This window comes from Enterobacter cloacae complex sp. P12RS (assembly GCF_014895875.1).
GTDB lineage: Bacteria > Pseudomonadota > Gammaproteobacteria > Enterobacterales > Enterobacteriaceae > Enterobacter > Enterobacter bugandensis.
Genome location: NZ_JADBQO010000005.1, coordinates 57,046 through 113,231, shown reverse-complemented (window position 1 = coordinate 113,231; position 56,186 = coordinate 57,046). Strand labels below are relative to the sequence as shown.

54 protein-coding genes and 1 pseudogene (2 of these 55 only partly in view) are annotated in these 56,186 nt (G+C 57.0%); 30 read left to right on the top strand and 25 right to left on the bottom strand.

Annotated elements, in window-relative coordinates; translation table 11 throughout:
- From IM284_RS02465 to IM284_RS02455, 3 genes are all read right to left on the bottom strand, one after another.
- Positions 1 to 232 carry the 5' portion of a cytochrome ubiquinol oxidase subunit I gene (locus IM284_RS02465; RefSeq protein ID WP_047368656.1) on the bottom strand. It extends 1,169 nt beyond the left edge of the window, so 232 of the gene's 1,401 nt are visible here — the first part of the coding sequence; its start codon is at positions 230 to 232; its stop codon lies off the left edge, out of view.
- 381 nt (positions 233 to 613) lie between these two features.
- The gene (locus IM284_RS02460; protein ID WP_072058755.1) at positions 614 to 1,093 is read right to left on the bottom strand and encodes a DUF2778 domain-containing protein; all 480 of its coding nucleotides are present in this window, start codon (positions 1,091 to 1,093) and stop codon (positions 614 to 616) included.
- Positions 1,090 to 1,572 carry an Hcp family type VI secretion system effector gene (locus IM284_RS02455; protein WP_047368655.1) on the bottom strand — a complete coding sequence of 161 codons (483 nt, stop codon included), beginning with the start codon at positions 1,570 to 1,572 and terminating at the stop codon, positions 1,090 to 1,092. Before IM284_RS02455 ends, IM284_RS02460 begins: the two co-directional genes overlap by 4 nt.
- A gap of 426 nt (positions 1,573 to 1,998) precedes the next feature.
- Between IM284_RS02455 and IM284_RS02450 the strand changes: the two genes are divergently transcribed.
- The 7 genes from IM284_RS02450 to patD all read left to right on the top strand — a co-directional run bounded on the left by IM284_RS02450 (position 1,999) and on the right by patD (position 9,316).
- Positions 1,999 to 2,187, top strand: a complete 189-nt coding sequence (locus IM284_RS02450; protein WP_028013309.1) for a hypothetical protein — start codon at positions 1,999 to 2,001, stop codon at positions 2,185 to 2,187.
- 81 nt (positions 2,188 to 2,268) lie between these two features.
- Positions 2,269 to 3,678, top strand: a complete 1,410-nt coding sequence (locus IM284_RS02445) for a PLP-dependent aminotransferase family protein (RefSeq protein WP_047368654.1) — start codon at positions 2,269 to 2,271, stop codon at positions 3,676 to 3,678.
- A 270-nt stretch (positions 3,679 to 3,948) separates the two neighbouring features.
- The gene (ydcS, locus tag IM284_RS02440) at positions 3,949 to 5,094 is read left to right on the top strand and encodes a putative ABC transporter substrate-binding protein YdcS (RefSeq protein WP_047368653.1); all 1,146 of its coding nucleotides are present in this window, start codon (positions 3,949 to 3,951) and stop codon (positions 5,092 to 5,094) included.
- A 17-nt stretch (positions 5,095 to 5,111) separates the two neighbouring features.
- Positions 5,112 to 6,125 (top strand): ABC transporter ATP-binding protein, encoded by a 1,014-nt coding sequence (locus IM284_RS02435; protein WP_047368652.1) that lies wholly within the window; start codon positions 5,112 to 5,114, stop codon positions 6,123 to 6,125.
- A 1-nt stretch (position 6,126) separates the two neighbouring features.
- Positions 6,127 to 7,071: an ABC transporter permease gene (locus IM284_RS02430; RefSeq protein ID WP_047368651.1), complete on the top strand. Its 945-nt coding sequence runs from the start codon at positions 6,127 to 6,129 to the stop codon at positions 7,069 to 7,071.
- Positions 7,061 to 7,867, top strand: a complete 807-nt coding sequence (locus tag IM284_RS02425; RefSeq protein WP_028013304.1) for an ABC transporter permease — start codon at positions 7,061 to 7,063, stop codon at positions 7,865 to 7,867. The genes IM284_RS02430 and IM284_RS02425 overlap by 11 nt, the downstream gene beginning before the upstream one ends.
- 24 nt (positions 7,868 to 7,891) lie before the next feature.
- The gene (gene patD / locus IM284_RS02420) at positions 7,892 to 9,316 is read left to right on the top strand and encodes an aminobutyraldehyde dehydrogenase (RefSeq protein WP_047368650.1); all 1,425 of its coding nucleotides are present in this window, start codon (positions 7,892 to 7,894) and stop codon (positions 9,314 to 9,316) included.
- 39 nt (positions 9,317 to 9,355) lie between these two features.
- On the opposite strand, the gene IM284_RS02415 is transcribed toward patD, so the two are convergent.
- Genes IM284_RS02415 through IM284_RS02405 form a run of 3 tightly spaced genes read right to left on the bottom strand, consistent with a single transcriptional unit; the run spans position 9,356 to position 10,250 of the window.
- Entirely contained in the window at positions 9,356 to 9,538 is a 183-nt protein-coding gene (locus IM284_RS02415; protein WP_003856955.1) for a DUF1869 domain-containing protein, read from the bottom strand.
- Between the two features lie 4 nt (positions 9,539 to 9,542).
- The gene (locus IM284_RS02410) at positions 9,543 to 9,896 is read right to left on the bottom strand and encodes a DUF1971 domain-containing protein (RefSeq protein WP_047368649.1); all 354 of its coding nucleotides are present in this window, start codon (positions 9,894 to 9,896) and stop codon (positions 9,543 to 9,545) included.
- A gap of 27 nt (positions 9,897 to 9,923) precedes the next feature.
- Positions 9,924 to 10,250 carry a DUF1971 domain-containing protein gene (locus tag IM284_RS02405; RefSeq protein ID WP_041912006.1) on the bottom strand — a complete coding sequence of 109 codons (327 nt, stop codon included), beginning with the start codon at positions 10,248 to 10,250 and terminating at the stop codon, positions 9,924 to 9,926.
- Between the two features lie 244 nt (positions 10,251 to 10,494).
- Between IM284_RS02405 and IM284_RS02400 the strand changes: the two genes are divergently transcribed.
- Both IM284_RS02400 and IM284_RS02395 read left to right on the top strand, forming a co-directional pair.
- On the top strand, positions 10,495 to 10,668 hold the full coding sequence (locus IM284_RS02400) for a GhoT/OrtT family toxin (RefSeq protein ID WP_014883956.1): 174 nt from the start codon (positions 10,495 to 10,497) through the stop codon (positions 10,666 to 10,668).
- An 86-nt stretch (positions 10,669 to 10,754) separates the two neighbouring features.
- Positions 10,755 to 11,510, top strand: coding sequence for an alpha/beta fold hydrolase (locus IM284_RS02395; RefSeq protein WP_047368648.1), 756 nt, complete (start codon positions 10,755 to 10,757; stop codon positions 11,508 to 11,510).
- Positions 11,511 to 11,566: 56 nt separating this feature from the next.
- On the opposite strand, the gene IM284_RS02390 is transcribed toward IM284_RS02395, so the two are convergent.
- From IM284_RS02390 to IM284_RS02380, 3 genes are read right to left on the bottom strand one after another with little or no spacing between them, the layout of a single operon-like run.
- Entirely contained in the window at positions 11,567 to 13,741 is a 2,175-nt protein-coding gene (locus IM284_RS02390; protein WP_047368647.1) for a virulence factor SrfC family protein, read from the bottom strand.
- On the bottom strand, positions 13,738 to 16,719 hold the full coding sequence (locus IM284_RS02385) for a virulence factor SrfB (RefSeq protein WP_047368646.1): 2,982 nt from the start codon (positions 16,717 to 16,719) through the stop codon (positions 13,738 to 13,740). Before IM284_RS02385 ends, IM284_RS02390 begins: the two co-directional genes overlap by 4 nt.
- Before the next feature lie 4 nt (positions 16,720 to 16,723).
- Entirely contained in the window at positions 16,724 to 18,064 is a 1,341-nt protein-coding gene (locus tag IM284_RS02380) for an SrfA family protein (RefSeq protein ID WP_047368645.1), read from the bottom strand.
- Between the two features lie 283 nt (positions 18,065 to 18,347).
- Between IM284_RS02380 and IM284_RS02375 the strand changes: the two genes are divergently transcribed.
- On the top strand, positions 18,348 to 19,946 hold the full coding sequence (locus tag IM284_RS02375) for an ABC transporter substrate-binding protein (RefSeq protein ID WP_047368644.1): 1,599 nt from the start codon (positions 18,348 to 18,350) through the stop codon (positions 19,944 to 19,946).
- A 55-nt stretch (positions 19,947 to 20,001) separates the two neighbouring features.
- Complete coding sequence (locus IM284_RS02370) at positions 20,002 to 20,235, top strand: YdcY family protein (RefSeq protein WP_041909781.1); 234 nt, start codon at positions 20,002 to 20,004, stop codon at positions 20,233 to 20,235.
- On the opposite strand, the gene IM284_RS02365 is transcribed toward IM284_RS02370, so the two are convergent.
- Together IM284_RS02365 and IM284_RS02360 are read right to left on the bottom strand one after the other, a co-directional pair.
- Positions 20,236 to 20,685: a DMT family transporter gene (locus tag IM284_RS02365; protein WP_028013294.1), complete on the bottom strand. Its 450-nt coding sequence runs from the start codon at positions 20,683 to 20,685 to the stop codon at positions 20,236 to 20,238.
- On the bottom strand, positions 20,682 to 21,200 hold the full coding sequence (locus tag IM284_RS02360; RefSeq protein ID WP_045260624.1) for a GNAT family N-acetyltransferase: 519 nt from the start codon (positions 21,198 to 21,200) through the stop codon (positions 20,682 to 20,684). The genes IM284_RS02365 and IM284_RS02360 overlap by 4 nt, the downstream gene beginning before the upstream one ends.
- 135 nt (positions 21,201 to 21,335) lie before the next feature.
- Here IM284_RS02360 and IM284_RS02355 point away from each other — a divergent pair, with 135 nt between their 5' ends.
- The 3 genes from IM284_RS02355 (at position 21,336) to IM284_RS02345 (ending at position 23,941) form a co-directional block, all read left to right on the top strand.
- Positions 21,336 to 21,911 (top strand): XRE family transcriptional regulator, encoded by a 576-nt coding sequence (locus IM284_RS02355; protein ID WP_028013292.1) that lies wholly within the window; start codon positions 21,336 to 21,338, stop codon positions 21,909 to 21,911.
- A 65-nt stretch (positions 21,912 to 21,976) separates the two neighbouring features.
- Positions 21,977 to 23,017 (top strand): NADP-dependent oxidoreductase, encoded by a 1,041-nt coding sequence (locus tag IM284_RS02350; RefSeq protein WP_047368643.1) that lies wholly within the window; start codon positions 21,977 to 21,979, stop codon positions 23,015 to 23,017.
- A 255-nt stretch (positions 23,018 to 23,272) separates the two neighbouring features.
- Positions 23,273 to 23,941, top strand: a complete 669-nt coding sequence (locus IM284_RS02345; protein WP_028013290.1) for a GntR family transcriptional regulator — start codon at positions 23,273 to 23,275, stop codon at positions 23,939 to 23,941.
- 119 nt (positions 23,942 to 24,060) lie between these two features.
- Here the strand turns inward: IM284_RS02345 and pqqU are convergent, their stop codons facing one another.
- Complete coding sequence (gene pqqU / locus IM284_RS02340; protein ID WP_047368642.1) at positions 24,061 to 26,175, bottom strand: TonB-dependent receptor PqqU; 2,115 nt, start codon at positions 26,173 to 26,175, stop codon at positions 24,061 to 24,063.
- A gap of 243 nt (positions 26,176 to 26,418) precedes the next feature.
- On the opposite strand from pqqU, the gene IM284_RS02335 reads away from it, so the two are divergent.
- Positions 26,419 to 27,480 carry a YncE family protein gene (locus tag IM284_RS02335; protein WP_047368641.1) on the top strand — a complete coding sequence of 354 codons (1,062 nt, stop codon included), beginning with the start codon at positions 26,419 to 26,421 and terminating at the stop codon, positions 27,478 to 27,480.
- A gap of 51 nt (positions 27,481 to 27,531) precedes the next feature.
- On the opposite strand, the gene ansP is transcribed toward IM284_RS02335, so the two are convergent.
- Both ansP and IM284_RS02325 read right to left on the bottom strand, forming a co-directional pair.
- A complete protein-coding gene (gene ansP / locus IM284_RS02330) occupies positions 27,532 to 29,028 on the bottom strand; it encodes an L-asparagine permease (RefSeq protein WP_028013287.1) in 1,497 nt (498 codons plus the stop codon).
- Positions 29,029 to 29,359: 331 nt separating this feature from the next.
- Positions 29,360 to 30,247 carry a LysR family transcriptional regulator gene (locus IM284_RS02325; protein ID WP_045260620.1) on the bottom strand — a complete coding sequence of 296 codons (888 nt, stop codon included), beginning with the start codon at positions 30,245 to 30,247 and terminating at the stop codon, positions 29,360 to 29,362.
- A gap of 108 nt (positions 30,248 to 30,355) precedes the next feature.
- On the opposite strand from IM284_RS02325, the gene IM284_RS02320 reads away from it, so the two are divergent.
- On the top strand, positions 30,356 to 30,754 hold the full coding sequence (locus tag IM284_RS02320) for a cupin domain-containing protein (RefSeq protein ID WP_047368640.1): 399 nt from the start codon (positions 30,356 to 30,358) through the stop codon (positions 30,752 to 30,754).
- On the opposite strand, the gene IM284_RS02315 is transcribed toward IM284_RS02320, so the two are convergent.
- Entirely contained in the window at positions 30,751 to 30,894 is a 144-nt protein-coding gene (locus tag IM284_RS02315) for a hypothetical protein (RefSeq protein ID WP_154818592.1), read from the bottom strand. The two genes, IM284_RS02320 and IM284_RS02315, sit on opposite strands and share 4 nt — an antisense overlap.
- A 62-nt stretch (positions 30,895 to 30,956) precedes the next feature.
- Here IM284_RS02315 and IM284_RS02310 point away from each other — a divergent pair, with 62 nt between their 5' ends.
- The 11 genes and pseudogenes from IM284_RS02310 (at position 30,957) to IM284_RS02255 (ending at position 41,236) form a co-directional block, all read left to right on the top strand.
- Positions 30,957 to 31,496 (top strand): AAA family ATPase, encoded by a 540-nt coding sequence (locus IM284_RS02310; protein ID WP_193055710.1) that lies wholly within the window; start codon positions 30,957 to 30,959, stop codon positions 31,494 to 31,496.
- Between the two features lie 110 nt (positions 31,497 to 31,606).
- A complete protein-coding gene (locus tag IM284_RS02305; RefSeq protein WP_047368639.1) occupies positions 31,607 to 32,608 on the top strand; it encodes an LLM class flavin-dependent oxidoreductase in 1,002 nt (333 codons plus the stop codon).
- On the top strand, positions 32,605 to 33,726 hold the full coding sequence (locus IM284_RS02300) for an amidohydrolase (RefSeq protein ID WP_047368638.1): 1,122 nt from the start codon (positions 32,605 to 32,607) through the stop codon (positions 33,724 to 33,726). Before IM284_RS02305 ends, IM284_RS02300 begins: the two co-directional genes overlap by 4 nt.
- Before the next feature lie 16 nt (positions 33,727 to 33,742).
- A pseudogene (locus IM284_RS23300) lies at positions 33,743 to 36,006 on the top strand (NtaA/DmoA family FMN-dependent monooxygenase).
- 9 nt (positions 36,007 to 36,015) lie between these two features.
- Positions 36,016 to 36,525: a GNAT family N-acetyltransferase gene (locus IM284_RS02285; RefSeq protein WP_047368636.1), complete on the top strand. Its 510-nt coding sequence runs from the start codon at positions 36,016 to 36,018 to the stop codon at positions 36,523 to 36,525.
- A gap of 9 nt (positions 36,526 to 36,534) precedes the next feature.
- Positions 36,535 to 37,461 (top strand): amino acid ABC transporter permease, encoded by a 927-nt coding sequence (locus tag IM284_RS02280; RefSeq protein WP_047368635.1) that lies wholly within the window; start codon positions 36,535 to 36,537, stop codon positions 37,459 to 37,461.
- Complete coding sequence (locus IM284_RS02275) at positions 37,445 to 38,218, top strand: amino acid ABC transporter ATP-binding protein (RefSeq protein WP_045260613.1); 774 nt, start codon at positions 37,445 to 37,447, stop codon at positions 38,216 to 38,218. Before IM284_RS02280 ends, IM284_RS02275 begins: the two co-directional genes overlap by 17 nt.
- Before the next feature lie 9 nt (positions 38,219 to 38,227).
- Positions 38,228 to 39,115 carry a transporter substrate-binding domain-containing protein gene (locus IM284_RS02270; protein ID WP_047368634.1) on the top strand — a complete coding sequence of 296 codons (888 nt, stop codon included), beginning with the start codon at positions 38,228 to 38,230 and terminating at the stop codon, positions 39,113 to 39,115.
- A gap of 41 nt (positions 39,116 to 39,156) precedes the next feature.
- Entirely contained in the window at positions 39,157 to 39,774 is a 618-nt protein-coding gene (locus tag IM284_RS02265; protein WP_041909801.1) for a glutathione S-transferase family protein, read from the top strand.
- Positions 39,775 to 39,811: 37 nt separating this feature from the next.
- The gene (gene pptA / locus IM284_RS02260; protein WP_028013275.1) at positions 39,812 to 40,042 is read left to right on the top strand and encodes a tautomerase PptA; all 231 of its coding nucleotides are present in this window, start codon (positions 39,812 to 39,814) and stop codon (positions 40,040 to 40,042) included.
- A 192-nt stretch (positions 40,043 to 40,234) separates the two neighbouring features.
- Complete coding sequence (locus tag IM284_RS02255; RefSeq protein ID WP_045260610.1) at positions 40,235 to 41,236, top strand: Kdo(2)-lipid IV(A) acyltransferase; 1,002 nt, start codon at positions 40,235 to 40,237, stop codon at positions 41,234 to 41,236.
- Between the two features lie 25 nt (positions 41,237 to 41,261).
- On the opposite strand, the gene IM284_RS02250 is transcribed toward IM284_RS02255, so the two are convergent.
- Complete coding sequence (locus IM284_RS02250) at positions 41,262 to 41,576, bottom strand: helix-turn-helix transcriptional regulator (RefSeq protein ID WP_047368632.1); 315 nt, start codon at positions 41,574 to 41,576, stop codon at positions 41,262 to 41,264.
- A gap of 160 nt (positions 41,577 to 41,736) precedes the next feature.
- On the opposite strand from IM284_RS02250, the gene fusA reads away from it, so the two are divergent.
- On the top strand, positions 41,737 to 43,836 hold the full coding sequence (gene fusA / locus IM284_RS02245) for an elongation factor G (protein WP_047368631.1): 2,100 nt from the start codon (positions 41,737 to 41,739) through the stop codon (positions 43,834 to 43,836).
- A gap of 68 nt (positions 43,837 to 43,904) precedes the next feature.
- On the opposite strand, the gene IM284_RS02240 is transcribed toward fusA, so the two are convergent.
- From IM284_RS02240 to IM284_RS02230, 3 genes are all read right to left on the bottom strand, one after another.
- Positions 43,905 to 44,330, bottom strand: a complete 426-nt coding sequence (locus tag IM284_RS02240; RefSeq protein ID WP_047368630.1) for a DUF3828 domain-containing protein — start codon at positions 44,328 to 44,330, stop codon at positions 43,905 to 43,907.
- Complete coding sequence (locus IM284_RS02235) at positions 44,330 to 44,692, bottom strand: hypothetical protein (protein ID WP_047368629.1); 363 nt, start codon at positions 44,690 to 44,692, stop codon at positions 44,330 to 44,332. The genes IM284_RS02240 and IM284_RS02235 overlap by 1 nt, the downstream gene beginning before the upstream one ends.
- A gap of 126 nt (positions 44,693 to 44,818) precedes the next feature.
- On the bottom strand, positions 44,819 to 45,391 hold the full coding sequence (locus IM284_RS02230) for a flavin reductase family protein (protein WP_047368628.1): 573 nt from the start codon (positions 45,389 to 45,391) through the stop codon (positions 44,819 to 44,821).
- Positions 45,392 to 45,499: 108 nt separating this feature from the next.
- On the opposite strand from IM284_RS02230, the gene nhoA reads away from it, so the two are divergent.
- Entirely contained in the window at positions 45,500 to 46,345 is an 846-nt protein-coding gene (gene nhoA / locus IM284_RS02225; protein WP_047368627.1) for an N-hydroxyarylamine O-acetyltransferase, read from the top strand.
- A gap of 79 nt (positions 46,346 to 46,424) precedes the next feature.
- Here nhoA and narI read toward each other — a convergent pair whose 3' ends face one another.
- From narI to IM284_RS02195, 6 genes are all read right to left on the bottom strand, one after another.
- Positions 46,425 to 47,105 (bottom strand): respiratory nitrate reductase subunit gamma, encoded by a 681-nt coding sequence (gene narI / locus IM284_RS02220; RefSeq protein WP_022648214.1) that lies wholly within the window; start codon positions 47,103 to 47,105, stop codon positions 46,425 to 46,427.
- Positions 47,102 to 47,797, bottom strand: coding sequence for a nitrate reductase molybdenum cofactor assembly chaperone (gene narW, locus IM284_RS02215; protein ID WP_047368626.1), 696 nt, complete (start codon positions 47,795 to 47,797; stop codon positions 47,102 to 47,104). The genes narI and narW overlap by 4 nt, the downstream gene beginning before the upstream one ends.
- Entirely contained in the window at positions 47,797 to 49,341 is a 1,545-nt protein-coding gene (gene narH / locus IM284_RS02210) for a nitrate reductase subunit beta (protein WP_008501747.1), read from the bottom strand. The genes narW and narH overlap by 1 nt, the downstream gene beginning before the upstream one ends.
- On the bottom strand, positions 49,338 to 53,078 hold the full coding sequence (locus IM284_RS02205) for a nitrate reductase subunit alpha (RefSeq protein ID WP_047368625.1): 3,741 nt from the start codon (positions 53,076 to 53,078) through the stop codon (positions 49,338 to 49,340). Before IM284_RS02205 ends, narH begins: the two co-directional genes overlap by 4 nt.
- A 67-nt stretch (positions 53,079 to 53,145) precedes the next feature.
- Positions 53,146 to 54,531: a NarK family nitrate/nitrite MFS transporter gene (locus IM284_RS02200; RefSeq protein WP_047368624.1), complete on the bottom strand. Its 1,386-nt coding sequence runs from the start codon at positions 54,529 to 54,531 to the stop codon at positions 53,146 to 53,148.
- Between the two features lie 210 nt (positions 54,532 to 54,741).
- Entirely contained in the window at positions 54,742 to 55,317 is a 576-nt protein-coding gene (locus IM284_RS02195; RefSeq protein WP_047368623.1) for a TetR family transcriptional regulator, read from the bottom strand.
- A 118-nt stretch (positions 55,318 to 55,435) separates the two neighbouring features.
- On the opposite strand from IM284_RS02195, the gene IM284_RS02190 reads away from it, so the two are divergent.
- A protein-coding gene (locus IM284_RS02190; protein ID WP_047368622.1) for an MFS transporter crosses the window boundary here: on the top strand, positions 55,436 to 56,186 show its 5' portion. Its footprint extends 737 nt past the window's final position; only the first 751 of its 1,488 coding nucleotides appear in the window; it begins with the start codon at positions 55,436 to 55,438; its stop codon lies off the right edge, out of view.

The window sequence follows — 56,186 nt, the reverse complement described above, 5'->3', positions numbered from 1 at the left end:
GGTAGGCCATCACCAGCCCGGAGACCACGCCCATGCCAAAGTTGACGGCGAAAATCTTCGACCAGAAATGGTACAGCGAGCGCCAGACCGGATTTTTTGTTTTCAGCCACAGCCCTTCGAGCACGGCAAGATAGCTGGCCAGGCCGATGGTGATGGCCGGGAAAATAATGTGAAAGGATACGGTAAAGGCAAACTGTATCCGCGCAAGGTGAAAAGCATCTAAACCAAACATGCAAAACTCCGCGATGTAATTATGTCGATGCCATTCTAAGCCGCGCCAGCGCTGGGTTGCAGAGACAGACCTGGGTTATTTATCTATAACAGTTTTCTTGCCTGCCTTTGCTTTATATTGCTGGGCGGCAATATTTCTGCCCAAGGGAGGTTCATTTTCGTAATGCCCAGAGGTAAATCAACATGGCATTGAGCAAAAATGAGAATATGAAAAGCAACAGTGTATAGCTTTCACTCCATTCAAGTTCAGTCATAAAACCAAAATGTCTGGTGAAGAGATGATAAAGTAATACATCAGGCATGAAGTAACATACAAGTGAGTAAATAACAAACAGCATCAATGTTTCAACAACCCAGGTCAGGGTATGCTTTTTTGCATTCATCAATATACCTGTATTGTTCCAAGTGCATCTAACCCAGCAGTAACTTTAAACGTGCCGGATGCCAGTAGACCATGCATCAGAATTCTGTAATGGGAGTGATTTGGCAACGTAATACATCCATTGCTAATCCCAGACTGTCCCGCCGGGTGTAACCGGAAAGAACCACGCTCAACGTTATTGATAAAAGTTCTGTCGTCAATGTGAGTATCGTGGCGGTAAAGAGCAAACCAAAAGTCACGGTTTGATCCGCTTTCTAACCCTTTAATTGCGTCATGCCAGTGAGTACCAAAACCGCCTCGTGGACGTGTCACGATATAATAGAGTCCTGGGGGTAAGGGGCCCACCTCAGGAGTCGCAACGGCATTAGGATTATTTCTGTTATGCCCGGAATTTCCAGAATATGCGGGGAAAAAGCCTAAGCCGGGGCAACTCAAAGTGGAAAGCTGATAGCCATTCAAATGAAAAGTGCACCGAATCATCTGTCTTTCCACTCGTCAGAAAAAATAATATTACCGTCACAGTGTTTCCAGGTTATTTTTTCGTAACGCAGGGAGATACTTTCCAGATGGTTATGCTTCTCCGTTGCCGGGTTTTTAATGTCATGCATGAGTGGACATATAGAGACGACTTTGACATTTTCTAGCTGCATATTGAAGTATTCAACTTCCTGCCCGGAATCGTTGATCTTATACCATTTAAATTCAGCCCCTTTCAGCGTCTGACCATTTGCAACGGCTTTGTAGAGATAGGGACTTGATCTGTCGAATTCCTTCTCAAAAACGAGAGCTGAATGAATACGAGTACCAGTAATTTTCCCCGTCATGTTATCTGTTGGTAGATGCAGACCATGACTAAATCCCAACACCTCGATACTGCCCTCACGATCTTGTACATCGACATCGCCTTTGATATCTGCTCCACCGTCGTCTTTTAGCCACAGGTATGCTGGAATGGCCATCTTAAACTCCTTTTTTCTTTCACAGTTCGTACATCGAATGAATGTTAATACTCCCAATGTGTTATGGTGATTAGACAAAAAATGCCATGCAAAATATTTATATTTATTTGATTTATAAATGTTTTTATCGAGATTGGTCCCTCTAATATTTTGTGCCGTATTAAGCGTTTCTGAATAAAAACATTCTTTTTATGAATTTTCCGCATTAAACCGCTTGCTTTGTCGTCAACGCCGTGCGTTAATGGTCTTCTGGTTTTGAGTCCAAAAAAATATCTGACGTAGTTTCATAAAGCAGTTCTCATCACGTTGTGCCTCTCCGCAGCCTCTCTTGGGTCTTTATCTACATTCCGATTAGTTTTGTTTAAAACCATTATTGCCTGATCGGCTCATGAGTAATTTACGTTTTTACGTTCACAGGAGAATCCTATGACTTCTTATATCCATTTCCGCTGCCCATGCTGTCATGGCTCGCAGTACCGCACCTCAGTCTTTGATGTATCTGAGAAAAACCCGCTCGGTGCGAAATGCATCTTTTGCAAATCGTCAATGATCACGCTCGATCACCTGGCCGCTGCGCGTCAGGCGCAAAGCCACGTTACCGAGTACCGTAAGTAATTTTTACTTAAACTATAACAGTTAGCAAAATCTTCTCTTTTTCTCCTGCTGATATACACTGTCGGCAATAAGGAGAATCTGATGAAAAAATACCAGCGTCTGGCGCAACAAATTATCTCGCAGATTGAGCTTGGCGTTTGGCTGCCGGGCGATAAGCTGCCTTCCCTGCGAGAGCAGGTGGCAAGCAGCGGCATGAGCTTTATGACCGTTGGCCACGCGTATCAGATGCTGGAAAGTCAGGGGCGCATTGTCGCCAGGCCGCAGTCGGGCTATTACGTTGCCTCGCGCCCGACCGCACTACAGCCTGCGCCGCCTGCCCAGGTAATGCGTGATGAAGCGGTAGATATCAACACCTATATCTTCGAGGTCTTACAGGCCAGCCGCGATCCGTCCGTTGTTCCTTTCGCCTCCGCGTTTCCCGACCCCCGGCTTTTCCCGCTTCAGCAGCTCAACCGCTCGCTGGCAAACGTCAGTAAAACCGCTACCGCAATGAGCGTGATTGAGAACCTGCCGCCCGGTAACGCTGAACTCCGTCACGCCATTGCGCGCCGTTATGCGCAGCAGGGGATGAACATCTCGCCGGACGAGATCGTCATTACCGCAGGCGCCCTTGAGGCCCTCAACCTGAGTTTGCAGGCGGTGACGGAGCCAGGAGACTGGGTGATTGTTGAAAACCCGTGTTTTTACGGCGCGCTGCAGGCGCTGGAGCGTCTGAAGCTAAAAGCGCTGTCGGTCGCCACAGACGTCCGGGAGGGTATCGATCTGAATGCGCTGGAGCAGGCGCTGAACGACTACCCCGTAAAAGCCTGCTGGCTCATGACCAACGGCCAAAACCCGCTTGGCTTCACGCTGAGTGCGGAAAAAAAAGCGCGTCTGGTCGCGCTCCTGACGGAGCACAACGTCACTTTGATCGAGGACGATGTCTACAGCGAGCTCTATTTTGGTCGCGAAAAACCGCTTCCGGCCAAAGCCTGGGACCGGGTAGATATGACGCTTCACTGCTCCTCCTTTTCAAAATGCCTGGTGGCGGGGTTTCGCATCGGCTGGGTGGCGGCAGGAAAACACGCGCGCCGCATTCAGCAGCTGCAGCTGATGAGCACGCTTTCAACCAGTTCCCCCATGCAGCTGGCGTTGGTGGACTACCTGGCGACAAAACGCTACGACGCCCATCTGCGTCGCCTGCGACGAACCCTCGCCGAGCGAAAACAACAGGCGTGGCAGTCGCTTCTGCGCCATATGCCCGCCGGTGTCAAAATCCACCACAACGACAGCGGCTATTTTTTATGGCTGGAGCTACCTGCGCAGCTGGACGCGGGGCTGCTGAGCGAAAAGGCCTTAACGCACCATATCAGCATTGCGCCCGGAAAGATGTTTTCCACCTCTGACGCGTGGACGCCGTTCTTCCGGTTTAATACGTCCTGGGCGTGGGGCGAGCGGGAAGAGCAGGCGGTCATTCAGTTAGGTAAATTAATTAGCACAATGATGGAATAACTTTTCCCCTTTATTTAAATAATCATTTCTTATCCTGACGACGGCACGGCAAATATTTTGCGGTGCCGTATCATATGAAATCTGCATACCGGCTTTCGCGGCTAACTCCTTGTCTATAATCCAGTTAACGGGGAATGCGTCCTCGGTCACACCTTGATGAAAATTCCTTAAGCCGAACTGTGCGGCGCATTTGCGCGGTCTACGTTTAATAAGGGAGATATTTTTACGGCACGGCTGCCGCTAAATTTCATTGCGACAGGAGTAACTCTTATGAGCAAAAAATTTGCCCGCAGCAGCCTGTGCGCGCTCGGCATGACTATCATGACCGCGCAAGCCGCAGAACCACCAAAGGCCATTGGCGACGGGGAAGGCCGACTGGATATTATCGCCTGGCCGGGGTACATCGAACGCGGACAGACGGATAAAAATTATGACTGGGTTACCCAGTTTGAAAAAGAGACCGGCTGCGCGGTCAACGTTAAAACGGCGGCCACGTCCGATGAAATGGTCAGCCTGATGGCGAAGGGAGGTTACGACCTTGTCACCGCGTCAGGTGATGCCTCGCTCCGCCTGATTATGGGAAAACGCGTTCAGCCGATTAACCCGGAACTGATCCCCAACTGGAAAACCCTTGACCCGCGCATCGTGAAGGGCGAGTGGTTTAACGTGGGCGGCAAGGTCTACGGCACGCCGTATCAGTGGGGGCCCAATCTGTTGATGTACAACACCAAAACCTTCCCGACGCCGCCGGACAGCTGGAGCGTGGTCTTTACGAAGCAGGATCTGCCGGACGGCAAAACCAATCAGGGACGCGTGCAGGCATACGACGGCCCGATTTATATCGCCGATGCGGCGTTGTTCGTCAAAGCCACTCAGCCGCAGCTGGGTATTAGCGACCCGTATCAGCTCACTGAAGAACAGTATGCCGCCGTGCTCAAAGTACTTCGCGACCAGCATGCCCTGATCCACCGCTACTGGCATGACACCACCGTCCAGATGAGCGACTTCAAAAATGAAGGCGTCGTGGCCTCCAGCGCCTGGCCGTATCAGGCGAATGCCCTGAAGGGCGAGAACCAGCCCGTTGCCACCGTCTTCCCGAAAGAGGGGGTGACCGGCTGGGCGGATACCACCATGCTGCATGCGCAGGCAAAACACCCGATGTGCGCCTACAAGTGGATGAACTGGTCGCTCACGCCGAAAGTGCAGGGCGATCTGGCGGCATGGTTTGGCTCGCTGCCCGTCGTGCCTGAAGGGTGTAAGGCCAGCACGCTGCTGGGTGACAAGGGCTGTGAAACCAACGGCTATAACTATTTTGTCAAAATCATGTTCTGGAAAACCCCCATCGCAGAAGGCGGAAAATATGTGCCTTACAGCCGCTGGACGCAGGATTACATCGCCATCATGGGTGGCCGTTAATCATCCGGGAGCAGAACATGACGTACGCGGTAGAATTTAATGACGTTTCCCGTCTGTACGGCGACGTGCGGGCGGTGGATGGGGTCACCATTGCCGTTCGTGACGGAGAATTCTTCTCCATGCTGGGGCCTTCGGGCTCCGGCAAAACCACCTGCCTGCGTCTGATTGCCGGCTTTGAGCAGCTGTCTGGTGGCACGATATCTATCTTTGGCAAAGAGGCGAGCGCGCTGCCGCCGTGGGAGCGGGACGTGAACACCGTATTCCAGGATTACGCGCTGTTCCCGCATATGTCGATCCTCGATAACGTCGCCTACGGGCTGATGGTGAAAGGCGTCGACAAGAAAAAACGCCACGCGCAGGCTCGCGACGCGCTGGAAAAAGTGGGCTTAAGCTTTGCCGTCGCCCGCAAGCCTTCGCAGCTTTCCGGAGGCCAGCGCCAGCGTGTGGCCATCGCGCGGGCGCTGGTGAATGAACCGCGCGTCCTGCTGCTCGACGAGCCGTTAGGCGCGCTCGATCTCAAGCTGCGGGAGCAGATGCAGTTCGAGCTGAAGAAACTTCAGCAGGAACTCGGCATCACCTTTATTTTCGTCACCCACGATCAGGGTGAAGCCCTCTCCATGTCGGACCGGGTGGCGGTGTTCAATAATGGGCGCATCGAGCAGGTCGATACCCCGCGCGATCTCTACATGCGCCCGCGCACGCCGTTTGTCGCCGGTTTTGTCGGCACCTCGAACGTCTTCGATGCAGGCCTTGCGCATAAAATCTGCGGCATGGAGGGCAGCTATTCCCTGCGTCCGGAACATATCCGCCTGAATGAGGGGGGTGAGGTTCAGGTGCAGGGCATCGTCCAGGCCGTTCAGTATCAGGGGGCTGCCACGCGTCTTGAGCTCAGGCTCGCCGACGGTGCAAAACTGCTGGTGAGCCAGGCCAATCTCAGCGATTTCTCGCCGCTAAGCGGCATTGCGTCGGGGCAGGCCGTCACGGCGTCGTGGTCGCGCGAGGCGATGATTCGCCTGCAGGAGGAGAGGTGAAATGGCTATGAGTGTCGCGCACCCTCCCGCCCCGCGCGGCCGCATAAGCCACATTACGTCACTGTTCTGGCGTAAACCGTCGCTCGGACTGTTCCTGCTTCTGCTTGCACCGCTGATGTGGTTTGGCATTGTCTATTTAGGATCGCTGCTGACCCTTTTGTGGCAGGGTTTTTACACCTTTGACGATTTCACCATGGCGGTCACGCCGGATCTGACCCTGGCGAACATTCTGGCGCTCTTCAATCCGGCAAACTACGACATCATCCTGCGCACGTTAATGATGGCGATTGCGGTGACGATTGCCAGCGCAATTCTGGCGTTCCCGATGGCCTGGTACATGGCGCGATACACCCGCGGCAAGTGGAAAGCGTTTTTCTATATCGCCGTGATGCTGCCAATGTGGGCGAGCTACATCGTCAAAGCCTACGCCTGGACGCTGCTGCTGGCGAAGGACGGCGTGGCACAATGGTTCCTCAACCACCTGGGGCTGGAGCCGCTCCTGACCTCGATCCTTACGCTCCCCGCGGTAGGTGGCAACACCTTATCCACCTCCGGGCTGGGACGGTTTCTGGTCTTCGTCTATATCTGGCTGCCGTTTATGATCCTGCCCGTTCAGGCGGCGCTGGAACGTCTGCCGGCTTCGCTGCTGCAGGCCTCAGCCGATCTCGGCGCGCGCCCGCGCCAGACCTTCCGCTATGTCGTTCTGCCGCTGGCTATCCCGGGCATTGCCGCGGGCTCAATCTTCACCTTTTCCCTGACGCTGGGGGATTTCATCGTACCGCAGCTGGTTGGGCCGCCGGGGTTTTTCATCGGTAACATGGTCTACTCCCAGCAGGGGGCGATCGGCAATATGCCCATGGCCGCCGCGTTCACGCTGGTTCCCATCGTGCTGATTTCACTTTATCTGGCGTTCGTGAAGCGTCTGGGAGCATTCGATGCACTCTGAACGCGCACCGCTGTTCCTGAAAGTGGCAGCGTGGGGAGGTGTCATCTTCCTGCACTTCCCGCTGCTGATTATCGCAGTCTATGCCTTTAATACCGAAGATGCTGCCTACAGCTTTCCGCCTCAGGGGCTGACGCTGAAGTGGTTTACGGCGGCGGCGGGGCGCGGCGATATCATCGAATCGGTGACGTTGTCACTTCAGATTGCCGCGCTATCCACCGCGATAGCCCTGGTGCTTGGCACGCTTGCTGCAGCGGCGCTCTGGCGAAGCGAGTTTTTTGGCAAGAACGCGATCTCGCTATTGCTGCTGCTGCCGATTGCGTTGCCGGGGATCATCACCGGCCTGGCGCTGCTGACAGCGTTCAAAACAATCAACCTTGAGCCGGGGTTTTTCACCATTGTGGTTGGGCACGCCACGTTTTGCGTGGTGGTGGTCTTCAATAACGTGATTGCCCGGTTCAGACGCACCTCCTGGAGTCTGGTGGAAGCGTCGATGGATCTCGGGGCCGACGGATGGCAAACCTTCCGCTATGTGGTGCTGCCCAACCTGGGCTCCGCGCTGCTGGCCGGGGGAATGCTGGCGTTTGCCCTGTCGTTTGACGAAATTATCGTCACAACCTTTACGGCGGGACACGAACGCACGTTACCGCTGTGGTTGCTCAATCAGCTAGGCCGTCCGCGCGACGTGCCGGTCACCAACGTCGTTGCACTGCTGGTGATGCTGGTAACAACCATCCCCATTCTGGGAGCCTGGTGGCTAACCCGCGACGGCGAGAACATCGCCGGCGGCGGGAAATAACATTGATTTGAACAGGACAATGCTATGCAAACACATCTGCTGATAAAGGGTGAATTGGTTGCCGGAGAGGGAGAGAAACAGCCGGTCTATAACCCGGCCACCGGGGAGGTGCTGCTGGAGATTGCTGAAGCGTCAGCGGCACAGGTCGACGCAGCGGTTCAGGCCGCCGAGCGGGCTTTTGCTGAGTGGGGACAAACGACACCGAAAACGCGCGCCGAGTGCCTGCTGAAGCTCGCGGATGCGATTGAAGCGCATGGCGAAGAGTTTGCCCGGCTCGAATCCCTCAACTGCGGCAAGCCGCTGCACTGTGCGCTGGGCGATGAAATTCCCGCAGTGGTCGACGTTTTCCGTTTCTTCGCCGGGGCGGCCCGCTGCCTGAACGGGCTGGCCGCGGGTGAGTACCTTGACGGCCACACGTCGATGATCCGCCGCGACCCGGTGGGCGTGGTTGCCTCTATCGCGCCGTGGAACTACCCGCTGATGATGGCGGCATGGAAGCTGGCGCCTGCGCTGGCGGCCGGTAACTGTGTGGTCATCAAGCCGTCTGAAATCACGCCGCTAACAGCGTTAAAGCTGGCGGAGCTGGCGAAAGATATCTTCCCGGCTGGCGTTCTCAACGTGCTGTTTGGCCGTGGAAAAACGGTGGGCGACCCGCTCACCGGACATGAAAAAGTGCGCATGGTGTCGCTGACCGGTTCGATTGCTACCGGGGAGCATATCATCGGCCACACGGCATCCTCCATTAAGCGCACCCACATGGAGCTGGGCGGTAAAGCGCCGGTTATCGTGTTCGATGACGCCGACCTGGATGCGGTTGTAGAAGGCGTGCGGACGTTTGGTTTCTACAATGCCGGGCAGGACTGTACGGCGGCCTGCCGTATCTATGCCCAGAAGGGGATCTATGCCCAGCTGGTGGAAAAGCTCGGTGCCGCGGTCGCCAGCCTCAAAATAGGTGCCCCGGAGGATGAATCTACTGAACTCGGTCCGCTCAGCTCGGCTGCCCATCTTTCACGCGTCTGTCAGGCGGTTGACGAGGCGAAAGCCCTTGGCCATATCCGCGTGGTGACGGGCGGGAGCAAAAAAGAGGGGGCGGGCTACTACTTCCAGCCAACGTTGCTGGCCGGGGCGAAACAGGAGGATGCCATCGTTCAGCGAGAAGTGTTTGGACCGGTGGTGAGCGTCACCGAATTCGACGATGAAGCGCAGGTCCTGGCCTGGGCGAATGATTCGCAGTACGGCCTGGCGTCGTCGGTCTGGACGAAAGACGTGGGACGCGCCCATCGCCTGAGCGCGCGCCTGCAGTACGGCTGCACCTGGGTCAATACCCACTTTATGCTGGTGAGCGAAATGCCGCACGGCGGCATGAAATTGTCTGGCTATGGAAAGGATATGTCGGTGTACGGGCTTGAGGATTATACGGTTGTCCGGCATGTGATGATTAAACACTAGAAAATCATGCCCGGCGGTCTGCATCGCCGGGCGTTTGCTTTACCATCCACACACCTCGTGCTCATTTTCCGTGTCGTAAGCGCGGACGGTATTCACCAGATCTTTTACCACGTCTGCGGCGACGTCGGGGATGAGCAACTCCATGGGGGCCTCTGTTTCATAATCCACCGAGACGCCGTTGCTGTTGTTGGTCACGGTCACTGTGTACGTTGCTTTACCCACGCGGTTACTCCTTATGTGTATTGACCACTTTGCCGATGCCCGCGCCCTGAAGCGTAACGTCAGGATTGGCAAAAAAGTCGATATTGAAATAGGTATCGTCGGTCAATAGCTCGATGCGGTGCCATTTCTCCGGCGGCGAGATGCCAAACGATCCGGCTTCAATCACCAGCTCCAGATCCGGTTTGATCGCGTCAGCGTTCGGGAAACCAAAATAGCGCACCGCACCCTGCATCACCGACAAACGGCCATATACGCTGGCTTTCGTATTATGGTGGGTGAAAAGGGCTTTTGGCGCGGTGTCTTTGTTCCAGAATGGCGTGGAGCGGGTATGAACAAAATTCTCAGGGATACGTAGCATAAATGTTACCTCGTAAATAAAAGCCGCTTAAAGCGACTTCAGCACCTCTGGTTCGACGAAAAATTCAATATTGAACAGCGTGTCGTCGCTCATCACCTCTATGTGATGCCATTTCTCAGGGGGAAAAACACCGAAGTGGCCGGCCCTGATAATCAGTGTGCTGTCAGGCTCAGGGGCATGTTCATCAGCATAACCCAGGTAGCGGACGGCACCCTGCATAACGGACAGGCGGGGATAAACGCCCGGACGGGTACCCGTGTCGAGATGACGCTGAAAGATCCCGGCGGGGGCAGTTTCTTTATTCCAGAAAGGGGTAGAGCGGGTATGAATACAGCTTTGCGGAATGCGTAGCATATTGCCTCCCATGTAAGTCTGCCTTTATTAGACGCCTATGCGGAAGAGAGGATTTATCAAAAAGTGCATTTAACTTGCATGTTATCAATAAAGATAATGGGTGGCCCCTCTTGTTTGTAATACAAAATACTCAGTTGTTATTAGCCTTAATGTTTAAGTGGTTATTATGTAATAAAAAAACTTGATCTGTATCAACATATGACGCATATTGCGTGCGGTTATTTTTTCGGCTCTGGTATACAGAATGACGTTGTATCAAAAGATGTTGGTTTTTTACGCAGTGATGGCTTCCATCTGTGCATTGATTACCTGGTTCCTTTCTAAAGACCGCAAGCGCATCCGCCTGCTTAGCGCGTTTCTGGTCGGGTCGACCTGGCCGATGAGTTTCCCCGTTGCGCTGCTGATTTCTCTTTTCTGAAGCATCCTTCCATTTTCGAAAGATGAACATAGCATTCCAGTTACGATAGCTGTATAAATACACAGTGCATCGTAAAAGGAGTGCTTATGAACAGTTTTTACTCGCAGCATGCGGGTTGCACCGTGCGCTGGCATGATTTGCCCGGCTCTGGCGATCCCGTAGTCTTTATCCACGGATTGGGCTGCGCCTCTTCCTATGAATATCCTCGCGTCGTCCGAGACCCTCAGTTTGGCGGGCGCAGAGCTATTCTCATCGATTTACCCGGCAGCGGTTACAGCGATAAGCCTGAACATTACAGCTATAAAACGACTGAACAGGCGCGCGTCGTGGCGGAGTTGATTGACCATCTTCAGCTGGATGCTTTCTGGTTATACGGTCACAGCATGGGCGGCAGCATTGCTATAGAAACGGCGGGGCTGCTGGCACCGCGCGTGAAGGGGCTGATGGTGTCGGAGCCCAATTTTCACGCCGGTGGGGGGATGTTTAGCCGCGCTATTGCGGCGCAAACCGAACACCAGTTTGTGGCGCAGGGCTATAATGCCATGCTCCGTAAAGAGACCACCGCCTGGGTCGGGTGCCTGCAAAGCAATGCACCCTATGCCGTCTGGCGCGGCGCATCAAGCCTGGTCGCCGGTGTTGAGCCGGACTGGGAAGCGCAATTTCTGTCGCTGCCTTGCCCGGTGACGTTGATTTTTGGTGAGCTCTCACTGCCGGATGACGATGTGGATAATCTGAAGCTGAAGGGCGTTGAGGTCAAAATCATCCCTGCGGCGGGGCACTCCATGTCGTGGGAAAACCCGTCGGCACTGGCGCAGGCGTTAGCGGAGTGTATGGCGGCGTGATTATCGTCGCGGAATACAGGCCGGGTAAGCGCAGCGCTACCCGGCAAGATAGGCCGCTACAGGATTAAAGCCCGCAGTGCCCGACGTGCGTCAGGCTGAACATCATGCGGATGCTGATAATCAATGTTTTCGATTGCCCGGCTATAGAGGGCAACCAGCCAGTCGTAAACGTACGCGGTGGCCGCATGAACAGGCTGCTCCCCCAGACGCGTCAGGCGCGGTGCGGCACTGCTGACGACGGGCGTAACAAAGATTGCCTGACCTTTGCGAATGCGGCTTGCGGGGCGTTCTGCTGACGGGGTCTGGTCGTAACCCAGCCAGCCAACGAAATTCCCTATCACCGCATGCAGCTGCGCCGCGCTGCTTTTATCCGCGTCGACAATTCGCTGAAGCTGTTGCGGGAGATTAAGCCGGTAGCTGGTTACCACCAGCACATCCGCGATTTGCTGCAGCACCGCGGGCTCCAGACCAAGACGGGCGGCGGTAGCTTCATTGCGGCTCCACTGGCGCAGATGATTTATCCATACTCTGTGCGCCAGGCGCGCTTTGTCTTTTGTCTGGAATCGTCCTGCGCTTTCCTGGGCGTTATCGGCGAACAGATCGATGGTGTCCGTGAACAGCCCGTTCACCTGCTCCTCGCGCGGCTGCTGAACGGCGAGCAGCGTTTCAAAGGCTTTCAGCGGCGGCAGCAGGCCCTCAAGCAGCTCGCCGTGACGGGCGGCGCTGCTTTGCAGCGTGCGCACCATGTTTTCGGCCTGAGCACGTCGTGTACCCGGTTCCTCAACCAGCGGCGCCAGATAGCTTTGCATCAGCGACGCGATCTCCTGCCGCAGCAGGTTTTTCAGCGTGCCGAGACGCTTCTGCCGCTGTGCCGGGAGCGTCGCCTGAGACAACCACTCAATGACGCGCTGCATGCTGTGGCTGTCCAGCGCCTGCAGAGTTCCCCAGCGCAGGCCTGGCTTGCCCAGCAGATGCTGTACGGCTTCATCGAGATTCTGTCGGGTAGTGAAACGAGCGTCATGCGGTGTGATCGCCCACACCAGCCCCGGCAGGGCAGACTCCTCGGCAGGCTGGGTCTCTTTAATCCAGCTAATTAACACTTTTGCTTTTTGGGCCGTCTGCTCGTGCCGCGCTGTCGCGTTGCAGATAACCAGCACATCCGGCTGGAGCTGCTGGCGGTAATGTTCAAGCAGCCACTGGCATTTAGCCTGTACTAAAGGATCGGCACTGCCGTCTTCAAAGACCGGAATATCAATGATATCAACGTTATCCAGCGCGCCATTCTCAACCGGCAAGACCAGCTCGCGGGTAAGGAAAGCAAGCACGTCGACCGGGATGCTGATGGCGTTGAGCATTTCACCGTTGTTCAGCGGATGAAGCAGCGTCTCCTGAGTTTCCTGCTGGGTTAAGGTACCGTGCGTCAGGAACCCTTCACCAGGCAGACCAAAGCTGTCCACCAGCAGGCTCAGCGGCGCAGCCAGCTCGCTCGCATGGCTGGTCTGATGCAGCACGTGGGCAAGCTTCAGCCACTGCTGGGTTAACTCCTGTTGCTCGCCCCACAGCAGCGACCAGACGCTGGCGCGGGTGCTGAGATCGAGCGATGGCACCAGCTGGGCAAACTCATGCCACAGGGCGTCATCAATTTGCTGCCTCGCGGCGGGTACCATGCTTTGCCAGAAACGCGAAATCGCACCCACATCCTGCGCCGTGATGCCGGGCACGCTCTGCGGCTGGCGAAGGCCGCGCCATTTCTCCAGACGCGTCTCAATGACCGCCTTATCCACCGCGCGCATCTGCGGGTGCAGCGTCGTGCGGGCAATAAACAGCTGTACCAGCTCGGCCTCGGTGACCAGGCTCAGACGCAGCGGAAACGCCTCATCCTTTATCTCCGGGGTGTCTCGGGTGAAGCGCACGGCCATGTTGGTCAGGGCATGCCCTGGGTTAATATGCGAAAAATAGTCAAAGGTGCGCTGGCCCGGCATCACGTTCAGGCGCCCGTTACCGCTGCCGCACAGCGACAGCAGCAGGTGCGCTTTGGCGCTTTGAGAATGGCCGTAAAGCCCAATGCTGCTCCGGCGGGTCAGGGCGTGTTCAATGGCCTGCTCCCGCGCCTGCGCCGCGTTGATGCGAGCAAGCAGGGCATCAGCATCGTTATCCAGCACAGGGGCGGTCAGGCGCGTCTCATTAATCCACCCGATTAAGGCCTGAGTGGTGGTCGTCGTCGCTGTCATTTCAGGTATACGCTCCCGCTGTCGATCCAGTAGTGGCTGCCGCTGTGTCGGCGATCGGCCAGGGTATTCAGTTTGAAGGTTAACGCGTCAGGCGCAACCGGCGTGCCGTCCTGCAGCCAGGCATCGCTGAGCTCGAAGGACTCAGGGCCCTCTAATTTGCTGCCGCCGCAGAGCTTAAGCCGCACGTTCAGCACGCCGTCGCCGGCAATCGCTTTTGCCAGTTCAGCCGAGTTGATGCTGAGCGTATAAAGCGGCGTGGCGGGCCAGCGCGCGTTCGCCAGCTGGCGGAAGCCGAGGGTGACGTTACCGCGCAGCGGGAAGTGCAGCCGCGCGTCAAGCTTCGCGCCGGGTTTATCGAGATCGATATCCTGATACCAGACGTTTTCCTCGCGCAGGGTATTGACGGTGTTATCCAGCACGCCCAGATAGCGCACGGTGGAATAGGCGCCAATGTCCGCGGCCTTAAAGTTAAAGCGCGGCAGACGCAGATCGAGCGCCAGGCTGCAGAGCATGGCCCCCACCGCGGCGGTCGATTTCGGATTGCCTATGCGCCCCTGCTGGCTGAAGGGATACCACTCGTGAACCTGATATTTATCCAGCCAGACGATGCGGTTGACCGGCACCGGCTGCAGATGCCGAATCAGCGCCTGAACGCCCGGCAGGCAGCCCGGGCGCCCGGTGATGAGCAGAATATCGCAGCTGTAATGGGAAATCGCTTCACACACCGCGTGGAGCGGCGAGGTCAGCGTAAACTGACCGGCCAGCATTGCATCCTGCATTTCGCGGAAGTTCACGTGCAGCGGCACGGCGAACAGGTCGAACGCCTCTGAGCCCGCCGGCAGGGCATGATCGATTGCCTGCTGAAGATAGTTCATCACGTTGCGGGTTGGTTTCTGCGCAAGGAGCTCGCCAAAGGTGGCATGCAGGCCCGCCAGCGGATCGTCAATGTCGCTGGCTTCCCACGCGGAAAGAATGGCATGGCCAATCGGCATAAAGAGCTGAAGCGCTGTTTGCTGGCGCAGTACCGCCTGGGTATCAATACGCCCGGAGTCGCCGAACAGCGACGCCATCAGCAGTGAGGCGTCCGCAATGCCGGATTTCTGCAGCTGCGTTTGCAGGGCGGGCAGGACATAGCGCTGAATCACGTCCAGCAGGGTATCGTCGCCCGCCACCTTGAACCCTTCGCGGAACAGCAGTTGCGGGGTGATTTTGACGTTATTACCGGAGCCGTCATCAAGCTGGTAGTGGGTTATTGCCATATCCGTGGTGCCACCGCCGATGTCGATAGACGCGACGCGTAATGCGCGGCCCGGCTGCACGCCCGGCTCAGGTTCACGATCCGTGCGGGCGAGTGAGGCGAAAAAGGCTTCCGTCTGGCCGCCAAAACGGGAAATCGCTTCGTTATACAGCCACACCAGCTGACCGCAGCTGGCTTCATCCCACTCCATCTGGATCTCAGGGACCGGCACCACGCTTTTTTCCTGCTGCTTGCGGGTGGCAAAATCTTCATCCTGCGGGTGCCAGCCCATCGCTTTCCAGACGATGGCAATGGCTTCAAACATGCGGCGACGGAAAATCTCGCGCTCCTGCTTCGGCATGGCCGAGGGCAGGGTCAGAATCAGGGTGCGCAGCTGGCGCGGCGAGGCCGGGAAGCCCAGGCGCAGGCGGGTGGCGACGCTGTTGATCTGGCCCAGCGCCTGCGCCAGCAGCTCGCACAGCATGTGCGTCATCAGCGTGCTGCGGCTGTACTGCGGCGAAAAGACCGGCAGCCGCTCGTCCTGCGGCAGCGTAAACAGCGGCTCACCGTCATCGTTCATCAGGTTCATCAGCGGAAACGCCGTGGCGAGCGGTTCACGCTGGGTTTTGCCGTTCATCTGGCTAAAGCGCCAGTCCTGCACGACAGGCGTTTCATCCCACAGGTAGCGGCGCGGGCTGGAGATGCCGCTGTTACCTTCGGTTCCCAAGCGCTGCATCGCCAGCTTGCGGGCTTCATCGCCCACGCGAACAATCGACGGCCAGACAAACGCATCTTCGCGACCGCTTTCCACCGAGAAGTGCTGTTTGCCAAAACGCGCTTCGGAGAATTCAAGACGGCTGGTAAAGAGAGGCTCGTTCAGGAACTGCGGCTCGCTTAACGAACGAACCTGCAGCTCGGCGGTCTGCCGAAGCCCGTCGTTTGCATCACCGTGGTCTTCGATAATGACGCCGCAGGTGTGGGTATTGCCCACGTCGAGGATCAGGTCGACCGGAATGGCAGGCGTGCTGAGCGTATGGGTGACAAATTTCACCTCCGGAACGGTGAGCTGTTCACCGAGCATGGTCAGTACATTGAGCCAGTGGGCCTGATATTCAAAACTGCGCATCGCCTGATGCAGGTCGCGTTCAGAGCGGTTTTCAACGCCGTCGGCATACTGGGTAAATGCCTCGCGCAGCCAGCCGTCAATCCAGGTCTGGTCGAGGAAGCTTTCTACCTCACTATCGCGCCACGCCAGCGCAAAGCGGGTTCCGTTCAGAATATCGTTTTTAACCGGCGACAGGGCGGAAGTGGCATGCTCCGCGATCTGGCTGTCGAGCGCGAGGGTGACGCGGTGCGAGTTGCCTGCCGTGTCGGGCTTCTCGAGCTTGCGCACCTGAACGCGCGCCCAGTTATCCGGTCCTTCCACAAAGGTCCGCGGCGGGTTGAAGCGCAGGAAGGGCACGGGAAGCCAGACGCCGTCCAGCACGGCAAGGGACTGATTCAGCGGAATGGTGGTTTCCGGTTTAACCACTTCAGGCTGACCGCCGTTCGTCCCCGGCAGGGTATAGCGCCCGTTCACCAGGTCGAAATCGAGTCGCAAAAGGGGGCCGTTCGCGGTTTTACGTACGAAGCGCCCGTTGCTGGCGGTGTCCTGCGGCGTCAGACCGAAATCCAGGAACTGCACGCCGCTGTTGGCAATAAGCGTGACGCTTTGTTTATAGTCGCAAAGATTTACCAGCATAGGATCAGGCACCTGCTTTCTTGAACGTCAGTGGGACGACGGTGTTGGCGTCATAGCGAGCGCGACATTCTGCGATATCGCTAGCCCCGGCTTTACAGGCGACTTCCGGCATCGGATAGCGGGAACCGTCGTTGCAGCGAGCATTGCCGCGACTTTTAATCATCAGCTCGCCATTGCTGTGCAGCCCGGAGAAAATCTCCGCGCGGCAGACAATGTTGTCGCCGTGCACGACGCGGGCGAAACCTTTATTATTCTGGATTTGATAGCGCATTGACGGCGGCTTGCCGGTGACCGGATCTTTCACGTCGAGAACCGCGCGCCAGGTACCGTTCAGGAAGCGCGTCGACCCGGCTTTCACCTGACCGGCTTCCATCACCATGGCATCTTTCGGGATCGGAACAATTACCACCGGTGCGGCTTCAGGTGCAGGAGCGGGTTCTTTTTCTTTACTGGCGACGACCTCAGCCTGATGCAGGGGGAGATTCATAGCCAGCGGCTCTACCGCTTTGATCGGCTGCGGTGCAATAGCCACGGGCTCAGGAGCCGGTGCCGGAGCGGGCTCTGCCGAAGGGGCCTGTTTTGGCCACAGCAGCGGCGCGGCAACGGCTGCCATAATCACGGCGGCAACCGGCAGGGTCCACAGGGGAATGCGACGTTTTTTCGTGACGGCAACAGGCGCAGGTTCCTGAGCCGGTTGCGCAACAACCGGCGCGGGCTCCGGCTCATACAGTTCTTCCGGCGTAATACGCACGGCTGTGACGGGCGCAATCAGCGGCTCGTCTGCTTTTTCAAAGGTGATGGCCGGTTCGGGCGCGGGTTCTGGCTCGGGCTCTTCAATCACAACGGGGGCAGGCTCGGGGATCAACGCTTCACGCAGGCAGTCGAGGACATCGTCGCGCGCATTTTCGTTCAGGTTTACAAAACCCCAGAAGCAAATAATCGGCTTTCCTGCGACCAGGAAAACAAAATTCTCGCCGGGAAACTGAAACGCTTTCGACAGCAGCGAGCCGAAAAGCTGCTGCGCGGTTTTGGGCGACTGGAGGCATTTCTTGCTTAACGACTCAACGCTGGCAAGCGTGTTTTCCAGATAGCGCAGGGCACGATAGCGGTCGTCTTCACTGGCCGCCTTCCAGCTGGTGACGCTTCCCTCAACGGGGGAATACCAGTCCACGCGGTCGCCGCTGTCGTTGACCTGAGGAATAGCCAGACAGTCCACTATGGCCTGCTGTTTGCGCAATCGAAGCGCTTCCCGGATTTGTAACGCTGATTCAAAAACGGCCTGTCCGCCGCCGCCAACGGCCTGAAAATCATCCAGATTACCGCTGCGTAAAAGAGTTTTTGCCACGATTTGATCCCATATACTTCTTCACACCGTTACTTTAACGAAACGAGGAAGCAAACAAACGGAGGAAGAGACGCTAAAAGCGCCGATTTCTTGCGGCATAGATCGTGACGGTTGTGCTTGACGAATAACGTCACTTAAGGCAAATCACCTTTTTTTGCACTGGCGGCAAAACCGGCAAAAAACGCGGCTTTAGAATAACCTGATAGTGTTTCGTTATTTGCCAGGTGATAAGGGCTGTGCTGTTATTACTGACCTATATAATAAAACTGTCAGGGTTATAACTATGTCTACAGGGAAAACGCTGCTCGCCCTTGCGCTGAGCGCTCTTTTACCAGCCGGTGCCGCATGGGCGGCAAAAAACGACACCCTTATTTACTGCTCCGAGGCATCGCCAGAGTCGTTCAACCCGCAAATCGCCAGCTCCGGCCCGTCGTTCGTGGCCAGCTCTCAGGTTCTGTACAACCGCCTGATCAATTTCGACCCGGTGAAAAATACCCCGGTACCGTCACTGGCGGAATCCTGGACGATTTCACCGGACGGCAAGACCTATACCTTTACCCTGCGCAAAGGGGTGAAGTTCAACAGCAACAAATACTTCAAGCCGACGCGCGACTTTAACGCCGATGACGTTATTTTCTCGGTGATGCGTCAGAAAGACCCTAAACACCCGTACCATAATGTGTCCCAGGGCAACTACGAATACTTCAACGATGTCGGGCTCGATAAGCTGATTCAGGACGTTAAAAAGGTCGACGATTATCACGTTCAGTTCACCCTGAGTGAACCCAACGCCGCGTTCCTGGCCGACTGGGGAATGGATTTCGCCTCGATCCTCTCCGCCGAATACGCCGATGTGATGCTGAAAAAAGGCACGCCTGAGAACGTAGATACCTGGCCGATCGGTACCGGGCCCTATGTGCTCCAGCAGTACAAGGTGGACTCGCTGATCCGCTACGTCGCTAATCCGAACTACTGGGATGGCGAGGTGCCGACCAAACATCTTATCTTCTCCATCACGCCAAACGTGGAAACCCGCCTGGCGAAATTACAAACCAACGAGTGTCAGATTATTCCTGCGCCGTCTCCGGTTCAGTTTGACGTGATTAAAAAGAACAAAGACCTGACGCTGCACTCTGTCGATGCGCTGAACGTCGGCTATCTGGCGTTTAACACCGAGAAAAAGCCGTTCGATAACGTGCTGGTGCGTCAGGCGCTGAACTACGCGACCGACAAGAAGGCTATCGTTAATGCGGTCTTTATGGGCTCCGGTACGGTGGCTAAATCGCCGATCCCGCCAAATATGCTGGGCTTTAATAAAGATCTGCAGGACTACAGCTACGATCCTGATAAAGCAAAAGCGCTGCTGAAGCAGGCCGGGCTGGAGAAGGGCGCAGAGGTCACGCTGTGGTCAATGCCGGTTCAGCGTCCGTATAACCCTAACTCGCGTCGTATCGCGGAGATGATCCAGAGCGACTGGGCGAAAGTCGGCGTGAAGGCCAAAATCGTCTCTTACGAGTGGGGCGAATACCTCTCCGGGATGCGCAAAGGCGAGCACGACTCCGCGCTGTTCGGCTGGATGTCCGATAACGGCGACCCGGACAACTTCGCCGATGTGCTGCTGGGCTGCAACAGCATTAAAACCGGGTCAAACGCCGCGCGCTGGTGCGATAAGGGTTATGATGCCCTGGTGCAAAAAGCGAAGCTGACCAGCGATCCGGCCGAGCGTGCGAAACTGTACGGCCAGGCGCAGGAGATTTTCTACCAGCAGGCACCGTGGATCGCGCTGGCAAACGGCAAAACGTTCTTTGCAACCCGCAGCAACGTGACCGGATACAGCGTGAGCCTGATGGGCAGCGATTTCTCTAAAGCGAAGCTGAACTAAGCATTTATTGCCGGGTGAGGCGTAAGCCACCACCCGGCAAAAACAAGGAGTGACAATGTCACATTTAAACGAAGTTATCGCCCGCGTGGATGCCGCCATCGAAGAGAGTGTCATCGCCCACATGAACGAACTGCTGATTGCATTGAGCGATGATGCCGATCTCAGCCGTGAAGACCGTTACGCCCAACAGCAGCGTCTACGTACCGCGATTTCGCACCACGGTAAGCAGCACAAAGAGGAGATGGACGCGCGCCAGGAACAGCTGACCAAGGGCGGCACCATACTGTAATCAAAACTGGCGTCGCGCTACCAGCCAGGCCCCGACGACCAGCATCACCGCGCCGCATACCGGGCCGATCAGCGCGCGCAGGGGAATGCCATGGCTTCTCAGCACGTCAAGGACCAGCCCGCCAATCAACTGGCTTGCGACCAGCACTGCGATGGTCGTTGCCGCGCCCACGTTCTGGTAGCCGCTGATGCTGGCAAACACAAAAAAAGACCCCAGGAGCCCCGGGATCAGCGTCCACCAGCGCACCGTTGCGGCCAGCTCACTGAACCCGGCGAAGCCCTGCTTCAGCAGCAGAATGCTGACAAACAGCACAATGCCGACCAGGGAGTTCAGCAGCATTGCGATAAGAATGGTGGAGGAGGACTGGGTGATACGCACCATTAAGGTGTTTTGCACCACCAGACCGATCCCCGCCGCCACCAGGAACGCCAGCGTCAGCGACTGATTCATGGGATTGCGTCCGGGTCGCTGCGCTCGTCCAGCTGCAGCTGCATAAAGGTTAAGTCCAGCCAGCGGCCAAACTTGGTTCCCACCTGCGGCATCTGCCCCGTGGTCACAAAACCGAGCGTTTCGTGGAGGTGAATCGAGGCCTTATTTTGCGCTTCAATGCCGGCCACCATCACGTGTTTGCCGATGGCGCGGGCCTCGTTGATCAGCGCTTTCATTAGCGTGCGGCCAATGCCTTTACCCTGATGCTCCGGATGGACATATACCGAATGCTCAACCGTGTGACGAAAGCCGTCGAAGGCGCGCCAGTCGCCGAAAGAGGCGTACCCGGTAACCACACCATTTTCCTCAGCCACCAGAACCGGGTAACCCGCGAGCGTGCGGGCCTCGAACCAGGCGATTCGGTTATCGGTATCAACGGTTTTATCGTTCCAGATCGCGGCAGTATGCAGCACCGCATGGTTATAGATCTCTCCTATCGCAGCGCAGTCTTCTTTACAGGCGTGACGAACGATCATGATTAAACCTCTGTATGTTGTTTACTATAGTATTACGCTATAGATATGATATTACACAACTGTATCGTCAGAGCGCTACGTGAGAATGATTATGTGCCCCATTGAAACGGCGTTCATACGCTTTAGTATGACGTTATGAACACAATAACAGACACAATGAATCAGCGTATTAGCGCCAGAATTCGCCTCGAACGTGAATCACGCGGCTGGTCTCTTAGCGAGCTGGCCGAGCGGGCGGGCGTATCTCGCGCCATGATCCACAAGATAGAGCGCGGCGACAGCAGCCCGACGGCTACCTTGCTTGCCCGCCTGTCAGGCGCGTTTGGGATCAGCATGTCGACCCTGATTGCCAGAGCCGAGATGCAGGAGGGAAAACTCCTGCGCCTGGCGAACCAGCCCGTCTGGCGCGATCCGCAAACCCACTACCTTCGTCGCCACGTTTCTCCCCGTACCGATCTGCCTATCGACCTCGTTCAGATTGAGCTGCCCGCGGGGAGCGACGTCCCGATGCCGGCGTCCTCCTACGCGCTCGCGCGGCAGCTGATCTGGCTGCAGTCCGGCGAGCTGGTATTTCAGGAGGGCGATACTCGCCACGAGATGAAGGCCGGAGACTGTCTGGAGCTGGGGCCGCCAAACGACTGCCGTTTTATCAACGAAACGAACGAAACCTGCATCTATCTTGTGGTCCGGCTTAACCAATCTGCCTCGTAATGTTAAGGCGATAATGCCGATCGTGAGCCAGGCTGTAATGACATTTGTACCAGAAGGAGAATCCGATGAATCAATCTGTTTCGCAAAACCGCCGCTGGGTGCTGGCCTCTCGCCCACAGGGCGCGCCGGTGGCGGAGAATTTTCGTCTGGAAGAGCAGCCCGTTCCTGCCCCTCAGGCGGGGCAGTTGCTGCTTCGCACCGTCTGGCTGTCGCTGGACCCTTACATGCGGGGCCGCATGAGCGATGCGCCATCCTATTCTCCGCCGGTTGAGATTGGTGCGGTGATGGTAGGGGGAACAGTTAGCCGCGTTGAGCAGTCAAACCACCCCGACTTTAAAGCGGGTGAATGGGTGCTGAGCTACAGCGGCTGGCAGGAGTACGCGCTTTCGGACGGCAGCGGCCTGGTCAAACTGGGCGATAATCCCACCCATCCCTCCTGGGCGCTGGGCATTCTTGGGATGCCGGGCTTTACCGCCTATATGGGGTTGCTGGATATCGGACAACCGAAAGCGGGTGAAACGCTGGTGGTCGCCGCCGCGACGGGCCCGGTTGGGGCGACCGTCGGGCAGATCGGTAAAATTAAAGGCTGTCGCGTGGTCGGGGTAGCCGGTGGGGCAGAAAAATGCCGCCACGCCGTTGAGGTTCTTGGGTTTGACGTGTGTCTCGATCACCACGCGGCGGATTTCGCTGAGCAGCTGAAACGCGCCTGCCCGAAAGGCATTGATGTCTACTTTGAAAACGTCGGCGGGAAAGTGTTTGACGCCGTGCTGCCGCTGCTGAATACCTCCGCGCGCGTGCCGGTGTGTGGCCTGGTGAGCGGCTACAATGCAACGGGGCTGCCTGACGGACCGGACCGTTTGCCGCTTCTGATGGGCACTATTCTGAAGAAACGCATCCGGATGCAGGGCTTTATCATTGCCCAGGACTACGGCCACCGCATTCATGAGTTTCAGGAAGAGATGGGGCGCTGGGTGCAGGAGGGCAAAATTCACTATCGTGAACAGGTGACGGACGGGCTGGAAAACGCGCCTGAAGCGCTGATTGGCCTGCTGGAAGGAAAAAACTTCGGTAAAGTCGTGATTCGCGTCGCGGGTGACAATAAATAAAAGGCACTATGGCGGGGTTTCCCGCCATATTTATTTGTGAAGATACGATATATTGTCTTTAATTAACGGACATGGCTTTTCGCGCCATCATCCCGGATGAGCCCGAAACCGATAAAAAAAACACATTTTGCATTTTTTGCTGTTTTACGTACTTCCCACCACCAGGCATGACGATACAGGATATATCGGACCAGCGTCGTTTTATTAAAACTGGCGTTTAAAAATAGCATTAAGTTTTAGCTACAGGAATTGAACATGCTTGATTTGGATCACTTAGAAAAAGCCCAAAGGATCAGTCTTACCATGCAAGTTGAACTCAGTTTGAAAGGAGCGTTAATTACAGGCTCCCTTAAACCGGGTGCACGACTGATTACGAAAGAGATCGCCGATAAATTAGGAACCAGCATTACCCCAGTGCGCGAGGCGCTGCTGCGTCTGGTGTCAGCAGGGGCATTACATGCCACGCCGGCACAGGCATTTCTGGTGCCGGAGGTGACGCTGGACCGTTATAACGAAATCAACGCTATTCGCAAGCAGCTTGAACCCATGGCGGTTGCCGCAGCCTGTCAGAATATGTCTGACCAAAAGATCGAGACGTTGCGCAAATTGTCGGAAGCGTTTCATGAGGCCATGCGCAACGGGAACGTTCAGCAGGCATTGCAGGCAAATCGCATCTTCCGCTTTACGCTTTATCAGTACGCGGAAATGCCCACGCTGAATGCATTAATTGAACAGCTTTGGGTGCGCATCGGGCCTTGCATTAACTATCTGCACCAGGAGCTTAATGACATTAAGGAAGCGACGTATCACTATGACGAACTGCTTTCAGCCCTGGAACGCCGGGATGTCGACGCCAGCCAGAAGGCGATTGAAAAATCGATTGATGAAGCGAATACGCTTTTACAGCGACAATATTTTAACTGAGAGATAATTTAACAGAGCGACTATATACCGCGTCTATTTATTTATCTGGTGAATAACTCCTGATGGCATTTTGCCATCAGGAGCGTTATTTTCGGTATAAAATAAACTTTACTTATTTGTTACTCGAATCGATAAGACACCGACAGACCCACACCGTAGTTACGGCCAGGCGCTGGCTCGTAATAACGCCCGTTGGATTCGTTGACAATAACCGAGCCAACGTACTCTTTGTCGAACAGGTTATCTACGCGGCCAAAGACGTCCATCCCCCAGTTGCCGTAGTTGAATTTATACCCGGTATTCAGCCCGACCACCGTGTACGATGGCGCTTTCGCCGTGTTCTCGTCGTCGGCCATGATATCGCTCATGTAGCGCACGTCCGAGCCCGCGTACCAGCCTTCTTCAGGCTGCCAGCCAAACGACGCATAGCCCATATTGCGGGCAATGCCCGGCATACGGTTGCCGTTACAGTCCGCGTCGCCGCATACGTTGGTCCGGTAGGTGGCATCAAGGTAGGTCCACGCCATTTTCAGCTTCCAGTTCTCAGCAAACTGCTGATCGAGAGACACTTCGACTCCCTGACGGCGGGTCTTTCCGGCATTTTTATAGCTTGTGCGGCCACCAGAGCTGGCATCCACCACGATCTCGTCATCCGTATCGGTGCGGAACAGCGCTGCCGTCAGCAGGCCATTGCCAATGCGGGTTTTGCTGCCCACCTCATACGTGTTGTTCGTGGAAGGTTGCAGGCCAATATTCAGGCCGCCCTGGTTATCGGCGCGATACGAAAGCTCGTTGATGGTTGGCGTTTCGAACCCACGCCCTGCGGCAGCGTAGAGGTTCCACGCGTCCGTCACCGCATACTTCACGGAGCCCGCCGGGAGCCACTTGTGATAGCTCGCGTCACCGCTGTCGTCGCCGTTGCCCGGCGTAACGTAATGGTCGTTAGAATCAAACCAGACCGAGCTATAACGCACGCCCGCATCAACGGACAGTTTCTGCGTCAACTGCCAGCTGGTCTGCAGGTAAGGGTCGACGTTCCACATCAGGTTACGTTCGTTCCGGCGTTTATCACCCTTCACGCCGTAATCCGGCACGCCGTTGTTCATCACAAAGTTCTCGTACCCGCGACGATCTTCACTCATGTTTTCATAGTTCAGACCGGTGGTGAAGGTGACTGGCACCAGCAGCTCGCCGCGGTGCGTCCAGCGGGTATCAACCCCCTGATAATGACGCTGCATATCGATCACGCCGCCGGAGTGAGAAGGCCTCAGCTGCGGCTGGTAGGGAATCGACTGGTACTGGGTCATTTCACGCTCGCCGGCGTACATCATCACGCTGAGATCGTCCTGAGCGCTAAGCTGGCGGTCGTAGCGCAGCCCCGCCTGAGTCTGCTTGATGGTCTTGCGCGTGTTGTACTGATCGCCGCGCGGGGACTGACGCGGGTTATCCTGCCACTCCTGATAGCTCAGCCCGCCCGGATCGTTTGCTTTCATGTCCACGCTGTTAAAAATCAGCGTCAGCTTGCTGGCATCGTCAATGCGTACGCCCAGTTTGGCATTAGCGAGATTCTTCCGCGCGCCGCTGTGGTCGCGGTAGCCTTTAGTGGTGAAGCGGGTGGTGGATACGGTGTAATCCACGTCCCCGGCATGGGTACCATCGCCCATTGCGCCGGTGGCTTTCATGCCGTAGCGCCATGTCCCGTAACTGCCGTAATAGCTGCTTGCCTCTATGGTCGGCGGCTGCTGCCCGGTTTGCGTATTGATGTTAATCACGCCGCCAGAGGCGTTGCCATACAGGGCGGAGAAGGGTCCGCGCAGCACCTCAACGCTGTCAATGCTGGAGAGATCGATGTTGGAGGTCTGGCCCTGTCCGTCCGGCATGGTGGCTGGAATACCGTCGACGTACATGCGAATGCCGCGCACGCCAAACGTTGAGCGGGCACCAAACCCGCGCATCGAAAGCTGGAGATCCTGAGCATAGTTCTGACGGTTCTGAATCTGTAGTCCCGGAACGCTGCCAAGCGATTCGGAGAGATTAATGCGCGGCGCGGCGTGGCGCATATCCTCGCCATTCACGACGCTGATCGCCGCCGGAGTATCAAGCTCTGATACGGTTTGCGGCGTGGCGCTGACGATCATGGTCTGTTCCTCTGCGCTCATCGCGCTTAGAGGCGCAAAAACAACGGGAACCAGCAGCAGCGGGAGAGATGCCTTACGGGCAGATATGATTTTCATGAGTAAAACCGGTTGTGATGTATAAACGAACCAAATGGAACATGTCCATACATGTTAAAGGTTTTGTAAATGTTTTGAAAACTATAACCGCACATTGCGTTAATGAAAGGCAATAGGGAAAAGAAAAACTCCACTTTTAACTTATTAATGATTACTATTCTCATTATCACAACGGCAATGCCATGACGTTGCCAGCCGGAAGCGATGTCAGCAGTACCCCCAATTTTCAAAAAAGGAATTGTTATGTCTTTACGCCATCTGTGCTCGCCACGCCTGAGTACGTCTCTGCTGTCTGCCGCTTTACTGTTTGCCGGAACCTTCCAGGCGCATGCCGCCGAAGAGATGCTGCGTAAAGCGGTGGGTAAAGGTGCCTATGAAATGGCGGTCAGCCAGCAGGAGAACGCGCTGTGGGTTGCGACGTCGCAAAGCCGTAAACTCGACAAGGGTGGCGTTATCTATCGCCTCGATCCTGCTACGCTGGAGGTGACGCAGGCCATTCATAGCGATCTCAAACCGTTTGGCGCCACCCTCGACGGCGCGACGCAAACCCTGTGGCTGGGTAATACGATCAACGGCGCGGTGACGGCCATTGATGCGAAAACGGGCGACGTGAAAGGGCGACTGGTGCTTGATAGCCGCCAGCGCAGTGAAACCGTCAAGCCGCTGCAGCCGCGCCAGCTGGTGGCGGATGACGCGAGCAACACGATTTACATCACCGGAGTCGGCAAAGAGAGCGTGATTTGGGTCGTGGATGGCGCAACGCTGAAGCTGAAAGAGACCATTGCCAATACCGGCACATACAGTACCGGTCTGGCGCTGGATGCAAAGGCGAAACGCCTGTACACCACCAATGCTGACGGTGAGCTGGTCACCATTGATACCGCCACCAACAAAATCCTGAGCCGCAAAAAAGTGCAGGACGACGGAAAAGAGCACTTCTATCTGAACCTGAGCCTGGACACCGCCGGTCAGCGCGCGTTCCTGACCGATTCAAAACAGCCGGAAGTGCTGGCGGTGAGCCTGAAAGACGGCAGCGTGATCGAGAAAATCGCCGCGCCTGAATCCCTGGCCGTTCTGTTTAATCCTGCTCGCAACGAAGCCTACGTGACGCACCGTGAGGCCGGCAAGGTGAGCGTGATTGACGCGAAGACCTACAAAGTGACGAAAACGTTCGATACGCCGGTCTACCCGAACAGCCTGGCGCTCTCTGCGGATGGCAAAACGCTTTACGTGACGGTGAAGCAGAAATCTACCCGCCAGCAGGAAGCGACCCAGCCTGACGATGTGATTCGTATCGCGCTGTAATATAAAAAAAGGGAAGGCATATGCCTTCCCTTTTTAATGCCTGTGTGATGCTTAACGCGAGGTCTCTTCCACCAGCGGCGCGTCGTGTTTTTCATCGTCTGGATGAACCGGTGCGGTGCTGTGAATTTCATGAACGCGCTTACGCACACCGAACCAGCCAGCGATCAGCAGCACGGCCAGCAGCGGGATGGTGGCGATGGTATAGGTGCCGTTCGGGTAGTCGAACGCCATCAGCACCAGCACGCTGAACAGGAAGAGCAGGGTGAGCCAGGAGGTCACCGGCGCGCCCGGCAGCTTGAAGCTGATATCTGCGGCTTTGCCTTCTTTAATGGCTTTACGCAGACGCATCTGGCAGACCACGATAAAGGCCCAGGAAGCGATAATGCCGAGTGCGGCCACGTTCAGAACGATCTCAAAGACCTGAGACGGCACCAGATAGTTCAGGAAAACGCCGAAGACATACACCACCAGCGTGGCAAGAATGCCCGCGTAAGGCACGTGCTGCTTGCTCATCTTCGACATGAACTTCGGCGCTGAACCGCCCATCGACATGGAGCGCAGGATACGCCCGGTAGAGTACAGACCGGAGTTCAGGCTGGAGAGCGCCGCCGTCAGCACCACGATGTTCATGATACTGCCCACGTAAGGCACGCCGAGCTTCGAGAAGAAGGTGACGAACGGGCTCTGGCCGGCCTGATAGGCGTTCCACGGCAGCAGCAGAACCAGCAGCACCACGGAGCCGACGTAGAACAGACCGATACGCCAGATCACGCTGTTAATGGCTTTTGGCACCATCGTTTGTGGGTCTTTACATTCGCCCGCAGCGGTACCGACCAGCTCAATAGAGGCAAAGGCAAACACCACGCCCTGCACCAGAACCAGCGCAGGCAGCAGACCGTGCGGGAAGAAACCGCCGTTATCGGTTATCAGGTGGAAGCCGGTAGCATTGCCATCCAGCGGCTTGCCGCTGCCGAGGAAGACGGTACCGACCACCAGGAAAATCACAATGGCGAGCACTTTGACCAGCGCAAACCAGAACTCCATCTCGGCGAACCACTTCACGCCGATCATGTTCATGGTGCCGACGATCGCCAGCGCGCCAAGGGCAAAGACCCACTGCGGCACATCACCGAACGCGCCCCAGTAGTGCATATACAGCGCAACGGCGGTGATATCGACGATACCGGTCATCGCCCAGTTGACGAAGTACATCCAGCCTGCCACGTAGGCGGCTTTTTCACCGAGGAATTCTCGGGCGTAAGAGACGAAGCTTCCGCTGGAAGGGCGATGCAGTACCAGTTCACCCAGCGCGCGAAGAATGAAGAAAGAGAAGATCCCGCACACCAGATAGACCAGGGCGAGAGCCGGGCCCGCCATCTGCAGACGCGCGCCAGCACCTAAAAACAGACCCGTTCCGATAGCGCCGCCGATGGCGATCATTTGAACCTGACGGTTGCCCATCGCTTTGTGGTAGCCCTCTTCGTGGGAGTTCAACCAGCGACGTTTCGCAGCGTGATGATCGGCTGCGCTTTTATTGCTTGTTTTCATTGAGTTACCTGTTTGCCTGTCTGAACCATTATCGTGATAGTCCTGCCTGGCAGAGCGCAATACAAACGATTGCTTCTGCGCAAACACATGCCGCCTTCCCAGTCATTCTGCGTATGGATAAGGCGAAACATGGCGAGGCATCCTACCTGCAATTGATAAGCGACGCAAAATATAACCGTGCCGAAAGTGATGCACGTCGAAGGAAATCGTGTGGTCAGAGCAGAGGGGGATCACAACACGCTGAATCGTGATGAGTTTTTAGTCAAAACAATCGCGACGTTGTTTATTTAATCATCAGATTCCCTTAATTATTACCAGATGGTATAAATTTTTACTGCCGCAGGGCATCGAGAAGCAACCTGAACGCGGTTGTGTGCTGTCGACGGCTTGGATAATAGAGGTGATATCCTTCAAACGTGGGGCACCAGGACTCAAGGACCCTGACGAGCCGTCCGTACTGAAGGGCGTCCAGGACCGAGGACTCGGGCACGTAGGCTAATCCGAGGCCACTCTCCGCCGCGTCGATGCGCTGCGACAGATTACTCAGTGTAAGCTGTCCTTCAACCCGCACCCGAAGCTCGCGCCCGTCGCGCTCAAATTCCCAGTCATACACTGCCCCTCGGGTGGGCAGGCGGAGATTGATACAGCGGTGTTCACCCAGCTGCTCCGGCACGAGCGGCACGCCAAAACGAGCCAGGTAATCCGGGGAGCCGACGACCGCCATGCGCATGTCCGGCGCTATCCGCACCGCAATCATATCTTTTGCCACCTGTTCACCCAGGCGTACCCCCGCGTCGAAGCGGCCATCGACGATATCTGTCAGGCCGTTGTCGACCGTCACTTCGACGTTGATTTCAGGATACTGCAGCATAAAAGCCTTCAGTGCCGGCCAGAGCACGGCGTCCATCGCGTGCTCGCCGGCGACGATGCGGATAGCGCCTGCGGGTTTGTCGCGGGTGCTGCAAAGCGCCGTGAGTTCCTGTTCGATCTCCTGCAGATGCGGGCTGAGGCGCGAAAAGAGCTGCTCACCCGCGGGTGTCGGAACCACGCTGCGGGTTGTGCGGGTTAACAGGCGAACGTCTAATCGCGCTTCAAGCTTGCGCATCGCATGACTCAGTGCCGATTGCGAGACGCCCAGCTGCGCCGCTGCGCGCGTAAAGCTGCGCTCGCGGGCCACTACCATAAAGGAGAGCAGGTCGTTGAAATTATCTTTTAGCATTGCGGTTCTATTTATGAATTTCAGTCATGTGTTCTATCTCATTATGTACCCTAATGCTCCAGAATGCTTTGCGCTACTGTTAACGCAACAGTCAACAAGGAGCAAAAGATGAAAATTATCCGCAGCGGTTCATTACCTTCAGCAACAGGCCCGGAGACCTGGTTTACCGGCGCTGTTCGCATTGACGCGCCCTTTCAGGCGAGCGAACCTGCCAGCGTCGGCGGGGCAACCGTGACCTTTGAGCCGGGGGCGCGCACGGCCTGGCATACGCATCCCCTGGGACAAACGCTGATTGTGACGCAGGGGCGCGGCTGGTTACAGGCGTGGGGCGAAGAGGCGGAAATCCTGAATCAGGGCGATATCGCCTGGATCCCACCCGGCGTGAAGCACTGGCACGGCGCAAGTGCGCAAACGGCGATGACGCATATCGCCATCGCCGAAGCGGTAAACGGCAGCCCGGTAACGTGGCTGGAAAAAGTGACCGACGAACAGTACCCGAACGGCTAACCGCCAAAAACGGCAATCGCCTGCTGCAGGCGCGGTTGATCAAACAGCAGCACCAGACTGGCCAGCTGCAGACGTTTCTCAGGGAATAAATAGACTGCCAGACAGGAGAGTAACACCGCCGCGGTAATACCAGGAAGCATTTCGTTAACAGAATGAAAACGTTATGATTCGGTCTCATTTTCGTAAATACAGGGAGGCTGAGGTGAAAATTAACGTCATCGGAACCAGCGGAAGTGGAAAAAGCACGCTGGCGAAGCAGATTGCGACCGAACTGGCTATTCCCTTTATCGAGATGGACAGACTCTACTGGCGACCCGAATGGCAGGGAACGCCGGACGATGAGTTTCAGGAAAAGCTTGAGCAGGTGCTACAGGCGTCGCCAGACTGGGTACTCGACGGCAACTATAACCGCACGCGGCCCGTTAAATGGCGTAATGTAGACGTTGTCGTATGGGTGGATTATGGGTTTGTCCGCACCCTCTGGCAGGCCGTCAACAGGGCAATCAAACGGGCCTGGCATAAACACGAGCTTTGGCCCGGAACCGGGAATAAAGAGAGTTTCCGGCGCGCGTTCTTCAGTAAAGAGTCGATTCTCATCTGGACGATGAAAACGTGGCGTAACAACCGCACGCGTTATGAAGCCGATCTGCAAAACCCGCAATATGGGCATATCCGCTTCGTCCATATTACCCGCCGCGGGCAGGCGGAAACGCTGATTGCCGCCTTAAAATCTTATTCTTAGTAGGGTTTTATATATCTGATTTCCGGCAAACCAAATGTAAATTAATTGTTTCTCAGTGGTGAAGTGCGCCTTTAATAATGTCGACATGTTAAGTCAAACGAGAACGCAACATGTCATGGCGAATCAGCATTCTGGATAAAAGCCCCATCGCTGAAAATGAAACGGCTGCCGATGCGCTGGCGCGGACGTTAGCGCTGGCGCAACAGGCGGAAAATCTGGGCTATCACCGCTTCTGGATTGCCGAACACCACAACACACCACAGCTCGCCAGCCCCTCGCCGGAACTGCTGATTGCCTGGATCCTCGGGCAAACCAAGCGCATTCGCGTCGGATCCGGCGGCGTAATGCTCCAGCACTACAGCCCTTATAAAGTCGCCGAGAACTTCAACGTGCTGGCCGCGCTGGCGCCCGGTCGCGTGGATCTGGGCGTCGGGAAAGCCCCCGGCGGTTTGCCGCTCTCAACCCGCGCGCTTCAGCAGGGCCTGAACCAGCAGGAAAAAGGCAGCTTTGCCGAACAGCTGACGCAGCTCGATCGCTGGATCCGCCCTGAAAACCAGTCGGCGGAAGAGGCCGTTCGCGCCACGCCGTTGCCGCCGGTCCCTGCACAAGGTTTCCTGCTGGGGGCCAGCCCCGAAAGCGCGCTGCTCGCCGCATCGCTCGACTGGCACTTCGTCTTTGCCGCGCACCTGAACGGCGATCCGGAGCTGCTGCGCGAGGTGGTATCGATCTGGCGGAAGAACAGCGCGCGGGAGGTGATTGTGGCGGTGCAGGCGATTGTCGCACCGACCCAGGCCGAAGCGGACGCGCTGGCGCAGAAGGTCGAAGTGTGGGGCGTTGAGCTGGCAAACGGCCAGCGCGTAACCGTCGCCAGTGAGGAGCAGGCCTACGCCTTTGCCCGTCAGGCGGGGAGCGAGCCGGTGCGCATTGCCCGTCGGGCCCAGTCGCTGCTGGCGGGAACAGCTGAGTCGGTGCTGGAACAGCTTAACGCGCTGCACGAACAGTGGGGCATTGACGAATTTATCATCGACACGCCGGTTGCGGAGGGGGCAACGCGCGTCGCGTCTCTGCGTCTGCTGGCTGAGGCGCGTCTTAACAGGGAGGTCACCGTATGAGCTTCGGCGAACAACTGATTGCCTGGCGTCGTGAGCTGCACCGGAACCCGGAGCTGTCCGGCCAGGAAGTGGAGACCACCGCGCGCCTGCGCCAGTGGCTGACGAATGCCGGTATTCCCCCACAGCCTTACGATCTGCCGACCGGTCTGGTGGCGGAAATCGGAACCGGTAGCAAGTTGATTGCGCTGCGGGCAGACATTGATGCCCTGCCAATTGAAGAGCGCAGCGGCGTGCCGTTTAGCTCGCAGCATGCAGGCGTGATGCACGCCTGCGGACACGATATCCACACCAGCGTGATTCTCGGCGCCGCGTTAAAGCTCAAAGAGCGGGAAGCCTCACTTAACGGCCGGGTGCGTATCCTGTTTCAACCTGCCGAAGAGAACTTTGGCGGTGCGAAGAGCATGGTGCGTGCCGGTGCCCTGTGTGACGTCAGCGCCATCTTCGGCATGCATAACGAGCCGGGCCTGCCGGTCGGTGAGTTCGCCACCCGCGGCGGACCGTTTTATGCCAACGTCGATCGCTTCGTGATCCGCATCACCGGCAAGGGCGCACATGCGGCCCGCCCGCACGAAGGCAACGACGCCATTGTGCTGGCGAGCCAGCTGGTGACGGCGCTGCAAAGCGTCGCCAGCCGCAACGTCAATACGCTGGACTCGGTGGTGCTGAGCGTGACGCGCATTGCAGGGGGTAACACCTGGAACGTGCTGCCGGAAAGCGTCGAGCTGGAAGGCACGCTGCGTACCCATCGCACGGAAGTGCAGCAGAACGTGAAGGCCCGCGTGGGCGAAATCGCCGCCGGGTTTGCCAGCGCCTTCAGCGCGCAGATCGACATCACCTGGTATGCCGGGCCCACCGCGCTGGTGAACGACGAGCGCTGGGCCGACTTCGCCACCTCGGTCGCGCGTGAGGCCGGTTATGAAACCCGGCACGCGGAGCTGCATATGGGCGGGGAAGATTTTGCGGTCTACCTGCAGTCTGTTCCCGGCGCGTTTGTCAGCATCGGCAGCAACAGCCTGTATGGTTTACACCACCCGGCGTTTAATCCTGACGAAGCCCTGATTGAGCCCGCAGCCCGCTATTTTGCACAGCTGGCGGAAAAAGCCCTGCAACACGTTTAATTCTGGAGAGGTAAATATGTCTGCACATCGTCAACTGCGGCTTGGGACCATTTTGCATGGTGCATCGGGCAATATGTCCGCCTGGCGTCATCCGGCGGCGGTCGCGGATGCCAGCATTAATTTTGAATTTGTAAAAGAGACGGCGTTAAAAGCGGAGGAGGGCAAACTCGATTTTTTATTCGTTGCCGACGGTCTTTATATAAATGAGAAATCCATTCCGCATTTTTTAAACCGCTTTGAGCCGTTAACGGTATTATCCGCGCTGGCAAGCATCACCACGCGGCTGGGGCTGGTGGGAACATTATCCACCTCCTACAGCGAACCCTTTACCACAGCGCGCCAGTTCGCCAGCCTCGATCATCTGAGCAACGGACGTGCGGGCTGGAACGTAGTGACTTCGCCGCTGGAAGGGTCGGCAAAGAACTTCTCGCGCGAAAAACACCCCGAGCATGCGCTGCGCTATCGCATTGCGGATGAGTATCTCGACGTGGTGAAAGGGCTGTGGGACTCCTGGGAAGGCGACGCGTTTATCCGCAACAAAGAGAGCGGTCAGTTTTTTGACCCGGCCAGGCTGCATACGCTCGATCACCACGGTGACTTCTTCCAGGTCGCCGGTCCGCTGAATATTGGTCGCACCCCGCAAGGGCGTCCGATTGTTTTTCAGGCGGGCGCGTCGGACGACGGGAAAAAGCTGGCGGCAAAACATGCCGACGCCATTTTCACTCATCACGAAACGCTCGACGAGGCAAAAGCGTTTTACCGCGACGTTAAGCAGCAGCTGGAAACAAACGGCCGCCGCGCGTCAGATTTACATATCTTCCAGGGCGTCAGCGTGATTGTCGGTAAAGACGCCGATGACGTGGAAAACCAGTATCAAACCACGGCGGCGCTGGTGTCGGTTACCGATGCCCTCAATTACCTCGGGCGCTATTTTGAACATCACGATTTCAGCCAGTATCCGCTCGACGAGCCGTTCCCGGATATCGGTGACTTAGGCAAAAACAGCTTCCGCAGCACCACCGATGAAATTAAGCGAAATGCCCGCGAGCGCAACTTAACCCTGCGCCAGGTGGCGCTTGAGGCCGCATCGCCGCGCCCGCGCTTTTCCGGCACGCCGGAGGAGGTCGCCGACGGTCTGCAGGCCTGGTTTGAAGGCTATGCCGCAGACGGCTTCATCATCCAGGGCGGTACGCCGGATACCTTTCCGCGCTTTGTTGACCAGGTGGTGCCCGTTTTACAGGCCCGCGGCCTGTTCCGCACCGACTACCCGGGAACCACGCTGCGCGAAAGCCTTGGCTTAGACCAACCGAAAAACCAGTTCACACAACAATAAAAGAGAACTCCGCTATGCAAAAAACATCGCTTATTCTGGCGCTCGCGCTGGCCTTTACCCCTGCCGTCTGGGCAGAGAATGTGAACATTAACGGCACCGGCGTGAGCATCGAGGCCAATAAAACGCCGATCAATACCGCCAAAAACAGCGATGCAGTGGCGCAGTTGCCGAAAGATTATCGCTTCGCCGTGCCGGGGAAATTTACCGTGGCGGTGGCGGGCCTGAATCAACCGCCACTGACGGTATTTTCCGACGACAACAAAACGCTGCTCGGGAGTGAAGTTGACGTCGCCCGTCTGGTGGCCGACAGCCTCGGGCTTGAATTGAACGTGGTGCCAACGTCGTGGGAAGACTGGCCGCTGGGCGTGGCGTCCGGAAAATACGATGCCGCCATCAGCAACATTACCGTTACCAAAGCGCGCAAAGAGAAGTTTGATTTCGCCACCTACCGTAAGGACTCCCTCGGTTTCTACGTGAAATCGACCAGCCCGATCGAATCGCTTCAGAAGGCTGAGGACATCGCCGGGCTGCGGATTATCGTCGGCTCCGGCACCAATCAGGAGGCCATCCTGCTGGCATGGAATGCTGAAAACCTGAAGAAGGGGCTGAAACCGTTCACCCCGATCTACACCAAAGACGATGCGGCGCAAACGCTGGCGCTCCAGTCCGGTCGCGCGGATGCCTACTTTGGCCCGAACGTGATTGGCGCATGGAAGGCGGCGCTGAACGGGAAAACCAAACTGGTGGGCAGCGTCGACGGCGGCTGGCCGAAGGCGGCGCACATTGCGGTGACGCTGAAGAAAGGCAGCGGGCTGGTTGAGCCAGTGCAAACCGCGCTGAACGGCGTCATCAAAAACGGCGATTACGACAAAGTGCTGAACCGCTGGGGGGAAGGCGTTGAGCGTATTCCGCAGTCAGAAGTGAATCCTGATGGCCTGGGTGATTAAGGAGGCGATATGCGTGAACAATTTCGTGACGTTTCACCGGAAGATGCCGAACTTCAGCCCATTATCCAGGGGCTGTTCGGTGAATATGCCGCCCGCTACGGTGACTACTTCTCTAAAGACGCGGAAGTGGAACTCACCGAGTGGTATTTAGCGCCGCAGGGGCTGTTTATCGTTCTGGAGCGTGACGGAAAAATCATCGCCACCGGTGCGTACAAACCCTTCGACGAACGCACCGCGGAAATCAAGCGCATCTGGACGGACAAAACCCTGCGTCAGCAGGGGCTTGCCGGACGCGTAGTGCAGGAGCTGGAGCGCAGGGCGGTGCTGGCAGGTTACAGCCAGATCTACCTGACAACCGGTTTTCGCCAGCCGGAAGCGGTCAGGCTCTATCTCAGCCAGGGCTACCAGCCACAGTTTGATCTGAACCGGGATCCGGAAGAGTACAGCCAGCCGCCGTTTGATGGTCGGCTGCGCTTCACTAAAACGCTGGTACGCGAAGCGTTCAGTAAAACCGCATGAGGAACGACGATGAGCAACGTTGAAACCATTAAGGTGGTCCCGGCGCGTTATCCGCTGCGGACCGTCGGCGCCGCGGTGGCGCTGTTTGTGCTGGCGATCGTGATTCAGTCCGTCGCCTTTAACCCGCGCTGGGAGTGGGCGGTGTTTGCCCGCTGGTTCTTTGACCCGGTTATTCTCGAAGGCGTAGGGCAGACTCTGCTGCTTACCCTGATCGGTACCGCGTTGAGCGTGGTATTGGGCGGCATGCTGGCGCTGGCGAGACTCTCCTCGTCATGGCTGCTGAGCAGCCTGGCGTGGGGCTATATCTGGCTGTTTCGCTCGCTGCCGCTGATCGTGGTGCTGATCATTCTCTACAACTTTTCCTATCTCTACGACACGCTCTCCCTCGGCGTGCCGTTCACCAGCATTAGCTGGGGCAGCTTTGAGACCATTAACGTGCTCGGGCAGTTCTCCACCGCCGTGGTGGGGCTGACGCTGGTGCAGAGCGCCTACACCGCAGAGATTATTCGCGGGGGGTTCCTCGGGGTGGATCACGGCCAGTATGAAGCGGCCGCCGCGCTTGGCCTGCCGGCCTGGCGACGTACGGTGCGGATAATCCTGCCTCAGGCGTTGCGCACCATTCTGCCGTCCGGGTTCAATGAAATTATCAGCCTCGCCAAGGGAACGGCGATGGTCTACGTCCTGGCAATGCCGGAGCTGTTCTATACCATCCAGATGATCTACAACCGCACGCAGGAGGTGATACCGCTGCTGATGGTCGGTGCCGCCTGGTACCTGGTGATTACCACCGTCTTGTCCGCTATTCAGTACGGTGTTGAACGCGCACTCGCCCGCAGCGAACGCCGCTCTGCGGTTAATCAGAACCGTGCCGCCCGTCGTACCCGTTCCGTCACCACCACGCCAGCACAGGAGCCTATCCATGCAAGCCTCTCCTGAAGGACATATCTCAATTACCGGCGTCAGCAAGTATTTTGGTCGCCATAAGGCGCTCGACAACGTTTCGCTTGAGATCCCGCCCGGTTCCGTGACGGTCATTCTCGGGCCCTCAGGCTCGGGCAAATCGACGCTGCTGCGCACCATTAACCATCTGGAGCGCGTCGACGAAGGCTTTATTCAGATCGACGGGGACTACATTGGCTACCGTCGTCAGGGCGACAAGCTCTATGAGCTGAAGGAGAAAGAGATCCTCAGGCAGCGCGTCAACGTGGGCTATGTGTTTCAGAACTTCAATCTCTTTCCTCACCTCACGGTGCTGGAAAACCTGATTGAGGCGCCCATCGCGCATAAGAAGCTCAGCAAAAAAGAGGCGGTGGAAAGGGCATACAGCCTGCTGGATGTGGTCGGGCTGCGGGATAAGGCCGATGCCTGGTCTCGCCATCTCTCCGGCGGGCAGCAGCAGCGCATTGCGATTGCCCGCGCGCTGGCGCTACGCCCCCGCGTGATGCTATTTGATGAGCCGACTTCCGCGCTGGATCCGGAGCTGGTGGGAGAGGTGCTGGACGTGATCAAAAAACTGGCCCGGTCCGGCACGACGCTGGTGGTGGTCACCCACGAGATCGGCTTTGCCCGCGAGGTGGCGGATCAGGTGGTGTTTATGGTCGACGGGAAAATCGTGGAGCAGGGCAGCAGCGACGCGGTATTGAACCGTCCGTCACACGCGCGAACGCGCCAGTTCCTGTCAAAAGTGCTGTAAGGAGCGCAGATGAAATACGGACTTCTGGCGGGGCTGGTCTTCACAACGGCAAGCCACGCCAGCATCGATCTGAAAGCCAACGAGCAGCCGCTGCCGGTGACGGTGGATCGGCAGGCCGTGGCGAAGATCCCCGCCGGTTATAAATTCGTTGAGCCGGGTACGCTGACGGTCGCCGTCTCGATGCTGAACTCCCCGCCGCTGGCGCTGCTGGCCAGCGATAACCGCACGCGGATTGGCAGCGACCCGGATATCGCCCGCCTGCTTGCGGGCAGCCTGGGGCTGAAGCTAAAGCTGGTGCCAACGGCGTGGGAAGACTGGCCGCTGGGCATCGCTTCCGGGCGCTACGACGTGGCGCTGGTGAACATTGCGGTGACCGAACAGCGTAAAGAGAAGTTTGATTTTGCGACCTACCGCGTCGATTCGCTGGCGTTTTCAGTGAAGTCCACCAGCGAGATTCAATCAATCAAAAGCGCGGAAGAACTGGCCGGGAAAAAGGTGATTGTCGGCTCGGGCACCAATCAGGAGCGCATCCTGCTGGGCTGGAACGAAGAGAATAAAAAGGCGGGGCGAGCGCCTGCGCTGCCGGTCTATCTCCACGACGATGCCTCGGGCAATCTCTATATCCAGTCCGGCAGGGCGGACGTGTTCTTTGGCCCTCAGTCGGTTTCAGCTTACAAAGCGGCGCTCACCGGCAAAACCCGCGTGGTCGGTTTAGGTCCGAAAAAAGCTTATGTCGCGACCACGACCAAAAAAGGCAATGGGCTGGTGTACGCGCTGCAGGCCGCACTGAACGGGGCGATTGAGCGCGGAGAGTACCAGAAAGTGCTGGCGCGCTGGGGGGAGCAGGGCGAAACGGTGGCGCAATCGGAGGTCAACCCGCCTGGGATAACCTACTAATGGTGCTCTACACTTAGGATTTTCACTCCTGAGGGGGCAACATGATGAAACTCTATGGCGTACCCGGCTGGGGCTCGGCAATCAGTGAAGTGATGCTGACCCTGGCTGATATCCCTTATCAATTTGTGAACGTTGACGGGTTTGACCAGCCCGGCCCGCAGCGTGAACTGCTGCAAAAACTCAACCCGCTGTGCCAGGTGCCCACGCTGGAGCTGGAAAATGGCGCCATCATGACCGAAACGGCGGCGATTGCCCTGATGGTGCTCGACCGCTGTCCCGATCTCGCCCCGCCCGTGGGGCAGGCCGAGCGTCAGCAGTTTCAGCGTCTGCTTATCTGGTTCGTGGCGAACGTCTATCCCACCTTTACCTATGCCGATTATCCCGAACGCTGGGTGCCTGATGCGCCGGAACAGCTGCAGAAAAACTGCATTGAGTACCGGAAATCCCTCTATCTGTGGTTTGAAAATCAGCTTAAGGCCGCGCCGTTTGCGCTGGGTGAACGGCTGACGCTGCTGGATGTGTATATTGCGGTGGCGCGCACCTGGGGGCCTCGCCATGAGTGGTTTGCGACAAATACGCCGAAGCTTACGGCGATTGCGGATACCGTGTGTCAACTGCCGGAACTGCACAAGGTGTTAAAGGCAAACAACATTATCTGATAACGTGGAATGCTCACACATAACAGGAAGCCTGCATATGCCACACGTAGATATCAAATGTTTTCCCCGCGATCTTAACGACGAGCAAAAAACCGCGCTGGCGGCAGATATCGCCGAGGTGATAATTCGCCATTTCAACAGCAAAGACGGTTCAGTATCGGTGGCGTTGAACCAGGTAAACCCGGAAGACTGGAAAGCACAGGTCTGGGATACCGAAATCGGACCGAAGCTGGACGAGTTGATTAAAAAGCCCGGGTATTCAATGTAATCTTTCGCCGGGTGAGGCCATCGTCTTACCCGGTTTCTCCTGCCGCTTACGCCTTCTTTTCGCAAAAAACGATAAAACTAAGTTTTATCTGATCCGTTACACTTAACGTTCACGACCGACATTTAATCAATCCTTAGGAAAGATCGACAACAGAATCAATTAAGGACAGTCACATTAAAGGATAATTTTCTCATGACAAAATTACCCCGGTTTTCACCTGCTTTTTTCCACCCGCGATACTGGCTAAGCTGGACAGGCATCGCCGCCCTGTGGCTTATCATGCTGCTGCCTTACCCGCTGTTGTTCAGACTCGGACACGCTCTGGGCCGGTTAGCCATGCGCCTTCTACCGCGCCGTGTCGAGATTGCCCGTCGTAATCTGGAACTGTGCTTCCCGCAGATGGAAGCAGAAGCGCGTGAATCTTTGCTGCAGCGAAATTTTGAATCCGTGGGAATGGGGGTAATCGAAACCGGCATGGCGTGGTTCTGGCCTGAATGGCGGGTGCGTAAATGCTTTACCGTGCGCGGTTACGAACATATGGAGCAGGCCAGGGCGCAGGGGAAGGGCGTGGTGCTGGTTGGCATGCATTTTCTGACGCTTGAGTTGGGCGCGCGGATATTTGGCATGCTTAACCCCGGTATTGGGGTTTATCGTCCCAACAATAATGCGCTCCTGGACTGGCTACAAACGCGCGGTCGTCTGCGTTCGAATAAAACCATGCTGGATCGTCATGATTTAAAAGGCATGATCCGTGCCCTGAAGCAGAATGAAATTCTCTGGTACGCGCCGGATCATGACTATGGCAAAGCCAACAGCGTGTTTGCGCCATTCTTCGCCGTCCCGGATGCCGCCACGACGGCGGGCAGCTATATGCTGGTCAAAAGCGCTAAGCCTGCCGTTATTCCGTTTGTGCCGCGCCGCAGAGAGGACGGTACAGGGTACGAGCTGATTATTCTTGAAGATATCAGCGCGTCATTGCAGGGTGCGGATAAAGAGTCTGTCGCAACCCAGATGAACCGGGCGATCGAGCGCGCGGTGCTGATGGCGCCGGAGCAGTATATGTGGCTGCACCGTCGCTTCAAGACGCGTCCTGAGGGCGTGCCGGACAGATATGCCCCTAAAAAAATCTCCGCGCCCCCTCGGGCTGGCTTAACCGACGATGAATTCTCGCAGCAGTCGGGCATGCAGCACTAAAACGCCACGCAAAAGGCTGCTGGAGCTAGTTTCCGGCAGCGCTTTTGGCCTTTAGCAGTATTTCCATCAGCCCGGGAAAACGGGCATCCAGATCCTCCCGACGCAGTGAAATCATATTTTCTCGTCCCTGCGGACGCTGCCAGATGACCCCACTGTCGCGCAACACGCGCCAGTGGTGGGTCATCGTGGACTTCACCACATCTTCCGGGCGCAGTGCGTTACAGCTGAGTTCGCTGCCATCGGCGAGCCGGCGAATAATCGATAGCCGGAGCGGGTTGCCGAGGGCAAACAGCACATTTTCCAGCAGTATTTGTTCAATTTCAGGGTGGTTAGGGATCATCGTTTTCCTGCGCGTGATGTCAGATTGAGCTATATCAACAATAGGTCAACCCTTAAAAAATAGTTCGATAATACTCGTACAATAGGACTATTATAGCAAACGAACCAATGCACGACCATCCCGGTCGTCACAAACACGTCATAGTGACTAAGGAAATATCATGCCCCGACCCATTCCTCTCGAACGTTATCGCAACATCGGTATCTCCGCGCATATCGATGCCGGTAAAACCACCACCACTGAGCGCATCCTGTTTTATACCGGGATGAGCCACAAGTTAGGTGAAGTACACGATGGCGCGGCAACCACCGACTGGATGGCGCAGGAGCAAGAGCGCGGGATCACCATTACGTCCGCGGCGGTCAGCTGCTTCTGGCCAGGCATGGACAGAGGCTTTGAGCCGCACCGGATCAACATCATCGATACCCCGGGGCACGTGGACTTCACCATTGAGGTGGAGCGTTCCATGCGCGTGCTCGACGGCGCGGTGATGGTGTATGACTCCGTGGGTGGCGTGCAGCCGCAGTCGGAAACCGTCTGGCGTCAGGCCAATAAATATCACGTACCGCGTCTGGCCTTCGTCAACAAAATGGACCGTCCGGGTGCCGATTTCTTCCGCGTCGTGCGGATGATGCAGGAGCGCCTGAAGGCCAATCCGGTGCCGATTGTCATCCCGGTGGGTGCCGAAGATCATTTCACCGGCGTGGTGGATCTCATCAAGATGCGCACCATTCTGTGGGACGATGCGACGCAGGGTATGGTGTTTACCTATGCCCCCGTGCCGGACGATTTAGTCAGTACCGCCCAGGAGTGGCGGGAAAAAATGGTCTCCGCGGCGGCGGAAGCCAGCGATGAACTGATGGACAAATACCTGGAAACGGGCGACCTGACGGAGGCGGAAATCATCAAAGGGCTGCGCATTCGCACTATCTCGGGCGAAATCCAGCCGATGCTTTGCGGCAGCGCCTTTAAAAACAAAGGGGTACAGCGCATGCTGGATGCGGTGATTGAGTTGATGCCGTCCCCGCTGGACGTGCCTGCTATTGACGGCGTGGATGAAAAAGGGCAGCACGCGGAGCGTCATCCGAGTGATGATGAGCCGTTCTCGGCGCTGGCGTTCAAGCTGATGAGCGATCCGTACGTCGGGCAGCTGACCTTTATTCGGGTCTACTCTGGCGTGCTGCGCAAAGGCGACGCGGTCTATAACCCGGTGAAAGAGAAGAAAGAGCGCATCGGGCGCATCGTGCTGATGCATGCCAACGATCGCCATGAGGTGGACGAACTGCGCGCGGGCGATATCGCGGCCTGCGTGGGGCTGAAGGACGTGACCACCGGTGACACGCTCACCGATCCGAACGCCGTCATTACGCTTGAGCGCATGGAGTTCCCGGATCCGGTGATCTCGCTGGCGATTGAGCCGAAAACCAAGGGAGACCAGGAGAAAATGGGCATTGCGCTGCAGCGTCTGGCGGCGGAAGACCCGTCTTTCCGCCTGCACACTGACGAGGAGTCCGGTCAGACCATTATCTCCGGGATGGGTGAGTTACACCTCGAGATAATCGTCGACCGCATGAAGCGTGAGTTTGGCGTCGAGGCGAACATTGGTCGTCCGCAGGTAACCTACCGGGAAACCCTGCGCAAGGCGGTGAAGGATATTGAAGGGAAATTTGTCCGACAGTCCGGCGGGAAAGGGCAGTACGGTCATGTGGTGCTGAGCCTGGAGCCGCTGGAGCCCGGAAGTGGTTTTGTATTTGAAGATGCCACCAAGGGCGGCGTGGTACCGCGCGAGTATATCCCGTCCGTGGAGAAAGGGCTGCGGGAAGCGATGAACAGCGGTGTGCTGGCGGGCTATCCGGTGGTGGATGTTAAGGCGACGCTGACGTTTGGCTCGTATCACGACGTCGACTCCTCGGAGATGGCGTTCCGCATGGCGGCGATCCTCGGCTTCAAGGAGGGTGCTCGCAGGGCGGATCCGGTGATCCTTGAGCCGATCATGCACGTGGAAGTGGAAACGCCGGAAGAGTACGCCGGGAACATCATGGGCGATCTCTCTTCCCGACGCGGCATGGTGCAGGGAATGGCGGAGCAGTACGGAAGCCAGATTATCCGCGCCGATGTGCCGCTGGCCGAGATGTTTGGCTACGCCACCACGCTGCGCTCGATGTCCCAGGGACGCGCGACGTACACGATGGAGTTCCATCATTTTGCGGAAGCCCCGCGAAATGTGGCGGATGAGATTATAGCGAAGCGTGCGAAGTAGTTAATTAATTGCACATGGTAGTCGGTGGGCTACCATGTGCTTTTTTTACGACACGGAGATTATCCATGTTACTTAATTAGCGTTGCCGAGCGGACTTTCCATTTCCCTTGTTCTTCAATAAGACAATCTGCAACAACGTGATCTTGCTTCTTACCAAACGCGATATAAACGTTTGTGCAAACGGCGTCAAAATCAGAGTGCAGGATGGTTATCTGATTCCAGTCCTCATCCCAATCCTGTGATTTGATAAACATATCCGTATCGGGCATATCTTTTTCGTTACTGTCACCTGAATACAACTCTTTTATTGCTGCAATTGTCTCCGAGGCAACGTAATAATTCATAATATCTGGGTTAAGTACGGGCGGTTTGTGCTGGTCTAACTGGGCGATATACCATTGATTGAATTTAAGCGCCGCCTGGCCCGGTGCATAAACATTTTCTGCGGCCGCGAGAGGGGAAAGGGCAAAAAGAAAAAACCAAAGTGTTTTCATTAGTCATGCCTGAACAGTTCGTAATGTGGTTGTATGTTGCGGTAAGCCTGCCCTGGGTACATGGTGCGTTGAACAAAATCGCTGATCCACTGCTGACCATCGTATATGCAAACGTGCCCGCTATCATGACCAACAATATTTTGAATAACTGCGACGTCGCCTGCATGGGGTTGATCGTATACAAGGCGGAATCCAGCGTTAACCAATGTCCGCCCCATGTCTTTTGCCAGACGCGTATTGGGGATTTTTAATCTTCCACCCGTTCTGATCGCTTCGGTGACGTAGTGAGCACAATACCCCGTGCTCTTCGGTTGGGCGTGTGATTTAGCATATGAGATTGCGCCATCTTTATTCCATGTCATTGATATTTCCTTAACGCGAGAGTGCTAATGCTGCAACTCAGGAAATATCCTCCGTTTTAGAACGCAATAGTAAACGTAAAATGCCATAGAAATTCACTATAATTCAGTAGGATATAATTTAGGAAATCAATCCAGCGCCTTCACCATCTTTCCGCTCGCCACAAACGTCCCAGCCCCTAGATGATGCAGCGTATTCAACTTATCCCCGTCAAACTGCCAGCGCCCGGCGACAAACGTGCGCTCATCGGCTGCCGCTGAAACCACTTCTCCAAACAGCGTGTCGTATTTCTCTGCCGCAGAGGTGACGGGAAGTAATCGGCACTCCATCCACGCCAGACATTTTTCTTCAATCACCGGCAGCCCGAGCTCAGGGCCGTTCACGACCGGGATCCCGTAGCAGTTGAATTTGTCCTCGTCGCGCCCGCTGACGCTGCCGACAGCGTATGTCCAGTTAGCTGCCGCCACGCCGGGGATGACGATGCCAAACTTCCCGCTGCGCTCGATAAGCTCGCGTGACCAGGTACTTTTATCCACCACAATCGCGATGCGCGGCGGTTCAAACTCAACGGGCATGGACCACGCGGCGGCCATCACGTTGCGTCTGTCGAGGTTTTCATCCCGACTGGTAATAAGCACGGTAGGGCCGTGGTTCAACAGGCGGCTGGCATGACGTAATTCAACAGGGCGAAAGTGGCTCATAGGATCTCCTCATCTGTAACGATGAGTATGACGAAAAAGCACGTAAATCAAAGTGAGTGCATAAAATTAGTTTATAAACAGAACATCACAATCAAAGGAAAATGATGTATGTCCCCCTTTCTGACTGACTATTTTGCCCGCATTGGGTGGGCGCAACCGACACGGGTTGATATAGACACCCTGCGCGCGCTGCATTTACACCACAACTGTGCGATCCCGTTCGAAAATATTGATGTCGTCCTGCCGCGCGAAATCCATCTTGACGATCAATGTCTGGTCGACAAGCTGGTGACGGCGCGACGCGGAGGATATTGCTTTGAGCAAAACGGCCTTTTCGAGCGCGTGTTGCGTGAAGTCGGGTTTAACGTGCGCAGCGTGCTGGGGCGGGTCGTACTGGCAAATCCGTCGCAGATGCCGCCGCGCACGCACCGCCTGCTGCTGGTTGAGCTGAACGGCGAGCGCTGGATTGCCGACGTGGGGTTTGGTGGACAGACGCTGACGGCGCCGATTCGCCTGCTCGCCAACGAGGAGCAGGGGACGCCGCACGGTATGTACCGACTGCTGAGCGAAGGCAACGACTGGGTGCTGCAGTTCCGTCACCACGAGCACTGGCAGTCGATGTACCACTTTGACCTGACGACGCAGTATTTCAGCGATTACGTGATGGGGAACTTCTGGTCGGCGCACTGGCCGCAGTCCCATTTTCGTCATCATCTGCTGATGTGTCGCCACCTGCCGGACGGCGGCAAGCTGACGCTGACTAACTTCAATTTTGCCCACTGGCAGAACGGTCACGTAGAGGAGCAGATCCATTTGCCGGATGCGGAGGCGCTGTATAAGCTGATGCAGGAGCGGTTTGGCCTTGGCGTTGATGATCCGAAGCACGGCTTTACACTGGCCGAGCTGACGGCAGTGATGGCGGGGTTTGATACGCATCCGCAGGCAGGGAAATAGCCCGGTGGCGGCTACGCCTTACCGGGCCTACGGGAGTGTGAACGTAGGTCGGGTAAGGCGAAGCCGCCACCCGACAAAATCAACGGCGCGATCTCACCACCTGATACCGACGGGTAAAATATTCAAACGGCGCGCTCCACACGTGTACCAGACGGGTGAACGGGAAGATGAGGAAGATCGTCATCCCCAGCACCAGATGCACGCGGAAGATCGGCGCGACGCCGCTCAACATCTCCGACGAGCCCCCCTTAAACGTTACGATCCCCTGCGCCCAGCCGACCAGTTTCATCATCTCGCTTCCGTCAGGATATTGCGCGGAGAAAGGAATGGTCGACAGCCCCAGGATGCACTGAAGCAGCAGGATACTCATGATGATAATATCCGGCGTGGTGGACGTGGCGCGTACCCGCTGGTTGAAGAGGCGGCGGATCAGCAGCATTGACCCACCAATCAGCGTCAGTACGCCGCAAATGCCTCCCGCAATCATGGCCAACTGCTGTTTAACCGCGACGGGTAAAAACCAGGCGTACATCCAGTGCGGGGTTAACATGCCGAACAGGTGCCCGAAGAAGATCCCCAGAATCCCGATATGAAACAGGTTAGAGGCCCAGTTCATCCCGCGCTTGCTGAGCATCTGGCTCGATGAGGCCCGCCAGGTGTACTGCCCGTAGTCGTAGCGCAGCCAACTGCCGAGGAAAAAAACGGTGGCACAGATATACGGGTAAATATCATAGAAAAACACGTTCAGGTAATGCGTCATTTTGGGCCTCCGGCGCTGACGTCCACGTACTGCGGCGCGACGTCCTGGCTAAAGCGTCGTTGATATTGCTGCATCGGCGAACTGTCGCACGATGTGGCGTTGTCTTCGATAAACTTCACCTGTTCCTCTTCCCACACGGCGTCCAGTGCCTGACGGGTATCATCCCGTTTTTCATCGGACACCTGCTTCGCCACGCTGTCGCTGGAAAGCCGCGTACCGGCCATCGTCAGCAGGGCGTCAAACAGCTGGTAATGCGCCACGCCGCGCTGCTTGAGGCGACCACCAATCAGCGCCAGGATCGGCGCGACATTTTGCAATCCTTCACGCGCCTCGTCGTCGGTGACGAGGCTGAGGTATTCCAGGTAGAGCGGCAGATAGTCGGGCAGCTCGCGACAGTCCAGCTCCAGCCCGGCTTTCTCATACTGGCTCATCAGGTCGACCATCGCCTGACCACGATCGCGGGACTCGGCGTGAACGTGCTCGAACAGCAGCAGGGACGTTGCGCGCCCGCGTTCAAACACTTCGCACCATTCGGCTTGCTTATCCAGCAGCGGGGCGCTCAGGTGCTGCTGCGCAAACGGCAGCAGCATGGGCGCGTCCTGCTCAACCAGGGAAAGCGCCTCATCGCGGTTTTCCCACAGCAGCTCATCGGGATACTCAATCAGCAGCGCGATGATTTTAAGGATCTGCATTATTCTCCCTCCCCGTGTTCGCGCACCTCGGTGATGTTAATCGCGTCGATGCGGCTGCTGTTGAAGAGGTTGAATTTGGTGTCGGAGCCGTGGCAGCCGTCGCCAAAGGTGAAGCCGCAGCCGTTTTTCTCCGGGAAGGCGTCGCGCGCCATTTCGCGGTGGCTGGTCGGGATCACGAAGCGGTCTTCGTAGTTAGCGATGGCGAGATAGCGGTACATCTCCTCAACCTGCGCTTCGGTCAGGCCCACTTCCTCAATGGCGCGGGTATCGGTCACGCCTTCCACGGTCTGGGAGCGTTTATAGTGACGCATCGCCATCATGCGCTTCAGTGCGCGCAGCACCGGGCCGGTATCGCCCGCGCTGAGCATGTTTGCCAGGTACTGCACTGGAATGCGCAGGCTTTCCACGGCAGGCAGGACGCCGTCACTCTGCGGCAGGCCGCCCGCATCCGCGTAGGACTGAATCGGCGACAGCGGCGGCACGTACCAGACCATCGGCAGGGTGCGGTATTCCGGATGCAGCGGCAGGGCCAGCTTCCAGTCCATCGCCATCTTGTAGACCGGCGAACGCTGGGCGGCGTCAATCACGTTCTGCGGAATGCCTTGCTTCAGCGCTTCCTCAATCACCGCCGGATCGTTCGGGTTAAGGAACACGTCGCACTGGCGCTCGTACAGATCGGTTTCATGCTCGGTGCTGGCGGCCTCTTCAATACGGTCCGCGTCGTACAGCAGCACGCCGAGATAACGGATGCGTCCGACGCAGGTTTCCGAGCAGACAGTCGGCTGGCCGGACTCAATGCGCGGGTAGCAGAAGATGCATTTTTCTGACTTGCCGCTTTTCCAGTTGAAGTAAATTTTCTTGTACGGGCATCCGCTGATGCACAGGCGCCAGCCGCGACATTTATCCTGGTCGATCAGCACAATGCCGTCCTCTTCGCGCTTGTAGATCGCGCCGCTCGGGCAGGTGGCCACGCAGCTCGGGTTCAGGCAGTGCTCGCACAGGCGCGGCAGATACATCATGAAGGTGTTTTCAAACTGGCCGTACATCTCCTTCTGGATCTTCTGGAAGTTGCGGTCGCGGGCGCGCTTTTCGAACTCGCCCCCCAGCAGTTCCTCCCAGTTTGGCCCCCAGACGATTTTGTCCATCCGCTTGCCGTCGATCAGCGAGCGGGGGCGGGCGGTAGGGAGGTGATCCCCCTCCGGCGCGCGGTGCAGATCCTGATAGTCAAAGGTGAAGGGTTCGTAATAATCGTCAATCTGCGGCAGGACGGGGTTGGCGAAAATCTTCGACAGCACACCCATTTTGCCGCCGAGGCGCGGCGTCAGCTTGCCGTGTATGCCGCGGATCCAGCCGCCTTGCCACTCCTCCTGATCTTCCCAGTTTTTCGGGTAGCCAATCCCCGGTTTGGTCTCCACATTGTTAAACCACGCATACTCCATCCCTTCGCGCCCGGTCCAGACGTTCTTGCAGGTGACCGAGCAGGTGTGGCAGCCGATGCATTTATCGAGATTCAGAACCATGCCAACCTGTGAGCGTATTTTCATTTTTTCGCCTCCTGTACCTGATCCCGACCTTCGCCGTCCAGCCAGTTAATATTTTTCATTTTGCGGATCATGATGAACTCGTCGCGGTTGGAGCCGACGGTGCCGTAATAGTTAAAGCTGTACGCCAGTTGGGCATAGCCGCCGATCATGTGTGTCGGTTTTGGGCAGACGCGGGTGACCGAGTTGTGGATCCCGCCGCGCCGTCCGGTCACTTCTGACCCCGGAATGTTCAGGATGCGCTCCTGGGCGTGGTACATCATGGTCATGCCCGGCGGCACGCGCTGGCTGACCACCGCGCGGGCGGTGAGGGCGCCGTTGGCGTTGAAGGCTTCGATCCAGTCGTTGTCCTCTATGCCCAGCTCGCGGGCGTCGGTTTCGCTGATCCAGACGATGGGTCCTCCGCGCGACAGGGTCTGCATCAGCAGGTTTTCGCTGTAGGTGGAGTGGATGCCCCATTTCTGGTGCGGCGTCAGGAAGTTCAGCGCTTTTTCCGGGAAGCCGTTCGGCGGGATCTCGCGCATGTGGGTCACGCTGCGGGTATCAATCGGTGGGCGATAGGCCACCAGGCTCTCCCCGAAGGCGCGCATCCACGGATGATCCTGATACAGCTGCTGGCGGCCCGAAAGGGTGCGCCACGGGATCAGCTCGTGGACGTTGGTATAGCCCGCGTTATAGGAGACGTGCTCGCTCTCAAGGCCGGACCACGTCGGGCTTGAGATGATTTTGCGCGGCTGCGCCTGAATGTCGCGGAAGCGGATTTTCTCATCTTCCTTGTTCAGCGCCAGATGGGTGTGGTCGCGCCCGGTCAGTTCCCCGAGCGCTTCCCAGGCCTTCACCGCCACCTGTCCATTAGTTTCCGGGGCGAGGGCGAGAATCACCTCCGAGGCGTCAATGGCGGTTTCAATGCGCGGGCGGCCTTTCGCCGGGCCGTCGAGCTTGACGTAGTTCAGCTTGCCGAGGAAATCGACCTCGTTCTGCGTGTTCCACGAAATGCCTTTCCCGCCGTTGCCGAGCTTGTCCATCAGCGGGCCGAGGGCGGTGAAGCGTTCGTAAGTTTCCGGGTAGTTACGCTCGACCACGGCAATGTTCGGCGCCGTTTTGCCGGGGATCAGGTCACATTCCCCTTTGCGCCAGTCCTGAATATCAAACGGCTGCGACAGCTCCGCCGGGGAGTCATGCTGCAGCGGCTGGAGCACCACGTCGGTTTCTGTGCCCAGATGGCCAACGCACACCTCGGAGAAGACTTTGGCGATGCCTTTGTAGATCTCCCAGTCGCTGCGCGATTCCCACGCCGGGTCAACGGCGGCGGAAAGCGGATGAATAAACGGGTGCATGTCCGAGGTATTCATGTCGTCCTTTTCATACCAGGTGGCGGTCGGCAGGACGATATCGGAGAACAGGCAGGTGCTGGACATGCGGAAATCGAGCGTCACCAGTAGGTCGAGCTTGCCCTCGATGGCGGCGGTTTGCCACTCCACCTCTTCAGGCTTCACGTCGTCCGTTGAGCCTAAATCTTCACCCTGAATGCCGCTCTCAGTGCCGAGCAGGTATTTCAGCATGTACTCGTGGCCTTTCCCGGACGAGCCGAGCAGGTTAGAGCGCCAGACGAACAGGTTGCGCGGGTGGTTCTTGCCGTTGTCCGGCTGTTCGCAGGCGAAGCGGATATCGCCCGATTTCAACGCCTGAACGGTGTACTCCTGCGGCGTCATGCCCGCCGCGTCCGCACGCGCCTTGACATGCAGCGGGTTGAGGTTGAGCTGCGGGGCCGACGGCAGCCAGCCCATGCGTTCGGCGCGAACGTTAAAGTCGATCAGATGTCCGGTGAACTTCGACGCGTCCGCCAGCGGGGAGAGCAGCTCCTGCGCGGTGAGCTTCTCGTAGCGCCATTGGCTGGCGTGGTTGTAGAAGAACGAGGTGCTGTTCATCTGGCGCGGCGGGCGGTTCCAGTCCAGCGCGAAGGCCAGCGGCAGCCAGCCGGTTTGCGGGCGCAGCTTCTCCTGGCCGACATAGTGGGACCAGCCGCCGCCGCTCTGCCCGACGCAGCCGCAGAAGACCAGCATATTGATCATCCCGCGGTAGTTCATGTCCATGTGGTACCAGTGGTTCACCCCGGCACCCAGAATGATCATCGAGCGACCGTGCGTTTTGTGCGCCGTGTCGGCGAACTCGCGGGCAATTTTTTCGATCAGGTACGCGGGCACGCCGGTGATCTGCTCGCCCCAGGCGGGCGTGTAGGCTTTGATCTGGTCATAGCTGTCTGCGGCGTTACTGTCTTCCAGGCCGCGATCGAGACCGTAGTTAGCCAGCACCAGATCGTAAACGCTGACCACTCGCTTCTCGCTGCCGTCGGCGAGCGTCAGGGTTTTGCTCGGCACGCGGCGCGTCAGCACCGGCTCCTGCTTCGCGCTGCGAAAATGCGGGTTTTCGTTGCCGCCAAAGTAGGGGAACGCGACGTCCGCCACGCTGTCGTGGGTAATCAGCAGGGAGAGGGTGAGTTCTGTTTCATGGCCCGCAGCCTGAGGCTCCAGGTTCCATTTGCCTTTTTCCCCCCAGCGGAACCCGATCGAGCCGTTTGGCACCACCAGGTTACCGGCAATATCGAAGGCGACGGTCTTCCACTCTGGGTTATTGGCCTCCCCCAGTCCGTCGACGAGATCGGAGGCGCGCAGCATCCGGCCCGGCACCACGCGACCGTCAGCCTGCTCGTCCAGCAGCACGAGCATCGGCATGTCGGTGTAGCGGCGGCAATAGTTAAGGAAGTAATCGCTCGGGTTATCGAGGTGGAACTCTTTGAGGATGACGTGGCCCATCGCCATGGCGAGGGCGCTGTCGGTGCCCTGTTTGGGGGCCAGCCACTGGTCGCTGAGCTTGGCGACCTCCGAGAAGTCCGGCGTAATCGCAACGGTCTTGGTGCCTTTGTAGCGCACCTCGGTAAAGAAGTGGGCGTCCGGAGTACGCGTCTGTGGCACGTTCGAACCCCAGGCAATGATATAGCTGGAGTTGTACCAGTCGGCGGACTCCGGCACGTCGGTCTGCTCGCCCCAGGTCATCGGCGACGCCGGCGGCAGGTCGCAGTACCAGTCGTAGAAGCTCAGGCAGGTGCCGCCCAGCAGGGAGAGATAGCGCGTTCCGGCGGCGTAGGAGACCATCGACATCGCCGGAATAGGCGAAAAACCGGCCACGCGGTCCGGGCCGTAGTTTTTGATGGTCCAGACGTTAGCGGCGGCGATCAGCTGGTTCAGCTCTTTCCAGTTTGAGCGGATAAACCCGCCTTTACCCCGCGCCTTCCTGTAGCTTTGCGCCTTTTGCGGATCGTTCTGGATGGCATCCCAGGCCTGCACCGGATCGGTATGCTGCGCCAGCGCCTCGCGCCAGAGTTCGATCAGCCTGCGGCGCACCAGCGGGTACTTAAGACGGTTGGCGCTGTAGAGGTACCAGGAGTAGCTTGCGCCTCGCGGGCAGCCGCGCGGCTCGTGATTGGGCAGGTCAGGGCGGGTGCGGGGGTAGTCGGTCTGCTGGGTTTCCCAGGTCACCAGGCCGTTTTTGACATAAATCTTCCAGCTACAGGAGCCGGTACAGTTTACCCCGTGGGTGGATCGCACAATCTTGTCGAACTGCCAGCGCTGGCGATAGCTGTCCTCCCAGTCGCGGTTGGTGTGATACACCTGCCCGTGCCCATCGGCGAAACTGTCGCCTTTTGTTTTGAAGTAACGGAAGCGGTCCAGCAGTTTGCTCATGACATTTCTCCTGCTTCGATAGCATGGCCGGAGTGCGATGCATCACGCTCCGGCGAAGATGTAGTTTTTATTTTTTTGAGGATTTACGGCCATACACCAGCCAGGTGACGAACACGCAGACGATGTAAAACACGAGGAAGACCTTCATGGCCCCAACCGGCGAACCGGTCATTGCCAGCGATGTGCCGAACGCCTTAGGGATAAAGAACCCGCCAACGGCACCGATGGCGGAGATAAAGCCCAGCGCGGCGGCGGTCTCCGTCACCGCTTCATGCTGCGCCTGCTCGTCCGTTCCGCCCTGCCTCTTGACGCGGTCGAGGGTGATTTGGCGAAAGATAATCGCGATCATCTGGAAGGTCGAACCGCTGCCCAGCCCGGCGGTGAGGAACAGACCCATAAAGACCAGGTAGAAGGCGATAAAGCTGCCGGAGCCAGAGCCGGGGAGCGTCAGGAAGATCAGGGCGCTGAAGATAGCCATAAAGACGAAGTTAATCAGCGTGACGCGCACGCCGCCCAGCCTGTCAGAGACCATCCCGCCCGCCGAACGCGCCAGTGCGCCGATCAGGGGGCCAAAGAAAGCGAGGTGAAGGATGTTCACGTCCGGGAACTGGGTTTTCGACAGCATGGCAAAGCCCGCCGAGAAGCCGATAAACGAGCCGAAGGTAGCAAGATAAAGCAGGCTCAGCAGCCAGAGGTGAAAGCGCTTCAGTACCGGCAGCTGGCTGGCGATAGAGGCTTTAGAGCTGGCGATATCGTTCATGCCAAAAAACGCCGCAAGGGTTGCCAGCAGCAGCAGCGGCGCCCAGACCCAGGCCGCATTGGCCAGCCACATCGTTGAGCCGTCCTCCTGCGGTACGCCGTGCACGCCGAGGAAGGTAAACATTGGCAGGAAAATCACCAGCGGAGCAAACAGCTGCATCACGCTGACGCCAAGATTTCCCAGCCCGCCGTTGATGCCCAGCGCGCTGCCCTGTCTGGCCTTCGGGAAGAAGAAGCTGATGTTACCCATGCTGGAGGCAAAGTTGGCCCCGGCAAAACCGCAGAGCAGGGCAATCACGATAAAGACCCAGTAAGGTGTCGCGGTGTCCTGAATGGCTATCCCCAGCCAGACGCAGGGGATAATCAGGATAACGGTGCTCAATACCGTCCAGTAGCGTCCGCCAAATATTGGCACCATAAACGAGTAGGGCACGCGCAATATCGCGCCAGAGAGTGAAGGTAATGCCGTTAGCATAAAAAGCTGATCGGTGGTGAAATTAAATCCGACTTTATTCAGATTGACCGCAACGGCGCTAAATAACATCCACACGCAAAACGCTAATAGCAGGCAAGCTACAGAAATCCATAGGTTTCTTCGTGCGATATGTTTTCCTTTATTCTCCCAAAATTGCGCGTTTTCAGGTTTCCAGTTACTCAACAGATGGGGATTACTTTTATCACTTTGTTGCGACATATCGCCCTCTTGCTTACCATGTTTGAGAGAAAAATGAAGTAAAAACAAAAAGATGATTAAAGAAGTGTAATTGGTTTTTTGGGATGCTTTGGGATACATCTGAAAGGATAGATAAAAAAAGCGAACCCCCGAGATTAGAATGAAAATAAGGGCTCGCTTAATGTGTTACTAATTGTAACATTTTGCGCAATTTATACTCCGGAAGGAGTATTAAAACAATTCCAGCGTGATAAGTTTGTCGAGATGTTTATTAAATGCCGCATTGTCCATTTCAGGCATATTTAATACGGTGATCCCATCCAGGCCACAAACCAGCCCTATTAAACGCCAGGCGATATTTTCCGCCCGATCGGTAAGCGTGAACGCGTTGGCATCAGCCCCGGCGCGGATAATCGCCACGGTTTCCTGATGCCACATCTCCATGGTGAGGACATAAGCCGCTTTGATCTCGGGATCACGGCTGGCGAGAATTTGGGCTTCCCGCCAAAGGCGAATGTAAGGTTCAAGGCCACCGTCGTCACTGCCGAGCATGCTGTGCAACCGTTCCCGCCAGCCGGCGTTTTCACCCACCACGTCGGCATCCAGCAGCTCGCGGATCACGCGCACAAACGCCAGCGATTTTAACTCGCCGCCGGAGGCAAAGTGGTGGTGGACCTGCCCGGTCGCGACGCCCGCTTCTGCGGCAATGCGCCGTACCGTCATGGCTGCCAGCCCCTCGGCCAGCGCCACGCGCATCGCGGCCTGTAAGATCGCTTCCCGCCGCTCTTCCTTGCTCAAATAGCGCATTTTTTTCTCTACTCTCAATAAGACCGAAACGAGTGTAACAAAAAGCTGGACAGTCGTTCAACTTTACGTAGGATCGGATTCTGGACATGTGTCCATGTTTAAAATGAAAAGGAAATTTATGTTTCGTCAGTGGTTAGCGTTAGTAATTATCGTGCTGGTGTACATCCCGGTGGCGATTGACGCGACGGTGCTGCACGTGGCGGCGCCGACATTGAGCATGACGCTGGGTGCCAGCGGTAACGAATTGTTGTGGATCATTGATATTTACTCGCTGGTGATGGCGGGGATGGTGCTGCCGATGGGTGCCCTGGGTGACCGCATTGGCTTTAAACGCTTGCTGATGATCGGCAGCACGCTGTTTGGCCTGTCGTCCCTGGCGGCCGCGTTTGCACCGTCGGCAGGGTGGCTGATAGCGGCGCGCGCCTCGCTGGCGATCGGTGCGGCAATGATCATTCCGGCTACGCTTGCGGGGATCCGCACGCTGTTTACCGACGCGAAAGATCGCAACATCGCGCTCGGCGTCTGGGCGGCAGTGGGTTCCGGCGGGGCGGCGTTTGGTCCGCTGATTGGCGGTATGCTGCTCGAGCATTTTTACTGGGGATCGGTGTTTTTAATCAACGTGCCGATTGTGCTTATTGTCGTTACCCTTGCCGCGCGCTTTGTCCCGCAGCAGGAAGGGCGTCCTGAGCAGCCGTTAAATATCAGCCATGCGCTCATGCTGATTGTGGCGATTTTGCTGCTGGTCTACAGCGCCAAAACCGCGCTAAAAGGCGTTATGTCGCCGTGGCTGGTGGCGTGTACCTTGCTCACGGGTGCCGTAATGCTGTTTATTTTTGTGCGCATCCAGCTGCGCGCCCGCGTGCCGATGA

Excerpts from the sequence above, each read along its gene's own strand:
- IM284_RS02435 (WP_047368652.1), top strand. The coding sequence starts at position 5,112 with ATGACGTACGCGGTAGAATTTAATGACGTTTCCCGTCTGTACGGCGAC.
- IM284_RS02410 (WP_047368649.1), bottom strand. The coding sequence starts at position 9,896 with ATGCTACGTATCCCTGAGAATTTTGTTCATACCCGCTCCACGCCATTC.
- IM284_RS02320 (WP_047368640.1), top strand. The coding sequence starts at position 30,356 with ATGAAAATTATCCGCAGCGGTTCATTACCTTCAGCAACAGGCCCGGAG.
- IM284_RS02405 (WP_041912006.1), bottom strand. The coding sequence starts at position 10,250 with ATGCTACGCATTCCGCAAAGCTGTATTCATACCCGCTCTACCCCTTTC.
- narW (WP_047368626.1), bottom strand. The coding sequence starts at position 47,797 with ATGCAGATCCTTAAAATCATCGCGCTGCTGATTGAGTATCCCGATGAG.
- ydcS (WP_047368653.1), top strand. The coding sequence starts at position 3,949 with ATGAGCAAAAAATTTGCCCGCAGCAGCCTGTGCGCGCTCGGCATGACT.
- IM284_RS02360 (WP_045260624.1), bottom strand. The coding sequence starts at position 21,200 with ATGATCGTTCGTCACGCCTGTAAAGAAGACTGCGCTGCGATAGGAGAG.
- IM284_RS02390 (WP_047368647.1), bottom strand. The coding sequence starts at position 13,741 with ATGACAGCGACGACGACCACCACTCAGGCCTTAATCGGGTGGATTAAT.
- IM284_RS02250 (WP_047368632.1), bottom strand. The coding sequence starts at position 41,576 with ATGATCCCTAACCACCCTGAAATTGAACAAATACTGCTGGAAAATGTG.
- narI (WP_022648214.1), bottom strand. The coding sequence starts at position 47,105 with ATGACGCATTACCTGAACGTGTTTTTCTATGATATTTACCCGTATATC.
- IM284_RS02305 (WP_047368639.1), top strand. The coding sequence starts at position 31,607 with ATGTCATGGCGAATCAGCATTCTGGATAAAAGCCCCATCGCTGAAAAT.
- IM284_RS02385 (WP_047368646.1), bottom strand. The coding sequence starts at position 16,719 with ATGCTGGTAAATCTTTGCGACTATAAACAAAGCGTCACGCTTATTGCC.
- nhoA (WP_047368627.1), top strand. The coding sequence starts at position 45,500 with ATGTCCCCCTTTCTGACTGACTATTTTGCCCGCATTGGGTGGGCGCAA.
- IM284_RS02300 (WP_047368638.1), top strand. The coding sequence starts at position 32,605 with ATGAGCTTCGGCGAACAACTGATTGCCTGGCGTCGTGAGCTGCACCGG.
- narH (WP_008501747.1), bottom strand. The coding sequence starts at position 49,341 with ATGAAAATACGCTCACAGGTTGGCATGGTTCTGAATCTCGATAAATGC.
- IM284_RS02265 (WP_041909801.1), top strand. The coding sequence starts at position 39,157 with ATGATGAAACTCTATGGCGTACCCGGCTGGGGCTCGGCAATCAGTGAA.
- IM284_RS02450 (WP_028013309.1), top strand. The coding sequence starts at position 1,999 with ATGACTTCTTATATCCATTTCCGCTGCCCATGCTGTCATGGCTCGCAG.
- IM284_RS02375 (WP_047368644.1), top strand. The coding sequence starts at position 18,348 with ATGTCTACAGGGAAAACGCTGCTCGCCCTTGCGCTGAGCGCTCTTTTA.
- IM284_RS02335 (WP_047368641.1), top strand. The coding sequence starts at position 26,419 with ATGTCTTTACGCCATCTGTGCTCGCCACGCCTGAGTACGTCTCTGCTG.
- IM284_RS02395 (WP_047368648.1), top strand. The coding sequence starts at position 10,755 with ATGAACAGTTTTTACTCGCAGCATGCGGGTTGCACCGTGCGCTGGCAT.
- pptA (WP_028013275.1), top strand. The coding sequence starts at position 39,812 with ATGCCACACGTAGATATCAAATGTTTTCCCCGCGATCTTAACGACGAG.
- IM284_RS02270 (WP_047368634.1), top strand. The coding sequence starts at position 38,228 with ATGAAATACGGACTTCTGGCGGGGCTGGTCTTCACAACGGCAAGCCAC.
- IM284_RS02230 (WP_047368628.1), bottom strand. The coding sequence starts at position 45,391 with ATGAGCCACTTTCGCCCTGTTGAATTACGTCATGCCAGCCGCCTGTTG.
- IM284_RS02205 (WP_047368625.1), bottom strand. The coding sequence starts at position 53,078 with ATGAGCAAACTGCTGGACCGCTTCCGTTACTTCAAAACAAAAGGCGAC.
- IM284_RS02200 (WP_047368624.1), bottom strand. The coding sequence starts at position 54,531 with ATGTCGCAACAAAGTGATAAAAGTAATCCCCATCTGTTGAGTAACTGG.
- IM284_RS02430 (WP_047368651.1), top strand. The coding sequence starts at position 6,127 with ATGGCTATGAGTGTCGCGCACCCTCCCGCCCCGCGCGGCCGCATAAGC.
- IM284_RS02455 (WP_047368655.1), bottom strand. The coding sequence starts at position 1,572 with ATGGCCATTCCAGCATACCTGTGGCTAAAAGACGACGGTGGAGCAGAT.
- IM284_RS02370 (WP_041909781.1), top strand. The coding sequence starts at position 20,002 with ATGTCACATTTAAACGAAGTTATCGCCCGCGTGGATGCCGCCATCGAA.
- IM284_RS02425 (WP_028013304.1), top strand. The coding sequence starts at position 7,061 with ATGCACTCTGAACGCGCACCGCTGTTCCTGAAAGTGGCAGCGTGGGGA.
- patD (WP_047368650.1), top strand. The coding sequence starts at position 7,892 with ATGCAAACACATCTGCTGATAAAGGGTGAATTGGTTGCCGGAGAGGGA.
- IM284_RS02285 (WP_047368636.1), top strand. The coding sequence starts at position 36,016 with ATGCGTGAACAATTTCGTGACGTTTCACCGGAAGATGCCGAACTTCAG.
- IM284_RS02400 (WP_014883956.1), top strand. The coding sequence starts at position 10,495 with ATGACGTTGTATCAAAAGATGTTGGTTTTTTACGCAGTGATGGCTTCC.
- IM284_RS02365 (WP_028013294.1), bottom strand. The coding sequence starts at position 20,685 with ATGAATCAGTCGCTGACGCTGGCGTTCCTGGTGGCGGCGGGGATCGGT.
- IM284_RS02325 (WP_045260620.1), bottom strand. The coding sequence starts at position 30,247 with ATGCTAAAAGATAATTTCAACGACCTGCTCTCCTTTATGGTAGTGGCC.
- IM284_RS02195 (WP_047368623.1), bottom strand. The coding sequence starts at position 55,317 with ATGCGCTATTTGAGCAAGGAAGAGCGGCGGGAAGCGATCTTACAGGCC.
- IM284_RS02315 (WP_154818592.1), bottom strand. The coding sequence starts at position 30,894 with ATGCTTCCTGGTATTACCGCGGCGGTGTTACTCTCCTGTCTGGCAGTC.
- IM284_RS02355 (WP_028013292.1), top strand. The coding sequence starts at position 21,336 with ATGAACACAATAACAGACACAATGAATCAGCGTATTAGCGCCAGAATT.
- fusA (WP_047368631.1), top strand. The coding sequence starts at position 41,737 with ATGCCCCGACCCATTCCTCTCGAACGTTATCGCAACATCGGTATCTCC.
- IM284_RS02350 (WP_047368643.1), top strand. The coding sequence starts at position 21,977 with ATGAATCAATCTGTTTCGCAAAACCGCCGCTGGGTGCTGGCCTCTCGC.
- IM284_RS02280 (WP_047368635.1), top strand. The coding sequence starts at position 36,535 with ATGAGCAACGTTGAAACCATTAAGGTGGTCCCGGCGCGTTATCCGCTG.
- IM284_RS02240 (WP_047368630.1), bottom strand. The coding sequence starts at position 44,330 with ATGAAAACACTTTGGTTTTTTCTTTTTGCCCTTTCCCCTCTCGCGGCC.
- IM284_RS02345 (WP_028013290.1), top strand. The coding sequence starts at position 23,273 with ATGCTTGATTTGGATCACTTAGAAAAAGCCCAAAGGATCAGTCTTACC.
- ansP (WP_028013287.1), bottom strand. The coding sequence starts at position 29,028 with ATGAAAACAAGCAATAAAAGCGCAGCCGATCATCACGCTGCGAAACGT.
- IM284_RS02235 (WP_047368629.1), bottom strand. The coding sequence starts at position 44,692 with ATGACATGGAATAAAGATGGCGCAATCTCATATGCTAAATCACACGCC.
- pqqU (WP_047368642.1), bottom strand. The coding sequence starts at position 26,175 with ATGAAAATCATATCTGCCCGTAAGGCATCTCTCCCGCTGCTGCTGGTT.
- IM284_RS02255 (WP_045260610.1), top strand. The coding sequence starts at position 40,235 with ATGACAAAATTACCCCGGTTTTCACCTGCTTTTTTCCACCCGCGATAC.
- IM284_RS02445 (WP_047368654.1), top strand. The coding sequence starts at position 2,269 with ATGAAAAAATACCAGCGTCTGGCGCAACAAATTATCTCGCAGATTGAG.
- IM284_RS02460 (WP_072058755.1), bottom strand. The coding sequence starts at position 1,093 with ATGATTCGGTGCACTTTTCATTTGAATGGCTATCAGCTTTCCACTTTG.
- IM284_RS02275 (WP_045260613.1), top strand. The coding sequence starts at position 37,445 with ATGCAAGCCTCTCCTGAAGGACATATCTCAATTACCGGCGTCAGCAAG.